53 protein-coding genes, 1 tRNA gene, 1 riboswitch and 1 other annotated feature (2 of these 56 running past the window's edge) are annotated in these 57,671 nt (G+C 43.3%); of the genes, 40 read left to right on the plus strand and 14 right to left on the minus strand.

Annotation, left to right across the window (positions count from 1 at the left end):
• From trpB to ACTWPM_RS05950, 9 genes are all read left to right on the plus strand, one after another.
• Positions 1-1,147, plus strand: the 3' portion of a protein-coding gene (gene trpB / locus ACTWPM_RS05910; protein WP_443132141.1) for a tryptophan synthase subunit beta. 47 nt of this gene lie to the left of the window's left edge; 1,147 of the gene's 1,194 nt are visible here — the last part of the coding sequence; its start codon lies beyond the left edge, outside the window; the stop codon is at positions 1,145-1,147.
• 1 nt (position 1,148) lies between these two features.
• Positions 1,149-1,949 carry a tryptophan synthase subunit alpha gene (trpA, locus tag ACTWPM_RS05915; RefSeq protein WP_443132142.1) on the plus strand — a complete coding sequence of 267 codons (801 nt, stop codon included), beginning with the start codon at positions 1,149-1,151 and terminating at the stop codon, positions 1,947-1,949.
• A gap of 28 nt (positions 1,950-1,977) precedes the next feature.
• A complete protein-coding gene (locus tag ACTWPM_RS05920; protein ID WP_443132143.1) occupies positions 1,978-2,559 on the plus strand; it encodes an anthranilate synthase component II in 582 nt (193 codons plus the stop codon).
• Positions 2,560-2,915: 356 nt separating this feature from the next.
• Positions 2,916-4,328: a sodium:solute symporter family protein gene (locus tag ACTWPM_RS05925; RefSeq protein WP_443132144.1), complete on the plus strand. Its 1,413-nt coding sequence runs from the start codon at positions 2,916-2,918 to the stop codon at positions 4,326-4,328.
• Between the two features lie 457 nt (positions 4,329-4,785).
• A complete protein-coding gene (locus tag ACTWPM_RS05930) occupies positions 4,786-5,445 on the plus strand; it encodes a response regulator (protein WP_443132145.1) in 660 nt (219 codons plus the stop codon).
• A gap of 914 nt (positions 5,446-6,359) precedes the next feature.
• Positions 6,360-7,517 (plus strand): DUF4047 domain-containing protein, encoded by a 1,158-nt coding sequence (locus ACTWPM_RS05935; RefSeq protein WP_443132146.1) that lies wholly within the window; start codon positions 6,360-6,362, stop codon positions 7,515-7,517.
• Between the two features lie 19 nt (positions 7,518-7,536).
• Complete coding sequence (gene sipW, locus ACTWPM_RS05940; protein WP_443132147.1) at positions 7,537-8,100, plus strand: signal peptidase I SipW; 564 nt, start codon at positions 7,537-7,539, stop codon at positions 8,098-8,100.
• 60 nt (positions 8,101-8,160) lie between these two features.
• Complete coding sequence (locus ACTWPM_RS05945) at positions 8,161-8,757, plus strand: CalY family protein (RefSeq protein ID WP_443132148.1); 597 nt, start codon at positions 8,161-8,163, stop codon at positions 8,755-8,757.
• Between the two features lie 43 nt (positions 8,758-8,800).
• On the plus strand, positions 8,801-10,465 hold the full coding sequence (locus ACTWPM_RS05950; protein ID WP_443132149.1) for a M4 family metallopeptidase: 1,665 nt from the start codon (positions 8,801-8,803) through the stop codon (positions 10,463-10,465).
• Between the two features lie 662 nt (positions 10,466-11,127).
• Here ACTWPM_RS05950 and ACTWPM_RS05955 read toward each other — a convergent pair.
• From ACTWPM_RS05955 to ACTWPM_RS05970, 4 genes are all read right to left on the minus strand, one after another.
• On the minus strand, positions 11,128-12,018 hold the full coding sequence (locus tag ACTWPM_RS05955) for a manganese catalase family protein (RefSeq protein ID WP_443132150.1): 891 nt from the start codon (positions 12,016-12,018) through the stop codon (positions 11,128-11,130).
• 12 nt (positions 12,019-12,030) lie between these two features.
• On the minus strand, positions 12,031-12,252 hold the full coding sequence (locus tag ACTWPM_RS05960) for a YuzF family protein (RefSeq protein ID WP_443132151.1): 222 nt from the start codon (positions 12,250-12,252) through the stop codon (positions 12,031-12,033).
• Between the two features lie 651 nt (positions 12,253-12,903).
• Positions 12,904-14,508 (minus strand): glycoside hydrolase family 43 protein, encoded by a 1,605-nt coding sequence (locus ACTWPM_RS05965; RefSeq protein ID WP_443132152.1) that lies wholly within the window; start codon positions 14,506-14,508, stop codon positions 12,904-12,906.
• 23 nt (positions 14,509-14,531) lie between these two features.
• The gene (locus ACTWPM_RS05970) at positions 14,532-15,734 is read right to left on the minus strand and encodes an ROK family transcriptional regulator (RefSeq protein WP_443132153.1); all 1,203 of its coding nucleotides are present in this window, start codon (positions 15,732-15,734) and stop codon (positions 14,532-14,534) included.
• Positions 15,735-15,885: 151 nt separating this feature from the next.
• On the opposite strand from ACTWPM_RS05970, the gene ACTWPM_RS05975 reads away from it, so the two are divergent.
• From ACTWPM_RS05975 to ACTWPM_RS05985, 3 genes are all read left to right on the plus strand, one after another.
• Positions 15,886-17,184, plus strand: a complete 1,299-nt coding sequence (locus ACTWPM_RS05975) for an extracellular solute-binding protein (RefSeq protein ID WP_443132154.1) — start codon at positions 15,886-15,888, stop codon at positions 17,182-17,184.
• A gap of 94 nt (positions 17,185-17,278) precedes the next feature.
• Positions 17,279-18,157, plus strand: coding sequence for a carbohydrate ABC transporter permease (locus ACTWPM_RS05980; protein ID WP_443132155.1), 879 nt, complete (start codon positions 17,279-17,281; stop codon positions 18,155-18,157).
• Between the two features lie 14 nt (positions 18,158-18,171).
• Positions 18,172-18,993 (plus strand): carbohydrate ABC transporter permease, encoded by an 822-nt coding sequence (locus tag ACTWPM_RS05985; protein WP_443132156.1) that lies wholly within the window; start codon positions 18,172-18,174, stop codon positions 18,991-18,993.
• A 43-nt stretch (positions 18,994-19,036) separates the two neighbouring features.
• On the opposite strand, the gene ACTWPM_RS05990 is transcribed toward ACTWPM_RS05985, so the two are convergent.
• Positions 19,037-19,651, minus strand: a complete 615-nt coding sequence (locus ACTWPM_RS05990) for a YesL family protein (RefSeq protein ID WP_443132157.1) — start codon at positions 19,649-19,651, stop codon at positions 19,037-19,039.
• 127 nt (positions 19,652-19,778) lie between these two features.
• Here ACTWPM_RS05990 and xylA point away from each other — a divergent pair, with 127 nt between their 5' ends.
• The 3 genes from xylA (at position 19,779) to ACTWPM_RS06005 (ending at position 23,662) form a co-directional block, all read left to right on the plus strand.
• On the plus strand, positions 19,779-21,107 hold the full coding sequence (gene xylA / locus ACTWPM_RS05995) for a xylose isomerase (protein ID WP_443132158.1): 1,329 nt from the start codon (positions 19,779-19,781) through the stop codon (positions 21,105-21,107).
• A gap of 2 nt (positions 21,108-21,109) precedes the next feature.
• Positions 21,110-22,609, plus strand: coding sequence for a xylulokinase (gene xylB, locus ACTWPM_RS06000; RefSeq protein ID WP_443132159.1), 1,500 nt, complete (start codon positions 21,110-21,112; stop codon positions 22,607-22,609).
• A gap of 69 nt (positions 22,610-22,678) precedes the next feature.
• On the plus strand, positions 22,679-23,662 hold the full coding sequence (locus tag ACTWPM_RS06005; RefSeq protein ID WP_443132160.1) for an aldo/keto reductase: 984 nt from the start codon (positions 22,679-22,681) through the stop codon (positions 23,660-23,662).
• Between the two features lie 41 nt (positions 23,663-23,703).
• Here the strand turns inward: ACTWPM_RS06005 and ACTWPM_RS06010 are convergent, their stop codons facing one another.
• The 3 genes from ACTWPM_RS06010 to ACTWPM_RS06020 all read right to left on the minus strand — a co-directional run bounded on the left by ACTWPM_RS06010 (position 23,704) and on the right by ACTWPM_RS06020 (position 25,668).
• Positions 23,704-24,729 carry an aldose epimerase family protein gene (locus ACTWPM_RS06010; RefSeq protein ID WP_443132161.1) on the minus strand — a complete coding sequence of 342 codons (1,026 nt, stop codon included), beginning with the start codon at positions 24,727-24,729 and terminating at the stop codon, positions 23,704-23,706.
• Positions 24,730-24,921: 192 nt separating this feature from the next.
• Positions 24,922-25,143, minus strand: coding sequence for a hypothetical protein (locus tag ACTWPM_RS06015; protein WP_443132162.1), 222 nt, complete (start codon positions 25,141-25,143; stop codon positions 24,922-24,924).
• Between the two features lie 183 nt (positions 25,144-25,326).
• Positions 25,327-25,668, minus strand: a complete 342-nt coding sequence (locus ACTWPM_RS06020; RefSeq protein ID WP_443132163.1) for a general stress protein — start codon at positions 25,666-25,668, stop codon at positions 25,327-25,329.
• 157 nt (positions 25,669-25,825) lie between these two features.
• On the opposite strand from ACTWPM_RS06020, the gene ACTWPM_RS06025 reads away from it, so the two are divergent.
• From ACTWPM_RS06025 to ACTWPM_RS06070, 10 genes are all read left to right on the plus strand, one after another.
• Positions 25,826-25,898, plus strand: a tRNA-Ala gene (locus ACTWPM_RS06025).
• Positions 25,899-26,150: 252 nt separating this feature from the next.
• On the plus strand, positions 26,151-26,936 hold the full coding sequence (locus tag ACTWPM_RS06030; RefSeq protein ID WP_443132164.1) for an SDR family oxidoreductase: 786 nt from the start codon (positions 26,151-26,153) through the stop codon (positions 26,934-26,936).
• Positions 26,937-27,682: 746 nt separating this feature from the next.
• On the plus strand, positions 27,683-29,263 hold the full coding sequence (locus ACTWPM_RS06035) for a long-chain-fatty-acid--CoA ligase (protein WP_443132165.1): 1,581 nt from the start codon (positions 27,683-27,685) through the stop codon (positions 29,261-29,263).
• Positions 29,264-29,456: 193 nt separating this feature from the next.
• Positions 29,457-30,497 carry an SDR family oxidoreductase gene (locus ACTWPM_RS06040; RefSeq protein ID WP_443132166.1) on the plus strand — a complete coding sequence of 347 codons (1,041 nt, stop codon included), beginning with the start codon at positions 29,457-29,459 and terminating at the stop codon, positions 30,495-30,497.
• A 35-nt stretch (positions 30,498-30,532) separates the two neighbouring features.
• Positions 30,533-31,336 (plus strand): alpha/beta fold hydrolase, encoded by an 804-nt coding sequence (locus ACTWPM_RS06045; RefSeq protein WP_443132167.1) that lies wholly within the window; start codon positions 30,533-30,535, stop codon positions 31,334-31,336.
• A 159-nt stretch (positions 31,337-31,495) separates the two neighbouring features.
• A complete protein-coding gene (locus ACTWPM_RS06050) occupies positions 31,496-31,966 on the plus strand; it encodes a hypothetical protein (RefSeq protein ID WP_443132168.1) in 471 nt (156 codons plus the stop codon).
• A 94-nt stretch (positions 31,967-32,060) separates the two neighbouring features.
• Positions 32,061-33,020: a bile acid:sodium symporter family protein gene (locus tag ACTWPM_RS06055; protein ID WP_443132169.1), complete on the plus strand. Its 960-nt coding sequence runs from the start codon at positions 32,061-32,063 to the stop codon at positions 33,018-33,020.
• Positions 33,021-33,143: 123 nt separating this feature from the next.
• On the plus strand, positions 33,144-33,869 hold the full coding sequence (locus ACTWPM_RS06060; RefSeq protein WP_443132170.1) for a phosphatase PAP2 family protein: 726 nt from the start codon (positions 33,144-33,146) through the stop codon (positions 33,867-33,869).
• Between the two features lie 113 nt (positions 33,870-33,982).
• Positions 33,983-34,675: a phosphatase PAP2 family protein gene (locus tag ACTWPM_RS06065; protein WP_443132171.1), complete on the plus strand. Its 693-nt coding sequence runs from the start codon at positions 33,983-33,985 to the stop codon at positions 34,673-34,675.
• 56 nt (positions 34,676-34,731) lie between these two features.
• Positions 34,732-34,893 (plus strand): YqaE/Pmp3 family membrane protein, encoded by a 162-nt coding sequence (locus ACTWPM_RS06070; RefSeq protein ID WP_443132172.1) that lies wholly within the window; start codon positions 34,732-34,734, stop codon positions 34,891-34,893.
• A 62-nt stretch (positions 34,894-34,955) separates the two neighbouring features.
• On the opposite strand, the gene queE is transcribed toward ACTWPM_RS06070, so the two are convergent.
• Genes queE through queC form a run of 3 tightly spaced genes read right to left on the minus strand, consistent with a single transcriptional unit; the run spans position 34,956 to position 36,812 of the window.
• On the minus strand, positions 34,956-35,684 hold the full coding sequence (queE, locus tag ACTWPM_RS06075; RefSeq protein ID WP_443132173.1) for a 7-carboxy-7-deazaguanine synthase QueE: 729 nt from the start codon (positions 35,682-35,684) through the stop codon (positions 34,956-34,958).
• Positions 35,677-36,144, minus strand: a complete 468-nt coding sequence (queD, locus tag ACTWPM_RS06080; protein ID WP_443132174.1) for a 6-carboxytetrahydropterin synthase QueD — start codon at positions 36,142-36,144, stop codon at positions 35,677-35,679. The genes queE and queD overlap by 8 nt, the downstream gene beginning before the upstream one ends.
• A complete protein-coding gene (gene queC / locus ACTWPM_RS06085; protein WP_443132175.1) occupies positions 36,144-36,812 on the minus strand; it encodes a 7-cyano-7-deazaguanine synthase QueC in 669 nt (222 codons plus the stop codon). The genes queD and queC overlap by 1 nt, the downstream gene beginning before the upstream one ends.
• Positions 36,813-36,896: 84 nt before the next feature.
• Positions 36,897-36,941, minus strand: a riboswitch (PreQ1 riboswitch).
• Positions 36,942-37,781: 840 nt separating this feature from the next.
• On the opposite strand from queC, the gene ACTWPM_RS06090 reads away from it, so the two are divergent.
• The 4 genes from ACTWPM_RS06090 (at position 37,782) to ACTWPM_RS06105 (ending at position 43,823) form a co-directional block, all read left to right on the plus strand.
• A complete protein-coding gene (locus ACTWPM_RS06090) occupies positions 37,782-39,422 on the plus strand; it encodes an L-lactate permease (RefSeq protein WP_443132176.1) in 1,641 nt (546 codons plus the stop codon).
• 166 nt (positions 39,423-39,588) lie between these two features.
• Positions 39,589-39,806, plus strand: a binding site (T-box leader).
• Positions 39,807-39,873: 67 nt separating this feature from the next.
• Positions 39,874-41,109, plus strand: a complete 1,236-nt coding sequence (locus ACTWPM_RS06095; protein ID WP_443121818.1) for an argininosuccinate synthase — start codon at positions 39,874-39,876, stop codon at positions 41,107-41,109.
• The gene (argH, locus tag ACTWPM_RS06100; protein ID WP_443132177.1) at positions 41,102-42,475 is read left to right on the plus strand and encodes an argininosuccinate lyase; all 1,374 of its coding nucleotides are present in this window, start codon (positions 41,102-41,104) and stop codon (positions 42,473-42,475) included. The genes ACTWPM_RS06095 and argH overlap by 8 nt, the downstream gene beginning before the upstream one ends.
• Positions 42,476-43,487: 1,012 nt before the next feature.
• Positions 43,488-43,823, plus strand: a complete 336-nt coding sequence (locus tag ACTWPM_RS06105; protein WP_443132178.1) for a hypothetical protein — start codon at positions 43,488-43,490, stop codon at positions 43,821-43,823.
• Positions 43,824-43,937: 114 nt separating this feature from the next.
• Here the strand turns inward: ACTWPM_RS06105 and ACTWPM_RS06110 are convergent, their stop codons facing one another.
• Complete coding sequence (locus ACTWPM_RS06110; protein ID WP_443132179.1) at positions 43,938-44,381, minus strand: YueI family protein; 444 nt, start codon at positions 44,379-44,381, stop codon at positions 43,938-43,940.
• Positions 44,382-44,560: 179 nt separating this feature from the next.
• On the minus strand, positions 44,561-45,748 hold the full coding sequence (locus tag ACTWPM_RS06115; protein ID WP_443132180.1) for a M14 family metallopeptidase: 1,188 nt from the start codon (positions 45,746-45,748) through the stop codon (positions 44,561-44,563).
• A 213-nt stretch (positions 45,749-45,961) separates the two neighbouring features.
• On the opposite strand from ACTWPM_RS06115, the gene ACTWPM_RS06120 reads away from it, so the two are divergent.
• The 7 genes from ACTWPM_RS06120 (at position 45,962) to ACTWPM_RS06150 (ending at position 52,935) form a co-directional block, all read left to right on the plus strand.
• On the plus strand, positions 45,962-46,618 hold the full coding sequence (locus ACTWPM_RS06120; RefSeq protein ID WP_443132181.1) for a peroxiredoxin: 657 nt from the start codon (positions 45,962-45,964) through the stop codon (positions 46,616-46,618).
• A gap of 825 nt (positions 46,619-47,443) precedes the next feature.
• Positions 47,444-48,631, plus strand: a complete 1,188-nt coding sequence (locus tag ACTWPM_RS06125) for a DEAD/DEAH box helicase (protein ID WP_443132182.1) — start codon at positions 47,444-47,446, stop codon at positions 48,629-48,631.
• A gap of 157 nt (positions 48,632-48,788) precedes the next feature.
• The gene (locus tag ACTWPM_RS06130; protein WP_443132183.1) at positions 48,789-49,430 is read left to right on the plus strand and encodes a methyltransferase domain-containing protein; all 642 of its coding nucleotides are present in this window, start codon (positions 48,789-48,791) and stop codon (positions 49,428-49,430) included.
• A gap of 3 nt (positions 49,431-49,433) precedes the next feature.
• Positions 49,434-49,892, plus strand: a complete 459-nt coding sequence (locus ACTWPM_RS06135; protein ID WP_443132184.1) for an S-ribosylhomocysteine lyase — start codon at positions 49,434-49,436, stop codon at positions 49,890-49,892.
• 21 nt (positions 49,893-49,913) lie between these two features.
• The gene (locus tag ACTWPM_RS06140) at positions 49,914-50,831 is read left to right on the plus strand and encodes a PLP-dependent cysteine synthase family protein (RefSeq protein ID WP_443132185.1); all 918 of its coding nucleotides are present in this window, start codon (positions 49,914-49,916) and stop codon (positions 50,829-50,831) included.
• Positions 50,832-50,835: 4 nt separating this feature from the next.
• Positions 50,836-51,972, plus strand: a complete 1,137-nt coding sequence (locus ACTWPM_RS06145) for a bifunctional cystathionine gamma-lyase/homocysteine desulfhydrase (RefSeq protein WP_443132186.1) — start codon at positions 50,836-50,838, stop codon at positions 51,970-51,972.
• A 279-nt stretch (positions 51,973-52,251) separates the two neighbouring features.
• Positions 52,252-52,935: a TraR/DksA C4-type zinc finger protein gene (locus tag ACTWPM_RS06150; RefSeq protein WP_443132187.1), complete on the plus strand. Its 684-nt coding sequence runs from the start codon at positions 52,252-52,254 to the stop codon at positions 52,933-52,935.
• 645 nt (positions 52,936-53,580) lie between these two features.
• Here ACTWPM_RS06150 and ACTWPM_RS06155 read toward each other — a convergent pair.
• Positions 53,581-53,940 carry a Lin0512 family protein gene (locus tag ACTWPM_RS06155; RefSeq protein ID WP_443132188.1) on the minus strand — a complete coding sequence of 120 codons (360 nt, stop codon included), beginning with the start codon at positions 53,938-53,940 and terminating at the stop codon, positions 53,581-53,583.
• A 230-nt stretch (positions 53,941-54,170) separates the two neighbouring features.
• On the opposite strand from ACTWPM_RS06155, the gene ACTWPM_RS06160 reads away from it, so the two are divergent.
• From ACTWPM_RS06160 to ACTWPM_RS06175, 4 genes are all read left to right on the plus strand, one after another.
• The gene (locus ACTWPM_RS06160) at positions 54,171-54,959 is read left to right on the plus strand and encodes an ABC transporter ATP-binding protein (protein ID WP_443132189.1); all 789 of its coding nucleotides are present in this window, start codon (positions 54,171-54,173) and stop codon (positions 54,957-54,959) included.
• Entirely contained in the window at positions 54,943-55,701 is a 759-nt protein-coding gene (locus tag ACTWPM_RS06165) for an ABC transporter permease (RefSeq protein ID WP_443132190.1), read from the plus strand. Before ACTWPM_RS06160 ends, ACTWPM_RS06165 begins: the two co-directional genes overlap by 17 nt.
• A 16-nt stretch (positions 55,702-55,717) precedes the next feature.
• Positions 55,718-56,725: an aliphatic sulfonate ABC transporter substrate-binding protein gene (locus ACTWPM_RS06170; protein ID WP_443132191.1), complete on the plus strand. Its 1,008-nt coding sequence runs from the start codon at positions 55,718-55,720 to the stop codon at positions 56,723-56,725.
• A gap of 769 nt (positions 56,726-57,494) precedes the next feature.
• Positions 57,495-57,671 carry the 5' portion of a sigma-54 interaction domain-containing protein gene (locus ACTWPM_RS06175; RefSeq protein WP_443132192.1) on the plus strand. Its footprint extends 1,188 nt past the window's final position, so the window shows 177 of its 1,365 coding nt (coding positions 1-177); the start codon lies at positions 57,495-57,497; the stop codon falls past the right edge of the window.

Raw genomic sequence — 57,671 nt, forward strand, 5'->3', positions numbered from 1 at the left:
AGGCAAATATGTACCTGAGACATTAATGGGACCTCTTCAGGAACTGGAAGATGCTCTTGATCAAGCCATGGAAGATCAGGCTTTTCACGATGAATACCATCATGTACTTGAAGAGTATGCCGGTCGTCCAACTGCTCTCACGTTTGCTGATAAAATTAGTGATAATCTAGGCGGTGCCAGGATTTATCTGAAGCGTGAAGATTTGAACCATACAGGAGCTCATAAATTGAACAACGCGATTGGCCAGGCACTTCTTGCCAAACGAATGGGCAAAGGAAAAATTATTGCAGAAACAGGTGCCGGCCAGCACGGAGTGGCGTCTGCGACCGTAGCTGCTAAGTTCGGGCTGAAGTGTAAAGTGTTCATGGGTGAAGAAGATATTCGCCGTCAGGAATTAAATGTATTCCGCATGAAGCTTCTTGGAGCGGAAGTAGTCTCTGTTTCAAGCGGCAATGGAACGCTGAAAGATGCTACAAATGAAGCGATCCGCTATTGGGTTGCCAATTGTGAAGACCACTTTTATCTAATTGGTTCTGTGGTTGGTCCTCACCCTTACCCTCGTATGGTCCGTGATTTCCAGCGTGTCATCGGGGACGAATCGAAGAAACAGTTCCTTGAAGTTGAGCAGGAGCTGCCCAACCGCATTTACGCTTGTGTAGGCGGAGGAAGTAATGCGATGGGTATGTTCTATCCGTTTCTTGAAGATGACGCGGAACTGATCGGCGTAGAAGCTGCCGGACGCGGAATTGACACGTCTGAACATGCCGCAACTCTTACCAAGGGTGCGCCTGGCGTCATTCACGGCTCCCTCACGTATTTAATGCAGGATGAAAATGGGCAGATCACTGAACCTTACTCCATTTCTGCCGGTCTCGACTACCCGGGCATAGGGCCAGAACACGCCCACCTATTCCAGACCAAAAGAGTCCGGTATGAATCTATTACGGACAAAGAAGCATTAGAAGCTCTTCGTCTGTTAACGGAGCGGGAAGGAATTATTCCGGCCATCGAAACAGCTCATGCGCTCGCGCAGGCCTTCAAGGAAGCTGGCAGCATGTCTCAAGATGAAACCATTTTAATCAACCTGTCCGGTCGTGGAGATAAAGACATGGCTACGCTGATGGAACATTTCGAGGAGGAGGTTTAGTATGCTGACGAAGACATCGTTTCAAGGTAAATTAAATAAAACGGAAAACTTGTTCATCCCCTTTCTCGTAGCAGGGGACCCCAATCCGTCCATGACGATCGCGTTCGCGCTTCGTCTTCAGCAGCAGGGTGCCGACGTCTTGGAACTCGGTGTACCTTACTCCGATCCTCTTGCAGACGGGCCAACGATTCAGCGGGCAGCAAGACGAGCACTTGATGCAGGAATGTCACTTAAAAAGGCAATTGAACTTGTCCCACAGCTTCGCAAACACGGTCTTACCATTCCAGTCGTTATTTTCACCTATTACAATCCAGTTTTAAGACTCGGCCACGATCAGTTTTTCGAATTACTTGAAGAAAACGGAGTCGAAGGCGTGCTCATTCCAGATCTTCCTTTTGAAGAAAGTGAAGAGATTCGAGATCAGGCAGAATCCAAAGACATTGAATTTATCTCTCTGGTAGCTCCAAACTCTGAGAAGCGAATCAAGCAGATTGCTGAAAACGCGAAAGGCTTTCTATACTGTGTGTCCACGCTTGGGGTAACGGGCGGAGAAAACACAATGACAGGAGAATCGCTGGCTTTTATTAAAAAAGTGAAAGAATACAGTCCGGTACCTGTCGCAGTAGGCTTTGGCGTTTCCACCAATGAGGATGTAAAAGTTGTACGTGAACATGCGGACGGTGTCATTATTGGCAGTAAAATTATTCGTTTAATAGAAAACGAGCTTGATAAAATAAACAGCGGTGAAAAAAGTGGAGCACTTAAGAGCTTTTCCAACAGCATTGCTGAACTCGTTAAGTAAACGAAGGAGCGGAGAGGGGTTGAGCTGAGTGATTTACATGATTGATCATTATGATTCGTTTACCTACAACCTGGTCCAGTATTTAGGAGAGCTCGGTGAAGAGGTTATTGTCAGACGTAATGATGAAATCGATATAGCAGAGATAGAAGCAGTAGAGCCAGATTTGATTTTTCTATCACCGGGGCCTTGCTCTCCGGATGAAACGGGGCAGACACTTGAGGTCATCGATTACTTTAAAGGCAGAACGCCTATCTTTGGCGTTTGCCTTGGCCATCAGGCGATTGCCCAGGTATTTGGTGGAAAGGTTGTACGTGCGGACAGGCTAATGCACGGAAAGTCTTCCACAATTTTTCACGGGGGCCGTGGGATTTATGAGGGATTAAACAATCCTATGGAAGTCATGCGCTACCATTCTCTTATTGTGGATGGAGAAGGTCTTCCAGAATGTCTGGAAATAACCGCCACTACAATAGAAGGGGAAATTATGGGCTTGCGTCATTTAGAATACCCTATTGAGGGGGTCCAATTTCACCCTGAATCGATTGGTACCAATGACGGCAAGCAATTATTGAAAAATTTACTGGAAAATCGTATAAAAGCGCTGATTTAAGAGGAAGCGGGTGTCTACTTCATAGATATCCGCTTCTTTTTATAGTACTATTGAATCATTTTAAAAATAGATTTTATTGTGATTTTGCTTCATTAATTAGAAATTTCATAAAAATCATACAAATTTTTCATCCTATGGCGTTATCGCTTTCATACTAGATTGTGAAAATATTCCATCCGTAAAAATTGGCTTAAAATGGCTCTAAAGCCATATGAAATTGCTATTTTCACAATCTTTTAAAGTGTGATAAATTAAATATCGTTGTGTTCAGAGAGCGCTTAACTCATCGGCCGATGCAATAAAGACGACTCAGCAAAGAACCAGCAATTCAAACATCAGGAGCTGATTGAGTAGTTATGGAATTACAGCAAAATCCGAATTTATTATGGTTCATTGTTATATATGGTTTAATTATGGTTGGCATCGGCATTTTTATGTCCAAAAAAGTAGCCGGCAGTGAAGATTTCGTCTTAGCAGGGAAGAGCCTTGGACCCTTTGTTTTAATGGGAACCCTGCTTGCTACCTGGACAGGCAGTGGAAGTATTTCTGGTGGAGAAACATCGATGGCTTTCAGTTACGGAATTCTTCCATCTTTGATGATGATGCTCCCAACGTTAGTCGGTATTATTATTCTCTATGTTGTTGCTCCCAAAATCCGTGCGTATGGAAAGTATACGGTATCAGGAATTCTGGAAGCAAAATACGGACGAACTTCCCGTAACATTGCGAGTGTCATTATCATTCTTGCCTATGTAGGTATCGTATCTTATCAGATGAAAGGTTTTGGGTTTATACTTAATTTAACCACTGGGATGAGTGTGCAGACCGGGACTATAATCGGTGCAGCTATGATTATCTTTTTAGCTATGATCGGTGGTCTGCGTTCGGTTTCACAGACAGATGCCATCAGTGGTTTCCTCATGGTCGGTGGACTGATCATAACGGTGCCGACGATCATCGCCGTCGCAGGCGGATGGAGTGAAATTGTCGCAAATGTTCCTGAAGCACATATGAGTTCTACAGGCGGGTTAACGACTATCCAAATGATCGGGTATTTACTGCCGTCTCTATTCTTATTATTAGGTGACCAGAATATGTACCAGCGGCTCGCCTCTTCCAAAGGGGACAAATCAGCTAAACGCGCACAACTTGGCTGGCTAATTGCGATGCTTGTGATTTCGCCCTCGATTTCATTGATCGCCTTTGCGTCCCGTTCTTTATTTCCAAATATCGACCCAGGTATGGCCCTGATGGCTACAACAGTAGCTATGCCAATGGCCATTGGCGGAATACTGCTTGCTGCTGCCGCGTCCTTTATCATCACAACAGGTAACTCTTATCTTTTGTCTGCAGCTACCAACTTAACGTATGATCTCTATGGAAAATACGTAAACAAGGATGCTTCGGATAAAAAGCTGTTGTCGATGACACGGATCTTTATCGCAGCACTAGGAATTTTCTCTTATCTCCTTATCAGTTATTTCCCAACTGTCCTAAGCGTTCAGATGTATGCGTATACGGTGTACGGAGCAGGACTGACGCCTGCTGTTCTGGCCGTGTTCTTCTGGAAACGTGTAAACGCAGTAGGAGGCGTATCTTCAATGGTGGCAGGAGTTGTAGCCACCCTTACATGGGAAATCATCTTGCAAAAGCCGTTTGAGGTCAATAGTGTGGTTGTGGCTGTGCCAGTAGCTGTGATTGTACTGATTGTTGCGACTTTATTAACGACGAACAATTATCAAACGCACAGTGTTACTTCTAATGCTTAAAAATATAAAGCTTAAGACTGTCGGGACGTTCTCGACAGTCTTTTTAATTTTCACGCGGCAATGTCGAGACCAAAAACTAACGTGATTCAGGGCAGATAAACATTTAAAGTTATCAGTCACTGAAAGACATTGGACGAAGGAAGTTCGATTTTAGAAAGCAATGAATCGTGAAGAAAGATACTCAATTAAGAACAAAAATATAAGTTAATAGTAGTAAAAAATATCTTTTGATGGTAAAATATGTCTTATACATAGAGATTAGGGGACTTTAAATAGGTCCATAGATATAAAATAAAGGTGCAAAACCTAGTAATATCGTTTATTAGGAGGAAGTGTTACACATACGTAATTACTATTCATTATTACCACCCAATCTGTGCTGTATTGTACTTTTGTTCGTTATGTCGAATGTTGTCAAATTCAAACCGTGAAGTTTGTTCAGTAAAGCAGGAGGTAGATGAGCGATATGATTCGAGTCATGATTGTTGATGATCATAGCGTACTAAGAGATGGAATTGCGCTTGTAGTGAACTTAGCTAAGGAATTAGAAGTGATTGAACAAGCCAGTACAGCAAATGAAGTAAAGGAGAAAATCGGCCTTTGCCAGCCAGATGTTGTGATTATGGATGTCCATCTCCAGGAGGAAAGTGGAGTAGAATTGACCAGATATGTGAAGAAGCACTTTCCCATAGTTAAAATACTCATGCTGACTATTGCGGACGATGAGCAATATTTACAGAGAGCACTGGAGGCAGGAGCTTCCGGTTATTTATTAAAAGATACCTCTAGTGATGAGCTTATTCATGGGATTATTAATGTTTATCGGGGGGACTGTGTGATCCCACCATCGATGACCAAGAATTTAGTCATGAACTATAAAAGAAGAAAAAATTCCGTGAGTTCGGATTCCCGACTTACCAAGCGTGAACACGAAGTATTGCATGAACTGACGAAAGGTCATACGAATAAGGAAATTGCCCATATTCTGTATATCAGTGATAAAACTGTAAAAATACACATCAGCAATATTTATCGTAAATTAAAAGTGAAAAGTCGATCTCAAGCCGTTCTTTATGCTGTTCAGAATAAACTGCTGCCTCCCGTGGGCATGGATTAACTAGCAAGCTTAAAGTTGCTGGGATATAACTAACTATAAAAAGGGTTCCGATTGTCAGTTTTGACAATCGGAACCCTTTTTATTTTGGCTCGTGTGAAATTTCAGTGATGACTTATTACGGAAAAGCTCCCGTTTGTGGAAGACTCAGTTTCGAGATATCTAGTGAGAGAGTTAGGTCCTGCGGGGAACGACTCGCTTTCCGGCCCTGTACGACGCAGGGTCGTTCGACGTTGCCACAGGACGTGGCGATCTTAGTCGAACATCCCTTGTGCTGAGCCTCCTCAAGCTAAAGCTTTCCGGGGGCTCACCGATCATGTTTATCCCACAGGAGTCTCCTCGTTCCCCTCCGGACCTGGCCGAATCAGAAACTCGAAACGGCTTCATCCTTCACCCGATTGAGAAGAAATAATCACATGGGCGTATATACTTTTCCAGTTTGAAACTGTGCGGGATCGCCTGTTATATAAGCAGTCAGGCGGGATAAGGAGGATAGGATACTCTCTTTTCAGAGGGTCCGTTATTCTCCCGTGGCTGGGTTGGTGGGGAAATGGCGAGACTCCCATGGGAGAAGGGACTAGGTGAGATCCCGCAGAGAGTGAAACGAGCGAGGAAGCTCACCGTTCCCCCACAGGAAAGCGAGTTATTTCCCCACCAGCCCTTCTTCAAATATCGTAACGGACCCAAATTATCTCGAAACTGAGTCTTCAACTAACCGGCCCTTTAGCGGAATAAGGGGGTGGTTGAATATCGATACCAACTTGGACTCAAAAGATATAGATGGACTAGTACCTTTGGTGTACGTCTTCTAGTAATTCTAAAGGCATATAAAAATACGCTGAACGGATAATGTTAAGAATATTCAAAATATAAGATGATAGATACAAGATAAACACGCAAGTAGAAAGGAGGATTTTATGAAGCCCTGGCATCTGCGTGTGATTTCATTCATTATTGTTCCTCTTTTCACTCTCAGTCTTGTCGTTTCATTATTCTCCCAGTTAGTCACAGATACGGAGGCCGCTTTTATTTCTGAAGAAAAGCAGAGGATGACGATTTCTACAGCTTCTCTTTTTCCCAGCGAAGTAGAAGAAAGAGTAGCAGAATTGCAAGAGGCTTATGAGCATACACACTCTCTTTACGTCACCCTCTTAGAAGAAGACAAAGATTCTAAGGAACTCGAAGAAGGTCGTGCTGAACTAAAAGAGAGCATGGAAGAGTTCGATGCTTTACATAAAAAAGCGGTAAACCTACTTAACGAACATAAGCAGGATCGTCTTCCTTTTGTTACAGAGGGACTGGAGGAAATAGAGGAAGTGCTGTTCCGCTATAAAAAAATGGACATAGAACTAGCTGATAAAAAAATAGAAGAAAAGGCGAAAGCAGAAGCAAAAGAAAAACGTAAAGCTCAGCAAGAAGAACAAGAGAAACAAAAAGAGAAAAAAGAAGAACAGGACCTCGCCAAAAAAGAAGATGAAAAAGACATAGAGGAAAAGAATGCAGAACAGGAAGACAAAGCTCAAGCAGAAAAAGACGTAGATGAATCAAAAGAAAAAGAGCAGCAGCCTGTCAAAAAAGAAGACCAAAAAGACACGGAAGAAAAGAATTCAAAACAAGATAAAGCTCAAGTAGAAAAAGACGCAGATGAACCAAAAGAAAAAGAGCAGAAGCCTAACAAAAAAGAAGATGAAAAAGACACAGCAGAAAAAAATGCAGAACAAGAAGATAAAGCTAAGACAAAAAAAGACACAGTTGACCCCGAAGAAAATGCTCGAGAAAAATCAGAAGATGTAGAAGAAGGTAAATCCATAAATAAAACGGAAACTGATTCGATTACCTCCAAAGAGGATAACAAATCCAGCGATTCCGAGTCTTCTAAACCGGAGAGCAACAAAGAAAAAGAGCAGAATGAGTCTTCAGAAAGAGAAGAAAAAGAAAAACCCGCTGAGAAATCCACACCTGAAGATCATGAAGGTACAAAGAATGAAAAAGAAGCAAAGCAAGAAGAAAAGGATCCTGCGGAAGTTAAAGAAGAACAAGAAGCAGATCCAAAAGATTCAAAGCAAGATCAATAGAAATCGGGAGGTTTCCACCATGAAAACGATGTTGAAAGTCTGTAGGAAAATCATATCCACGCTGACAATTCTAGTTATTCTTACTTTAGCGGTGGTGGTTATAGCGGTAAAGGCGAGTGGAGGAGAACCGACCATATTAGGTTATCAATTTAAAACGGTTCTATCTGGTTCTATGGAGCCGACGTTTCAAACGGGTTCTATTATAACCATTAAATTAACGGAAGAAAACCAACAGTATTCAAAAGGTGATGTCCTCACCTTTATTGATAAAAATGAAAACCTCGTAACTCACAGGGTTACGGAAGTAAAAAAGGCGAATAATGAAACTCTCTATACAACTCAAGGGGATAATAATGATGGAGCTGATCTTGACCCTGTACTATCTGAAAATGTGGTAGGACATTATACAGGCTTCACGGTCCCTTATCTGGGGCACATTGTAAATTATGCCGGCTCTAAGTCCGGGGCAGCTCTGCTGTTGTTTGTTCCCGGTATCTTATTGTTTATCTATGGCGGTATGACTTTTAGAAAAGCCGTCAATGACTTTAAAAAACAACATGAAACAGCCTCAACGAATCAATAGGTGTTCCACTTCTTATGTTTTCAATACATAAGAGTTTACTAATAAAAAGGAGGAGATGGAATGAGTTTTTTTAAGAAAGTAAGTGCTGGAGTGGTGACTGCGTCCTTAGGGCTATCATTAATGGGAGGAGGTACTTATGCATACTTCAGCGACACAGAAACGACCAATAATACGTTTGGAATGGGGACGTTAGATGTGTCGGTTGATCCTGAAGTGATTGTGGATGTGAATGACCTGAAGCCTGGAGACACGGTACTTAAAGAATTTAAATTAGGTAACGAAGGCACTCTCGATATCAAATCTATCAGTCTCTTAACGGATTATAGTGTGATTGACGCTGAAGGTGATAATGGAAGTAAGGATTTAGGAGATCATATCCGCGTGAATTTCTTGTGGAACTGGGATAAAGAAAGTGAGCCTGTTTTCCAAACGACCTTAAGTGAACTGCAGAACATGGATCCTGACACCGTAGCAAAAGATGTATTCGATCCGCTATGGGAACAACGCGGAGGCTTAGATGTAGGCGATGAAGATACTCTATGGGTTCAATTTGAATTTGTTGATAATGAAGAAGACCAAAATGCGTTTCAAGGTGACGACCTGAATCTTACTTGGAAATTCCAAGCAAATCAGACCGATGGTGAAGATTACGAGTGATCAGAGTGAGTTACTAATCTTGAATTAACAGGAGGGTGATTGGATGAAGAAAAAAGTAGTTTCATCGACACTTGCGCTAACGCTAGCTCTAAGCGGTCTTGGTATTGGAGCCAGCAGTATCCATGCGGATGATTCAGAGGTGAAAATGAATGAAAAGTATGGGACACCTTCATATATCATTGAAAACTGGGAGATGCCAAAGTTTTCATCCCTAACTAAGCAGTCGCATTCCGTAGAAGATATTGCTTTGTCTTATCTTAACTATCAAAAAGATAAGTTCAAACTAAAAGGAAACAGTAACGAGAATTTCAAAGTTATCGATACTCAAAAAGATGAAAAAGCGGGCACTTCCCATGTGCGCTTAACCGAGCAATATAAAGGAGTGCCAATCTATGGGGCTCATCAGACTGTTACCTTGAATGAGGAGGAAGAAGTAAAAGCCTTCTTTGGCAAGGTTGTACCGAATATGGATGAAAAAGGAATAGACACAACGGCTGAAATTTCAGATGATCAAGCAATCGAAACAGCCAAAGCTTCTATTGAAAAGGAAATCGGAGAAGTAGAGGCATATGACGCTCCGCCTTCCAGTGAACTATTCATTTACGAATTTGATGGAAAGTTTCAACTAACTTATTTAGTAAAAGCTTCAACCTCAGATCCTGAACCGGGTTACTTCCATTACTTCATCAACGCTCAAACAGGTGAAATCGTTGATAACTACAATGCGATTGATCATGTAAAAGCATTTGGAGAAGGGGTTCTTGGAAATAAAGAAATGTTTGAAGTGACTTTCCAAGAGGGAGATTACTACATGTTTGACGGAACCCGTGGAGACGGCGTTCATACATTCGATGCCCTTAATATGGAACCGGGATGGTTTAACCTATTTTCTCAATTACTTGGTTACCATGGAGAAGAAGTCACGAGCGGTCATAAGTACTTTGGTGATGCGGCAGCAGTGGATGCTCATAAGAACGCAGGGATCGTTTATGATTATTTTAAAGAAACCTTCAATCGAGATTCCTATGATGACAATGGAGCGCGCATGATTTCCTCCGTTCACGTAGGTGAAAACTGGAATAATGCCGCTTGGAACGGTGTACAAATGATGTACGGTGATGGGGACGGTGAAACTTTTATTCCGTTATCAGGAGCCGTCGACGTTATTGGCCATGAGTTGACCCATGCGGTTACCGATCGTTCGGCTGATCTTGTATATCAGGATGAACCTGGTGCTTTAAATGAATCGCTGTCTGACATTTTAGGAGCCATGGTAGATCGGGATGATTGGTGGATGGGAGAAGACATTTATACGCCGGGAGTGGAAGGCGATGGTCTCCGGTCTCTGAAAGATCCATCCCAGGTGCCTCATCCGTTTTACCCTGACAGGGGCTACCCGGATCATTACAGTGAATTGTACACCGGAGAATTAGATAATGGTGGCGTCCATATTAATTCAAGTATTAATAATAAGGCTGCTTATCTAGTGTCAGAAGGCGGTACTCATTATGATGTGGAGGTCGAAGGAGTAGGAAGAGAGGCAACTGAACAAATCTACTATCGTGCTTTAACAAAATATCTAACGGCGACTTCAGACTTCAGCATGATGAGACAAGCCGCTATCCAGTCAGCTATTGACCTATATGGTGAAAATTCAGCGGAAGTAAGTTCTGTTATGCAGGCTTATGATGCAGTTGGAGTAGAATAATCTAGAGAAGAAGCTCTTTCAAGTCGAAAGAGCTTCTTTTTTAGCTGAGTTAAACCCAAATTTTAATATTAAAGATAAGCTCCTGATATTGTAAGACTCAGTTTCGAGATAATTGGACCCGTTACATTAAATTGAGAAGGGCTGGTGGGGAAATAACTCGCTTTCCTATGGGGGAACGCTGAGCTTCCTCGCTCGTTATCACTCGCTGTGGGATCTCACCTAGTTCCTTCTCCCATGGGAGTCTCATCATTTCCCCACCAACCCAACGATATCTAGTGAACGGCCCCTGCTATAGGAGAAAGAAGCCATGCTGCATTTGCCTCAAATGCTTATATAACAGGGTTTCTACAATTAAACACACGTAACGACCAGTGGGAATCATAGATGATCCTTGTTCATTGGAAGGCGTTTATGCAGAAAATTTTGAGCTCTCAATAATCGCAAAGGGGCGGAAGGGAACGGCGAAGACTCCTGCGGGATGAACATGATCGGTGAGATCCCGGAAGGCGAAGCCTGAGGAAGCTCAGCACATGCCCGCGGAAAGCGAGCCGTTCCCTGGAGCCCCTATCTCTACAAAATATCTCGAAACTGAGTCTTCAACTATCCGGCCCGTTAGTGGAATAATTTTATGATGAAAATTAGCCAGTACCTTTAGGCATAGATTATAAGTTTTCCATCAGCTTTTTTGCGATCCGTTCATAATCGTCACGGTCAATTCCCGGGGCAAACTCTTCCGGCAGATCATCCAGATCAGGGATGGGGGCTCCTTTCGGTGTTCCCTGGATCACCTGTAAGGGCTCACCGCTTTCAGGATTGGTTCCTTTCCAAATCTTATTAATATCCTGATAATCTGTATCGCTCCATGTATAGAGAATGTTATCGAGCCCCTGTTCAATAAACGGACGGGCGTAGTCAAACTTGGAGTTATCCAAATCAGGTACAGGAAGCATCTTTTTCACATCAACGCCAGTCGCAATCTCAAGTGCTTTTGCATAAGCGAGCGCGTGGGTGCCGCCCCGGACTAATAAGTATCCAATCATTTCACGGGCCGTTGGATGATCCGTCATTTCATACACCCGCATTTTATGTGTGCGTGCCCCAAGCTCCAGGAAAAAGTTATGCAGTAAATCTAAGACCAGGTTCCCGCTGTTAAAGACGTTATCCCCAGTCCAGGCTCTGCCCATCGAATCACCTGGCAGAGCCGTCTGGGCGGTTGCAATAAACTGATACGTATTACGCATATTGAGCCCATTCTGCAAAGGAGCTATATCCGGATCCCCTGTAAAAGTGATACCACGTGTTAATAGATTAATTGAATTATTCACGAGTTCTACGTGGCCAAATTCCTCTGCTGTAATACTGGCAACCAGGTCATAAAATGGCTTGAATTTCTTTTTATTACGAAAGCCAAAGGACTGATACATGTAATTGTTCAATGTAGACATTTCTCCAAATTTGCCGCCCAGCAGTTCCTGTACGGCAGCGGCCGCATTGGCGTCTCCATGCTCAGGAATCGTCAAAGCGATTTGCATACGATTGATGCGCTTAAACATAGCATCCTCCTTTTATCTTTGATCAGGGAAAACCCAGACAATCTGCTGCGTCCGAATAAAGAAAGGGGTTCCGCTTACTTCAACAACGATATGGTCCGGCATAACCGTTTTCAGTATCCCCCTTACAGAACCTTGAGTTGTCTGGACAACGACGGGTCTCCCCTGGATAGACATTAATGTCTGGTACACATACGGATCGATCGCTGAATTCATCGACACGTTCTGGGAATTCATTAGTTCATCTCCTTCACAGGTAGTCTCACTGATATATATGTAAGAGGGGGGACAAATAATAGTTATCCTGTTTAAGAAATTGTACATAAGGAATAGCCACTCATAAGAAAAGCAGCTTATCCATGCGGATAAGCTGCTAAGATACCTTTACTTTTTCGTATTAGTAGGACATGTTAACAGTGTTGGTTTTACATATAAGCTCCTGTTTGTGTAAGACTCAGTTTCGAGATATTTAGTGAGAGAGTTAGGTCCTGCGGGGAACGACTCGCTTTCCGTGGGCATGTGCTGAGCCTCCTCGAGCAAGCTCTGCGGGGTCTCACCGATCATGTTCATCCCACAGGAGTCTCCCCGTTCCCCTCCGGACCTGGCCGAATCAGAAACTCGAAACGGTTTTATCCTTCATCCGCTTGAGAAGAAATAAAAACATGGGCGTATATATACTTTTTCAGGCAGGATCTATGCGAGATAGCCTGTCTTATATAAGCATTTCAGTCAGGATAAGAAAGAAAATATACTCTCTTCCCGATGGGTCTGTGCTCCCCACCAGCGCGCTCCTTATATCGTCACGTGCCCAACCTATCTCAGAATCGAGTATTATAGTAAACGGCCCGATCGTTGAAGACTAACTTTGAGAAAAATCAACGATAAATTTTAATCGTGCTTATAAATAAAATAATCGAAATCGGCAGGCTTGCTGCGGCCGGATAAATCCTGGCACTGCATACCTACAAAAGCTCCCGTAAAGAAACCGCCTCCGTCCACGTAATCATCTGATAGTTTGTAAGATTCAAAGGGCAGCGGAATGTCCTGCCATTCCTCGCCATCAAAGGAATAGGAATAATAGTAAAAATTCTCTTTTACTTCAGATCTCAAGTAAATGGAATCAGCTGAATCAGAAATGGAAATCGGCTCCTTCAAAGGCTGATCAAATGTAAAGTTATCACATGTAGTCACATCGAGGACTTTTCCTTTTTCCTCATCCCAAGTGATTTGCAGGGCGGTCCAGTTCCTGGTGTTGTAATAATTCACAAGTCCTGCTGCCTGCTGAAAGGATTCAGGTTCAAAATCAACTTTGGTTTCAGCTGTGAACTGAAAGTGCTGCCATCGGCGAGCGACATAAGCTTGAGTGAAGGGAGAGGTAAGCGACTCTTTACCGTACAGGCGCAGGTGTCCTGGATTTTCTTCAAGAGAAAGTATGTCCTTCCCAAGCGGAATGCGCAGCGATTGAAAGTGATGATTCAATTCCTTGTTATCAAAATCATCCTTCTCATCGTAATCCTGTCCCCATGGGTGTTCGTCGATGGAGGGGCCTTCAATCGAGAGAGAGGGCTGGTTTCCTCCTACTACATAAGGCCAGTCGTTACTCCATTCCAGGCGCTGGATGGCCGTCTCTCGGCCGAGCGGGCAGTATCCGCGCGGCTGGAGCAATGGTTTGTTTGCCGGTGTTAGCGGACGGCCAGTCAAGTGGACAAGAAACCATTCATTTGTATGCGTTTTCACTAAAGACGCGTGCCCAGCCTTTTGAAGTGGATTTCTTGGATACGGCCACGTAGTGATCAGTGGATTGTCAGGATGCACTTCATAAGGACCTTCCAGATTTTCCGAGCGGGCTATCGTCGCCTGATGTTCAAATTTCGTACCACCTTCAGCTGTCAGCAAGTAATAATAACCATTCAGCTTGTAAAGGTGAGGGGCTTCGGTCAGCTTAACATCGGTTCCTTTAAAGATAATTTGCGGTTCGCCAATAAGCTTCTGTTCGTCATGATCATATTCCTGGAGCACAATGCCATAAAAGTTATGGTTTCTAATGCGGTGATCCCACACCATGTTAACTAAGTATTTTTTTCCGTCATCATCGTGAAACAGGGAAGGATCAAAGCCTGAACTGTTCAAGTGGATAGGGTCGGACCATTGACCGTCGATTGTATCGCAGGTGACTAGATAGTTGTGACAATCCTTCCACTGTCCATCCACTACTTTTACATCGGTATAGATAAGCCAGAACTGCCTGTCCTCATAGGAGAGAGCAGGAGCCCATATACCACCTGAATCCGGATTGCCTTTCATATTCAACTGCTTCAAGCGGTTTAATGGACGTGAAATAAGACGCCAGTTTTTTAAATCCTTGGAATGGTAAATCCCCACTCCCGGGAACCACTCAAAGGTTGAGACTGCGATATAATAATCCTCGCCGGCCCGGCAGATGCTCGGGTCCGGGTTAAATCCAGTTAAGATCGGGTTTTGAATAGTTGACATAGAAACATCACCTCTATAAAAAATTATTTATTCATCAGTTTATATGCAGGAGCGTGGTGAATATCGACTTTAAGGAAATTCTCAAAGGAAAAGGCTGCCACTCCAAGCGCCGTGGCATGAGTGTGTAATTCGGAAAAGCTTACATTTAAATCATCCTTCTGGAACCATAGCGCGTTGTTTTTTGTTTTTTCCAGAAGCGGCTGTTCTATCCATTGCTTCGCTGCAACGAGACGGTTCCCAATAATTACTTTTTCCGGGTTGAAAGAGTTGATGATATTGGTAATGCCGACTCCAAGATAAGCTCCAATTGTACGGAAGGATTGAATCGGCTCCATGTTCCCATTGTTTGCCAATTCAATCATTTCTGCTAAAGTATCCTGATCTTCAGAAAAACCGAGTTTCTTCCCGTAGGCAATCAGGGCCTGTTCAGAGGCATATAATTCCCAACAGCCGTTATTACCACAGCGGCATTTATCGCCATTAACTTCGATGGTCATATGGCCCATCTCTCCGGAAAATCCGTTATTGCCCCTGTACAATTTACCGTTAAGTACGAGTCCGACACCGATTCCTACGCCGACACTCACGTAGATGATGTCTTTTCCGTCTTTGCCGGCTCCAAATTTTTTCTCTCCATAAGCACCTGCATTCGCTTCATTCTCAATGATCACTGGGCATTCGTATTTTTCTTCAAGCGGCTGTTTAAGATCGACATTCTGCCAGCCAAGGTTCGGGGCAAGCAGCACCTTGCCATCTTTATTAACCGCACCCGGGACGCCGATTCCGATACCTACAATTCCATAGGGACTTGGAGGAGCGGCAGCTGTTAATTGGTCAATAATTTTACACAGTTCTTCATTGATATGCTCATAGGATAGCTGATGAAAATTCATTGAGGTCTCTTCACAAATATTTCCTTCTAAGTCTGTCAGGATGCCAAGAAGATAATTGACACCGATATCAATACCGATACAGTATCCCGCATGCTGATTGAATAAAAGCATTACCGGACGTCTGCCGCCGCTTGATTCTCCCGGGCCTTTTTCATATATTAAATCCTCATTTAACAGTTCACTTACCTGAGAGGAGACCGTACCTTTATTCAGGCCGGTATTATTAGCAATTTCAGCTCGGGAGATGGGAGCTTGATTCATGATGGTTTCTAATACTAATGATTTGTTTCCGTTCTTAATGGTGTACTGATTCCATGTATTCAGCTTTTTCATTTCGCATCCATCCACTTCTTAAAAAAGTTTCCCCAATTATAGCACGTATAACATTGTTTATCCACTAGACAAACTAAGTTTCGTCTGGTACATTGTAATTAACATTCGAAAAGGATGTAAAAATTCTGAATTTATAGGGGGCGAAATTTAGATGAAAAAGAAAGCGGTTACATTATTTCTGGCGATTACATCTTTCGTTTTGGTTCTTGTTGGCTGCAGCGGCGGAGCGGATGAGGGAAGTGCCAGTCAGGACGAAAAAACAATTGAATTTATGCATTTGTGGCCTGAAGGAAGTTCGGCGAAGCACCACAAGATTATAGAAGATATTGTGGCTGATTTTGAGAGTAATAATGAAGACGTCAATGTCGAAGTCGAAGTATTGAGTAACGAACAGTACAAAGATAAGATGAAAGTTCTATCGACATCTAATGAATTACCGGACGTAGGGATGACTTGGGCGGCCGGATATCTGGAGCCTTATGTTGAAGGGAATAAATTTGCTTCCTTAGATGACGTGCTGGAAGGTGGTCTTCAGGACTCCTTCGTGTCAGGAACAACGGAGGCCTATGCAATAGATGGTACAACGTATGGTCTTCCTCTTGAATTAAACGTTGCTCCCATCTATTACAATAAGTCCATCTTTGAAGAGAATGGATTAGAAGTTCCACAAACGTATGAGGAGTTTAAGCAGGTGGTTGCGACTCTTGAAGAGAACGGAGTAGAACCAATTGCTCTAGGTAACAAAGATCGCTGGACCGGGTCTCTATGGTATATGTATATGGCTGACCGTATCGGCGGTCCGCAGGCACTAACCGAAGCTATTAATGGAAGCGGTTCCTTCGAAGACCCTGCTTTTGTAGAAGCAGCGGCTAATATCCAGGAACTAGCTGATATGAATGCCTTTAATGCAGGTTATAACGGTCTTTCGGACCAGGAAGCTAAGAGTATGTTTATGAGCGGTCAGGCAGCGATGTACATGATCGGTACGTGGGATCTGCCAAACTATACAACGAATGAAGATGTCCCGCAGGAGTTCAGAGACTCAGTCGGATACTTCAAGTTCCCAACTGTTGATGGCCAGGGGGATCAAAGCAGCTTTGTAGGTGGTCCTGGTGTTGGATTGTTTGTAGCTGAAAATTCAGAAGTGAAATCAGAAGCGAAAGATTTTGTTTCCTTCTTTGTAGAGCAATGGGGTGAACGATCTGTGCAAGATGCAGGGGTAATTCCGGCAACTAAAGTAGATGCCGAATCTATGGACCTTCCGAAAATGTACGTCGATGTCTTGAATGACTTAAATAATGCAAGCAACATCACCTTGTTTGCAGACGTACAAATGAGCCCGGATGCAGCAGAAGTTCACTTGAATCAAATTCAAGCTTTATTCGGCGGTGAAATTACACCAGAAGAATTCGCCGAAGCTCATCAGGAAGCGATGTCCAGCGAAGAATAGAGTAATAGATAACAAGACGACTAGTTAAATTAGAAAAGGAGATGCCGACTTCCGGAACTCCTTTTCTACCCCATCAGGGGAGGAGGTAATATCAGTGAATAAAGTAATGTCCAATAAATGGATGATCGCCTTCTATGTATTGCCAGCCTTAATTCTTGTCGGAATCCTTATATTTATACCGTTAGGGTTGTCGGCCTATTACGGGCTGATGGATTGGAACGGAATTGGCGACATGGAATTCATCGGAATGGAAAATTATATAAACGCAGTGCAGGATATGAAATTCTGGGATAGTGCGTTTCATTCATTTTTATTAGCTTTTTTCTCAACATTAAGCTTAATCGTATATTTGGCTATATCTATGATTCTGGCGTCCAAAATTAAAGGAGCCGATCTGTTAAGAAAAATATACTTAATTCCTATGCTTTTGTCATCGGTTGCCATAGCCCAATTGTGGATTAAAGTCTTTAACCCATCCAACGGAATATTGAACAAGATGCTGATGGGCTTAGGAATGGAAAACCCACCAGCCTGGCTTGCGAATCCGGATATTGTTCTGTATGCAATTTTTATCCCGATTTTATGGCAGTACGCAGGTTTTTACATTTTGATTTACTATGCAGCTTTGAAGAACATCCCAGAATCGCTGATTGAAGCGGCTAAGATTGACGGGGCTTCTCCTTTACAGATTGCCTACCGTATCAAACTTCCTCTGATAGCAGGGGTTGTAAAAGTTACCATCGTTCTTGCGATTGTAGGCTCATTAAAATACTTCGATCTGATCTACGTAATGACCGGAGGAGGACCGAATGGAGCCAGTGAAGTTATGGCGTCCTACATGTATAAATTGGCCTTCAGTACTAATGATTTCGGCTATGGAAGTGCGATTGGTTTCTTGCTGCTTGTCATTACACTCATTGTCACAGTCATTGTTCGTAAATTAACTGCTGACAAAGAAGAACTTCAATATTAAAAGGAGGTTACCCCATGAATCGCCTCGGCTATATCTTCCTTTATTTATGTTTAGGACTGGTAGCTGTATTTCAGATTTTGCCGATTGTCTGGCTCTTCTTATTCTCGTTAAAAGGAAACCGTGAGATATTTGCTGGATCACCATTTGCGCTTCCGCAGGAATGGAAGTGGGAAAATTACTTAACGGTATGGCAGGGTGGAATCGGTACCTATTTCATCAACAGCGTCTGGATTACTGTAGTTGCGATTATTCTTACCTCGCTGCTTGCGAGTATGGCAACGTTTGCGATCACAAGGATGCAGTGGAAGCTCAGCAGTTTAGTGCTTGGATTATTTATGGTCGGACTCATGATCCCTATTCACTCCGCCATTATCCCACTTTTCAATATGTTTTTAAATGTGAATTTGATAGATAACCCATGGTCCATCGTCATTACCTATACGGCATACAACCTGCCGATTACCATGATGATTTTGCTAGGGTTTTACTATACATTGCCGCGTGAAATTGAAGAAGCCGCTATCATCGATGGATGCTCGATTCAGCGGCTGTTCTTCCGAATTATCCTGCCGATGACGACACCGGTGTTATCGACCATTGTCATCATCAACATGATCTACAACTGGAACGAATTTGTGTTTGTAAACACCTTCATCAGTTCCGATCAATACAAGACTTTGACCGTAGGAATCCAGAACTTTATCGGTCAGTATATGACAGATTGGGGAGCGATAGGAGCTACCCTGATTATTAGTCTCCTCCCGATTCTATTAGCCTTTATTTTCTTCAGTAATAAAGTAGTAGAAGGCATTTCATCCAGTGCAGTTAAAGGGTAATTTAAAATAGCCTCATCTGCTGGTGAGATGAGGCAGAGGCTGATCACGCTGATTTTTGACGGTCAATCCTGCGAAAAGCGTGGAGGCTGAGCCACATCGTGATAAAGGTATAAAGGCTTCCGCCGAATAGGAACGCAAGGGCGGGAAGCGACCGGAACACCAGCATCAGTGAAGCCAGGCTCACCAGAATGAGAAAGCTTTGCACGGGGCTGATCAGCATAATTAGAAAAGTATTTTTCAAGATTGCTGGAATCTTGAGGTCGTAATGTACAAACACGGGAAACAAGTAAAACAAGAATAATAGAAATATAAACATGAAAGCGAATAATGGAACATAGGTCCAGGTTACACCTTCGGATATAGTACGGATATAGTAAATATCCACGCTGATGAGTAAAAGCAGCCCCAGCACCACTAGACCTAAGCGATTACTTTTCCAAAATTCACCTTTGAAATATATCCAAAATGTAGAAAAAAGATTCCGATCGGTTTTCCCTTTTAACCAGTCTCTTACGATGGCAAACATTGCAGTGGTGGAAGGGAAAAGTCCAAAAATGACGGCTCCTGCCAGTGTGAACAAGATCCATAAGAGATGGAGATAGGCGAGCCGGGAAATCCAAACCATCATTCGGTAAAGCGCGCCGCTGAATAAATTCATAATAGACCCTCCGGAAATAGTTTTAGGAGATATGTCTCATTATACAAAAAGAAATAGTGGCGTAAAGGAAAAATATTTGAATATAACCAAAAATGAAGCAGTTTATTATCTTTAGGAGGTTATCATAATGGCTTATTTTAACAATATCGATAAAATCAAATACGAAGGTTCTGAGTCCACAAATCCATACGCATTTAAGTTCTACAATCCGGAAGAAACGATTAACGGCCAGACGATGGAGGATTATCTTCGATTCGGGGTGGCTTACTGGCACACATTCACGGAGGATTTATCCGATCCATTTGGCGTAGGTACCGCACAACGTCCGTGGGATCGATATGAAGGGATGGACCTTGCGAAGGCAAGAGTAGAAGCAGCTTTTGAATTCTTTGAAAAACTGAATGTTCCTTACTTCTGCTTCCACGATGTCGATATCGCTCCAGAAGGAAACAGTTTACGAGAATCGAACGAGAATCTGGACACAATTGTCAGTATGATCAAGGATTACATGAAAGACAGCAAAACGAAGCTGCTCTGGAATACGGTAAACAATTTCACCCACCCGCGCTTTGTGCACGGTGCAGCTTCATCCAGTGAAGCGGATGTATTTGCTTATGCGGCTGCAAAAGTGAAGAAGGGACTTGAGGTCGGAAAAGAGCTCGGTTCAGAAAACTATGTATTCTGGGGCGGGCGCGAAGGTTATGAAACGCTGCTGAATACTGATATGAAGCTGGAACTTGATAACCTCGGCCGCTTCTACCATATGGCGGTGAACTATGCGAAGGAGATCGGGTTCGATGCACAGTTCTTAATTGAGCCGAAGCCAAAAGAGCCGACCACACATCAATACGATTTCGATGTAGCTTCCGGGTATGCATTTTTGCAAAAATATGATCTACAGGATCACTTTAAATTCAACATTGAAGCTAACCACGCCACACTTGCCGGGCACACCTTCGAGCATGAACTGCATTATGCCCGCATCAACAATGTGCTGGGGTCAGTGGATGCCAACCAGGGCCATCCGCTGTTAGGGTGGGACACCGATGAATTCCCAACAGACCTTTACTCAACGACGCTTGCCATGTATGAAATTATTAAAAATGGCGGATTAGGACGCGGAGGATTGAACTTTGATGCGAAGGTCCGCCGGGGCTCCTTTAAGCCGGAAGATTTATTCCACGCTCACATTGCTGGGATGGACAGCTTTGCGGTCGGCTTAAAAGTAGCGCAGAGATTGCTTGAAGACGGAGTTCTTGAAAATATTGTCGAGGATCGCTACAGCAGCTATAAAGAGGGAATTGGCAAGGATATAGTAAATGGTACGGCTGATTTCCATAAGCTTGAGCAGCATGCTCTTGGATTGGAAGGTTTCTCCCAGCCATCCGGGCGCCTGGAAAATATTAAAGCGGTCATTAACCAATACCTGCTGAAAACTTTTGCAGGAGAGAAGTAAATATGTCCCATGTTATCGGAATTGATTTAGGAACAAGTGCAGTTAAGCTATTGCTGATGGACCGAGGGGGAAGGATTGTTCAGGAGGTCTCAAAGTCGTATCCATTGATTCAGGAAAGCCACGGATATAGTGAACAGGACCCGCACGCCTGGGTGGAACAGACGGTAGCAGGTCTTTCTGAAATGATGGACCATTTCCCGGGCAATGCTGAAGATATTGAAGGTATCAGTTTTTCAGGACAAATGCATGGACTTGTGCTGCTGGATGAGAACAACGAGGTGCTGCGCAATGCGATCCTGTGGAACGATACACGAACAACGGCAGAATGTGAGGAAATTTATGATGTCATCGGTAATAACCGACTGCTTGAGATTACCAAAAACCCTGCTCTGGAAGGCTTCACTCTTCCTAAGCTGTTGTGGGTAAAGAAGCACGAGCCGGATCTCTTCTCAAAAGCTAAAACGTTCGTGCTGCCAAAGGATTATCTGCGCTATAAGCTGACCGGGGAACTGCATATGGATTATTCAGATGCTTCTGGAACTCTCCTGCTGGATATTCATACGAACAAGTGGAGCGAAGACTTATGCCGGACCTTAGAGATTGATTCTGATCTTTGCCCGCCGCTTGTTGGGTCTTATGAGCAGACAGGAACGCTTCTGCCGGAGATGGCAAGCATCACAGGTCTTTCAGCTTCCACCCGCGTGTTTGCGGGAGGAGCGGATAATGCGTGCGGAGCCATCGGATCCGGCATTTTAGAGGAAGGAAAAACTTTGTGCAGTATAGGTACTTCGGGTGTTGTGCTCTCTTATGAATCAAGTCATGACAAAGAGTTTGGCGGAAAGGTTCATTACTTTAATCATGGCGCCCCGGATGCTTACTACACGATGGGCGTGACGCTTGCCGCAGGTTACAGTCTCAGTTGGTTTAAAGAAGTGTTTGCAAAAGAAGAATCCTTTGAGGATTTTGTAGCGGAAGTGCACTCCGTTCCACCTGGTGCTAATGGATTAATGTTCACCCCGTATATTTCCGGGGAGCGGACTCCGCATGCAGACGCATCGATCCGTGCAAGCTTTATCGGGATGGACAGTTCTCATCAGCGGAAGGATTTCGTCCGTGCGGTGATGGAGGGGATTACCTTTTCTCTTCATGAATCTATCCATATGTTCCGTAATAGTGGCAAAACGATTGATACGATTGTTTCTACCGGAGGAGGAACTAAAAATGAACACTGGCTGCAAATGCAGGCAGATATATTTAACGCGAATATTGTGAAGCTATCGAGTGAACAAGGTCCGGGAGTCGGGGCTGCCATGCTTGCTGCTTACGGCTGCGGCTGGTTCGATTCCCTGAAGAAATGTGCCGATGAGTTTTTGCAAATCGAAAGGACTTTTTCACCTAATGAAGAAAATGTCCAGACTTATGAGGAACTTTTTGGAATTTATCGGCATGTTTATGAGCAAACAAGGGAATTAAATATACAATTGCTCCCTTACCGAAAGTAAGAGGGGAAGAGGAAGGCTGCCTGCTTAAAGGCCAGCCTTTCTTATTATTTACGGAAGGTGGAATATTTCATGAAATACAATCGTTTAGGGAATACAGATCTTGAAATCAGTGAACTGAGCTTTGGAACATGGGCGATTGGCGGTGCCTGGGGAGAAACGAACGATGAAGATGCGCTTGCAGCACTCGAGACGGCCATGGAAAACGGAGTGAACTTTTTTGATACAGCGGATGTATATGGAATGGGGCACAGTGAAGAGCTGCTTGCCCAGGCAACCAAAGGAAAAGAGAAAGAGATCTATATTGCGACGAAGTTCGGACGTCAGGGAGACTTTGCCGACCCAGCGAACTATACGCCGGAGCAGGTAAGGCAGTATGCGGAAGACAGTCTGAAGCGGTTGAATCGTGATCGTATCGACTTGTATCAGATTCACTGTCCAACTTTTGAGATTCTCAAGGATGGCTCTGTATTTGAAGTGTTGGAGGATTTAAAAGCAGAAGGAAAAATCCGTTACTATGGAGTCAGCGTCGAGACGGTAGAGGAAGGGCTGTATGTGCTTGAGCACACGAACGCAAGCTCTCTGCAGATTATCTTCAATATCTTCAGGCAGAAGCCGCTCGATGAGTTGATTCCAAAAGCACGTGAAAAGCAGGTAGGGATTCTGGCACGCGTACCACTCGCAAGCGGTCTTTTGACAGGGAAGTTCAATAAACAGCATATCTTTGAAGAAGATGACCATCGCAATTTTAACCAAAACGGGGAAGCGTTCAATGTCGGTGAGACCTTTGCGGGCCTTGAATTCTCGAAAGGGGTAGAATTAAGCGAGGAGCTTCAATGGATAAGTAAAGGCCGCGGGAATATGAGCCGTGCGGCACTGAAGTGGATTATGCAGCAGGACGGCATTACGAGTGTTATTCCGGGCTTTCGCAATGTAAGGCAGGTACAGGACAACCTTAAAGCTCTGGAAGCTAAGGACTACACGAACCAAGAACTGGAACAAATGCGTATGTTTTATAACGAGCAGGTGCACGATCATATTCGTGGAGTTTACTAATAAAAAAACAAGCCAGGAGGGAGGCCTCCTGGCTTGTTTTTTTATTTGGTCTTAAATGAAAAAGTGGTGCGTTTGTGGTAGGGTTCGTTACCGTTTAAAACAATAGACGGGAATCCTTCATGATGAAGCGATGCCGGGGAACTTTGTGTTTCCATACATAAACCTAAATACTTTTCTGCAGATCTTTCTGCCAAAAGAAAGCTGTCATCCAAATTGTTTGAGGTGTACATCACCATTCCAGGTTGGTCGGTAGTAATATCGAGTGTCCGCCCGCTTGTTGGTTCTTCTACATGAACCTGTCCATCCTCCAGAATAAAATAATGATCAAAGCCGTCTTTAGCGATTTTGTTCTGAGGGTGAGGAGTCACCATCCCTTCCACCAGGTCTTTTCCTTCCCGAAAATCAAATGGTGTACCCGTCACGTCCTGCCAGTTTCCAGTAGGAATTAGATCATCGTCCAATTCGACAAATCGCGGACTGTTGAAGGTAAGGTGATGATTATGCAAGGTTCTTTTATAGTTCCCGCTTAAATTAAAGTAAGAGTGGTTGGTTAATGTCAGGACCGTTGTTTCATCGCTCTCCGCTTGATAATCCACCACCAATTCGTTGTCGTTTGTTAACTTATAAGTCACGGTGACTTCCAGGTTGCCAGGGTATTCGTCTTCTTCTTTTGAAACTTCCAAAGTGAGTGTCAAACCGACCTGGTCCTCGCATTCAAAAGGGGTGACCTCCCAGATCTTTTGATGGAATCCATTCGTACCGCCATGAAGATGGTTAGAACCTTCATTAGCGTCCAAATCATAAGTTTGTCCTTCTAATGTAAAAGAAGATCCCTCGATACGACCGGCCACTCGTCCAATAATCGCTCCAAAATAGTTAGGATCCCCTTTATAGTCTTCTAAATTTCTGTAGCCAAGAACTACATTTTCAAGTGTTCCGTCCTCGTCCGGTACGAGCAGCTCCGTAATAATCCCGCCATAATTTAACACGCTGAGCTTCATGCCGTGATCGTTCGTCAGGTTGTACTTGGTCCAGCTACTGCTGACTTCTTTAGTCGTAATTTCCATGTTGTATGTACCTCCGTTTAAAAGCGAAGCAGAGTATCCGCCTATTCTATAATTTCTATAGTCTTCTTTATCTTATCAAACATGAAAGTGTTATTTACGTATTTCGCTAAAATGAATAAGATTTTTATAGGAATAGGTAAGTAATAAAGAAGTAAGGATCTATACTTTCACTGCTTCTATGAGTAAATGACTTTACGGAGTTTCCTGAATTTTATCCAGCATATGTTGAAAGGCTAAAGGATCTTCAAAATCTTCTGCTGTCCAATTTTCACCGATCCACTGCTTTAATTCTTCCGGCGAGTTGAATACCTCTCCACTCGTGTCTTCTTTCCTTATGGTGTACCGTCCGTTATCCGGGTCAATCGTAATAATACAGGGATAGGCGCCATTTTTTCCACGCAACGTGAATTTCAATGTAAGATCATCCTTTTTTAAAGATTATTGTAACCTGTAAGACCATCTTCATACCAACTGTATATGGCATTGGACTAATAAAGACACTGCTTCAGCAGTATAGAAAGTGCTGATTCAATAAACAAAAGCGGAAGAGCCCATAACTGAGACCATTCCGCTTTTTAAATGAACATGATACAATTTTTAAAATTCGAGATCTTCTTCATTTGTTACAATCAATAATGTTTTTCCCTTCTCTAACTCTTTGTGTAATTCCTTAGCTTTAGATGGTTCGAGTCCAATTTCTTTCATTTTAGAAATCAACTTATCATCTTTCCCACGGAAGATATTCTTTGTCGCTGTACCAAGACCAGTTTCGCTTACACCGATCTTATTCGCATCTGTTTGTCTTTTCGCACGTCTGACATGGTCATTATCGTGAGAAAGAATGTAGATATTATCTTCATCTACTCCGTGTTCTTTAATTCTGTCAATAGATTCACCCATTTGTTCATCATCACTAAAGACTTGATAGTTCGGTTGCATCGATATCGCCTCCTTTTGAAAGATGATTTCCCGGGGGGATAAACGCTTAAACAATGAAGAAAGTCCTGTTATCGAAAAAAATGAAAGGGTTTTGTATTTAGCTCTTGATATTAGGAGGAATATCGTTATATAATACTGATTGTCGAGTTAAAATTATGGGGCATTAGCTCAGCTGGGAGAGCGCAACACTGGCAGTGTTGAGGTCAGCGGTTCGAGCCCGCTATGCTCCACTTATAAAATAACGTTTAGACGTATTTGTTATAGGCGATAGTAAAACGCCGACAGTAAGAGGCGCCTTCTATTTTGGAAAACAATCCAAAGTAGAAGGCGTCTTTTTTTTTGCAAGATTAAGCATTAGTTACGCAGTTCAGTATTTGGAATTATAAATGAGGCCAACTCTATCCTCGGACTGGGAAGTTTTAGAAAATGAATAGGAGGGAACTTCTTTAATAGACAGTATTTCGTGAAGGAGGAAATAAGAAATGAGTAAAACGATCTTTATTACAGGTGCAGGAAGCGGATTAGGTAAAGGCACCGCGCTCGGACTAGCTAAAAAAGGACATCATGTGATCGCAGCGGTGGAGATTATTTCTCAAATTACTAGCTTAAAAGAAGCAGCTTCAGAAGCTGGTGTAGAACTCGAGATAATAAAGCTGGATATTAAAAATAAGCGTGATCAGCAGTTAATTAATGAATATGATTATGATATTTTTGTAGCTAATGCGGCGATTGGGGAAGGCGGTCCTATTGCGGAAATTCCGGTAGATCGTGTCCGGGATATCTTTGAAACCAATGTATTCAGTACACTGGAAAATGCTCAAATTGCAGCTAAGAAATTCGTAGAAAAGAAAGCAGGGAAAATTGTATTCCTAAGCTCTATCGCAGGTGTAGTGGGCATGCCTTACCTTGGGCCATATGTTGCTTCTAAGCACGCGGTCGAAGCAATGGCGAAAACAATGAAAGCTGAGCTTGAAGAGTTCAATGTTCAGGTAGCGACGATCAATCCTGGACCTTACGAAACCGGCTTTAATGACCGTATGTTTGAAGAGAAGCATAAATGGTATGATGAAGATAAGAACTTTACACCAAGAGAATCAATTGCTGAAACAGAGAAAATCTTAGACGATCAATTTGACCCACAGGAAATGATTGATAAGATGGTGGAAGTAATTGAATCGGATCATCATGCCTTCCGTACGGCCTATCCTCAGGACGCTGAAGATATGATGAAAGAGGAAGAACAGAAGAATTGGGAAGCGAAAATATAATTACTTGAACTTAGGAAGTTACGATAACTAAACGATGTGATCCTGCAGCCTGACGCCTTACCCTATAGGTGTCAGGCTGTTTTCTATTTTTAGCAAGTCGAATTTTGTTATGGTGTAGTGTCAATTATATTTAAATGGTTAGTTGCTTCCCTTGCTTAATAATTGTCAATCTCTCACTTATGTACATCGATCTCCATCTATTTCGGAAAAATCCCATTCTAGCTTTTTTCTTCATAGCCTCATTAAAGCTTTCGCTTACCCCTACATTTACCCTAATCTCAGCACCTTCCCAACCCTATAATCGCAAGTGGAAGAAGTTTGGTGTCAGCTTTGATTTAATTTTAGCTCGACAATCATTAAATCTTTTCAAACTGCGAAGCGAAGTAAATTAAATTCATGTGGTGGAGAACGATCCACTTCTACTTCGTTTTGTTTCTTTTTGTTTAGTTTAGTTTAAATAATGCGGCCGCTCATTCGGTCGTTTGCAGGTTCATTTGCCGATCGCTTGCTCGGTCGCCTGCTAGTTCATAAAACTTTGAAACCAAACTTCATTTACAATAATAAGAACCCAGGAAGAAGGGGGTTAGACTCAAAAAACGATAGCTGAATTTAAAAAGTTCATTATTGATGACTAGAGAAAATCACCTTCTTTTCAACTGTTATACTATCAAACTATTGATATATAACAGTTTAATTATTACAATATGTGTAAGCGCTTCAATATATTATAAAGGAGAAGTGATGGCATGCAGGTACCTTTAGTGTTGACCGATTTTCTTGATCGAGCCGTAGAATTATATGGGGATAAGCCCGCTATTATTGACGATGAACGTACGCTGACGTATAAGCAGCTGAACGGACGAGTCAATCAGCTCTCACGTGGTCTGGGCGAGCTTGGAGTAATAAAAGGGGATAAGGTCGCTTACCTTGCTCCGAATACGATGGAGATGCTGGAGGGTTTCTACGGTGTCTTTCAAGTGGGGGCGGTTATGACTCCTTTGAATACCCGGTTAAAACCGGCAGATTATCAATTCATCCTGGAACATAGCGAGAGTAAGATATTATTTGTGGATGCAGAGCTGTATCCTCTGGTTGAAACGGTTCTGCCCCAGCTTCCGCAGCTTGAGCATGTGATTGTTCATGGAGAAGAAAAAGAAGGGGCTATTTCCTATGAACCGTGGCTTGAGTCTTTTTCTGATGCTCTTTTCGATCGGGTGAAGCTTGAAGAAACAGATATCGCTTCTCTTCTTTATACGAGCGGTACAACAGGAAATCCGAAAGGTGTGCTGCTCAGCCACCGGGCAAATTACCTGCATGCGTTGTCTACGATGCATCACTTGCGAGTGAGCGATCAGGATACGTTATTGCACGTGCTTCCTATGTTCCATGTGAATGGCTGGGGATCTCCTTTTTATTACACAGCCAATGGGGCAACTCAGGTTATGCTTCGCAAAACCGATCCAAAACTCATGTTAGAAAAAATCAAAAAGCATGGTGTGTCCGTTTTACATATGGCGCCGACTGTACTCAATATGCTGATGGAGGAGTATGATACTGTTCAGCCGCAAATCGAGCAGGATGTACGCGTAGTTATTGCCGGCTCTGCCCCGCCGCCTGCCTTCGTACGAAAAGTGGAGGAGGATTTAGGCTGGAAGTTCATCCAAGTCTATGGCATGACGGAAATCTCCCCGCTGATTACGACTTCGGAATTACGATCCATGGATTTTGATCTTCCTGCTGAAGAAAAATACCGCCTGAAAGCAAAGGCTGGTTACGAAATGATTGGATGTAAAGTAAGAGTTGTTGATGAGTTTGGGGAAGAAGTGGCTCATGATGGGAAATCCATTGGAGAAATAATTACCCGGACCAATGGGATCATGGAAGGTTATTTCAAAAATGAGGAAGCGACGAATGCTGCTATTCGTGATGGCTGGCTCTATACCGGCGATATGGCTGTAGTGGATGAGAAGCATACTATTGAAATCGTCGACCGGAAGAAAGATGTGATCATCAGCGGGGGTGAAAATATATCCTCGATTGAAGTGGAAGCGGTCCTGTATGAGCATCCCTCCGTACTCGAAGCGGCTGTAGTGGCTACACCTCATGATAAATGGGGCGAGGTTCCAAAAGCAGTCGTGGTTTTAAGAGAAGGCGAGACCGTATCAGAGGAAGAGCTGATCATGTTCTGTCGCGAAAAGCTGGCTCATTTTAAGGCACCGAAAAGCATTACATTTATTGATGAACTGCCGAAAACAGCGTCAGGTAAAATACAGAAAGTGATTATTCGTAAATCATTCTGGGAAGGACACAGTCGGCTCGTTAACTAAATTATCCAAGGTCACGAGGGCGTGCTTTTTTTAAAAAGTACGCCTTCTTTATTAGAATGCTGAAAGTTCCAATATATAGCAAGGCAATTAATAGATGTTTATCCCTCTTATTTATGCTAAACTTTTACCTAGATGCAAAACTCTTGACAAATGGAAAATTTAAACAAATAGATGGTTTAGGTAGGTGAGCAACATGAATATACTTTTAACTGGTGCCACAGGATTTCTTGGAAAACAATTAACCATACGGCTGCTTCAGGAAGGTCATTCCGTATATGCAGTGGCGCGGAATGAAAAGAAATCTGAAAGTCTGATGGAATCCGTACCAACAGAATTACAGCCGAAGTTGACGGTTGTAAAAGGAGATATTGGGAAGGAGAACGTCGGTGTTTCAGAGGAAGCCATGGAAGAATTGAAAGATACGGTTGATACGGTTTATCATATCGCTGCTTATCTTTCTTTTGACGACAACGAGAAAGAACAGCTTTTTGATATTAATGTAAATGGGACCAGACGCATTCTGGATTTATCGAGGAAAATTCACGTGAAGAACTTTTTTCATGTAAGTACAGCTTATACGCTGGGTGACCAGCTTCATGCTGAAGAGGAACTGCATCCATTGGACAATCCTTTTGTGAACTATTACGAGAAAAGCAAATGTGAGGCGGAACATTTAGTGTTCAGTTATGGGGAGTACTTTAACGTGAACATATTCCGCCCTTCCATTATCGTAGGGGACTCCCAGACAGGGGAGGCCGATACGACGTTTGCCTTGTACGGAGTTATGAGAAGCTTCGAGATTATGAAAAAGAGATTGGATCGTCAAAAAAACTCCCCTAATGATAAGGTCAAGTTCTTATGTAATCATGAAACGGCTCAAAACATTGTGCCTATTGATTATGTAGTGGAAGTATTGGCAGCAGGTCTTGCCCATGCAGAAAATAAAAAAATTTATCACATTACAAATTCGACCCCCCCGACCAACCAGGTGGTCTTCGAAGCTTTAAAGAGAGAGTTAGACTTTCATAAAGTCCAGCTGGTACCAACGGATTATGAGGGAGAACTTACCGAGCAGGAACTCAGGTTTAACGAACCTATGAAAGTATTTCATCAGTACTTGAATAAAACGTTAACGTTCGATGACTCCAATACGCAGGAACTTCTAAAGAAAAGTGGTACGGAACCTCTCGACTTAAATGCTTCGGTTCTTAAGACGATACTCGCTGGAAGATAATCATAATTTTTTAAAAACAAAGTAAGGATGCATCTATGTTGAACTTTAAAAAAACTTCTTTAAATTATGAAGCTTATATTAATAGTCAAGATAAAGATTGGATTGTGTTCTTTCACGGATTCGGCGGAAATTATTCGATATTTAACAGACAGATAGAGCACTTCAAACCAGACTATAATTTATTATTTGTTGATTTACCTGGTCACGGGAAATCCCCTGACCTGACTAATGATGAAAATATTTTGGACTTTACGAGCAGGAAAGTAGTCGAACTGCTTGATCGCCTTCATATTAATCGGGTTCACCTTATTGGCGTATCGCTCGGAACGATTGTTATTCAGGATATGGCAATGAAGTTTCCGGAGAGAATCAAATCCATGGTCTTATCCGGTGCGGTCGGCCGCTGGTTATGGTGGGGAGAAACGCTCGGAAAGATTGTAATGTCTTTCCCTATACGGCATATGCTGCCTTATATGGTCCCGTTTGTGAGTTTTGCTCACATTTTAATGCCGAAAAGAAACCATAAGAAATCAAGGGATTTCTTCATCAAAGAAGCATTAAAGCTCGGAAAGAATTCTTATCTGCGCTGGCTCTTTATCGTGAAAGATGCTCACCAGATCTATTCGAAATTGAAACAGCAGGTTAATAAAATTCCCAAGCTTTACATTTCGGGTGCGGAAGATCACATGTTCCTTAAGGGAATTGTGAAGCATGCGCGTAAGGAAGAAGCGGCTGAGTTGACGATCCTGGAAAAATGCGGACATGTATGCAATATTGAAAAGTCGTCACAGTTTAATTTGATATCACGTGACTTTGTAACTAAATATTCTGCAGTTTAATGCGGATGGTTTTTTTAAAGCTCTCTACTTTGGTAGAGAGTTTTTTTTTATTGAAGCAGTATAACTCATTTGGACAGTTTATTCGAAAGATAAAAGGAATTGTGACCATTTGGGTTTATAAGCAAGTCTTGGTAATATGGGGGAGAAGAGGTGAAGCTTATGATCGAAAAAGGAGAGGTAAGAAAACTGCGCCTGAAACAGTTCATCCTATTAAACGGGGCGCTGGTACTCGTATTTTTAGGGATGGATCTCTATGTAACCCAGAGCTTTCCTTTAGAAGGATTGATCTGGATTCTCGGCTTTTTATTTCTTATGATCGGCGCGGTGGGCTTGTACCAGATAAAGACAGGGAAAATACTAGCTACTAAAAACACTAAGAAACTGGTCAAATATGAAAGGGAAGTGCTTGGAGAGAAAACTTGGAAAAGACAGCAGAAAGGCGGTGTGACCATGATTGTTATACTTGCGGCCGCTGCCTTTGTCGCTGCAGCTGTGATCAATTTTCCTTTACCTCACGCTGACCCGAGTATGGATCCACCCGGTTATATTGGTTCTTTTATTGGGGTAAATATCGGAACGGGGATTCGCTCGTACCTGATCGACAAAAAGGGGGCAGAAAAACCATACTGAAGCTTTACTCCCTAATACTATATCAAATTCATGCTCTTCTGATCTTCGCGCGTTATAATAGAATAACTTGAATATGAGCAGGGGAGTCCAACCTATGATCCGCACCTTCAATCAATTTTTGCAAAAAATTATGCCTTATCTCACGCCTTCAGCTGTCGTTATCGGAGTCGTGTTTTCCGATTGGTTTGACTCGCTTGTCTTTCTCGTACCATGGATCTTCGCCGTTATGACATTTGCAGGCAGCCTGGGGTCCAATTTCACTGATTTGAAAAAGGTGCTCCGTCATCCAGTAGCCATGATTGCCTGTGTTATTGTTCTACATATTATAATGCCGCTGATTGCCCTTGGTGTAGGTACACTTATCTTCGGGAGCGGGGCTCATACTACGATTGGATTAGTGCTTTCTTTTGTCATTCCTACAGGGATTACAACCTTGATCTGGGTATCGATTTATAAAGGGAATGTGGTCTTAACGCTATCGATCATTCTTGTCGATACCCTGATCGCACCGCTCGCTGTACCTTTTGTGATGCAGATCCTCGTTGGAAATGCAGTGGAAATGAATGTTCAGGAAATCATGAACGGCCTGCTCTGGATGATCGTGATTCCTTCGCTTCTAGGTATGCTCATTAACCAATTCGCTAAAAAGGACTTTACTGAAAAACTGGAAACTAATCTTTCTCCGGCGACAAAGCTTGGGATTGGGGCGGTCGTTACCATCAATAGTTCAGCAGTTGCTCCTTATTTTAAAAATATTAACGGAAAGCTTATTTTAATAGCAGTGGTTGTTTGTATGCTCGCGATCCTCGCTTACTTTATTGGGTTCCTTACAGGGAAGCTTCTGAAGATCGGTCATCCAAGTGTCATTTCACTTACCTTTAACAGCGGGATGAGAAATATAAGCGGAGGTGCGGTTATTGCGATCACCTATTTTCCACCACCGGTAGCAGTACCGGTAATCGTAGGGATGTTGTTCCAGCAAGTGCTCGCTTCTTTCACCGGAAAAATATTTGCTCAACATCAAAGAAAGCACGAGAACAGCTTGGCGAATTAACTTTACGAAAGAAAAAGTTCCTGGTTTGAGAATTTTTTAACCTCCAGCGGAGTATTAAGCAGTTTTGACAGGGGTAGGGAATGGGAACATAAAGCAGTAAAAGCAATCGAGGTGTTTACATCTATGTTATTTTCCGGAACAAAATTATCCGACCTTTCGAAGGCTTCTATCATAATTATTCTTACCGGCTTCATTGCGATAGGGCTTTCTTTCTATTTATTCTTTGAACTCGCCGGGGAGGTCTTGGAAAAAGAAAAATTTATAGTGGATCAGTGGGCGGTTAACGTGAAGAATTCCATAGGATCGCCAGGACTAGATCAATTCTTTGGCTGGGTTACGGAGGCTGGTTCTGTAACGATTATTACAGTTATGTCCATCCTTCTCTTTGTATATTTACTATTCTTTTCCCCATTCAGCCGGTGGGTGGGTATTTATTTTGCGGTAAATATGATTGGAATTAGTGCCCTCACGAAAGGACTGAAACTAATTTTTGAACGTCAGCGACCGGATGTACTAGCTGAATATGACGGTACAGGTTTCAGTTTTCCAAGCGGACACTCAACAGGGGCCATGGTTTTCTATGGTTTTCTAATCTACTTAATTGGCATCAGCCGTTTAAGAAAAGGATGGAAATGGCTGTTTAATAGTTTGCTTGCAACCCTGATTCTCGGGGTGGGGTTAAGCCGCGTTTATTTAGGGGTACATTATTTCACAGATATTATAGCTGGGTTTTTATTTGGCCTTGCGTGGTTGATGATTTGTATTGCTGCCCTGGAAGTTACCCTTTGGAACCAAAGACGCCGGAAGGCTAGTAGTAACTCGGTAACTCATACTTCCGAGCAAGCGTAATCACCATTATCCATTGCCCTGTTTCCTAAAATGGATGTCCTAACTGAGAGCTTAAGAGGAAGAAAACTCGTGGCCATGGTATAGAATGCATTTTATTGGTCCAGGTGATATGCATGTTATTTTCTAATACGAAGATTTCTGGTTTCTTTAAAGCGTCCCTTAGTTTACTGCTAATAGGTTTTCTATTTTTAAGCGGAATTTTATATGTATTGATGGAGTTGGCAGAGGGAGTTTTGCACCACGAGAAGTTCTTGATTGACCAGATGGCTTTTGGGATGGTCAGAGAATTTTCTTCGCCTTTATTTAAGCAAGCAAGCCACTGGATTACGTACGCTGGTTCAGTTGCGTTTATGGTAACAGCTTCCCTTCTTCTTGCTGTTTACCTCTTGTTTTTTTCCCGATTCAGCCGTTGGCTTGGCATTTATTTCATCATTAGTATGGGAGGTGTAAGTCTACTCACAAAGGGGTTGAAATCTATGTTTAACCGAAGTCGCCCTGAGTTTTTAGGGGGATACGACGGCTCAACCTCAAGTTTTCCCAGTGGACATGCCTCCGGTGCCATGGTTTTCTATGGTTTTTTATTTTACTTAATTGCCATCAGTGGGCTGAACAAAATATGGAAGTGGCTGATTAATGGTCTTTTGGCACTTATTACTGGGCTTATTGGCTTAAGTCGGGTCTATTTAGGAGTTCATTATTTTACGGACATTAGTGCAGGATTTCTTTTAGGCCTTCTATGGCTGATGATCTGCATTGCTGCTTACGAAATTACTTTTCACCTTCAAAACGGCGTCAGGGCTGAATAGTTATACTTCTCGGTAATTCGGGTATGAAACAAGTAGAAAGCGAAAGGAGTGATCTCGTGTTACTATATATTCTTGCTATATTCCTGCCACCGATCGCGGTGTTATTTACAGGTAATCCTGGCAAAGCGTTATTAAATCTTGTGCTTACGATGATATTCTTCGTTCCTGGAGCGGTACATGCCGCATTAGTTGTTAAGGATTATCATAACGGTGTATAAGAAAAAGGTGTCCAAAACGGACACCTTTTTTTATCGGCAATTATATTAGAGGAGACGAGTAGTTAAACGCCTCGCTTGTTGCCCCAGACCAGAGCATGAACCTGCGGGAGAACTCGCACATGATTTAACTTTTCAGAGGCAACCACTTGGTCAATTAGCCATTCATACTGATCCAAAAGGTGGCTTGCCAGGGCAGGGGGAGCGTCTTCTTCTAAGTCATCATTTCCTACCTGAAGGAAAAAAGCTACATCCGGATAGCGTTCATGGACATGTTCAGCATAGGTTAGATCTTCATGATTGAAGACTACAACCTTCAAGCTGACGTTTGCCAGACGTCCCTGTTCCAACAGCCGTTCAATAATATCATCAAGAACCTGCCAGTTCGTTTTCATCTTGGAACTTGGCGGTTTAGGAGATATAGTTAAATCATCAATTTCCGGAAACCACTCCTGCCAGCGGCTTCCTTGTGTTTCAAGAGCTACTTCAATGCCACGGGCGTGGAGCGGTTCGATCAGCTCATCAAGTTTAGCTAACAGAGCCGGATTGCCGCCGGAGATGGTTACGTGGTCAAAGTGACGTCCGCCTGTTTCTAATAAACGGTCCAGGATTTCATCCGCCGTCAGTCGTTCGATCTCTTCTTTAGCACTGCCATCCCAGGTAAATGCAGAATCGCACCAGGCGCAGCTGTAGTCACAGCCGGCTGTTCGAACAAACATTGTTTTACGGCCGACAACCATTCCTTCCCCTTGAATGGTAGGGCCGAAGATTTCAAGTACAGGAAATTTACTCATTCTCCATCCACTCCCGTCTTGCTTCAGCAAAGCTGGTTGGTGTCTCGTAAAGTTTTACGAATTCCACCCGGTGTCCCTCAGGCTGACCTGCAAGAGCGGCTGCCATTTTTTCATAAATCCAGACGACCATATTTTCCGCCGTTGTATTCATATTAGGGAGCGTATCATTTAAGTAGCGATGATCCAGATGGATTTCAATTTGTTCTTTCCAAATGTCTTTAATATCTCCAAAGTCGATCACGATCCCAATGTCATCAACATATCCGCTAATTCCAAACACGACCCGGTACGTGTGGCCGTGAAGGTTCTTACATTTTCCTTCATAACAGTGAAGATGATGAGCAGCGTCAAATGTGAATTCCTTGCTGACCATCACGCGTTTTTTATGGTACTTCAACTCATGACGTTTAATGTCCTGATCGATCTTCTGCAGGTTTTCAACAATGGTAAAACCGTACATTATCGATTCACCTCTGTTCCTTGTTCCAGATAGGTTTCGAGTCCTTTCTGCCGTAGTTCGCAGGCCGGGCACTCTCCACATCCATCCCCGCGTACACCGTGATAGCAGGTTAGCGTTTTTTCACGCACATACTGGAAAGCATCTAGTTCATCAGCCAGAGCCCAGGTTTGAGCTTTATCGAGCCACATGAGTGGCGTGTGCACGACAAATTCATCATCCATAGACAGGTTGAGCGTAACATTCAGAGATTTAATGAAAACATCACGACAGTCAGGGTAGCCGCTGAAGTCCGTTTCACATACCCCGGTCACAACATGCTTCGCTCCAATCTGTTTTGCCAAAATCGAGGCGAAGGACAGGAACAATAGGTTGCGTCCTGGCACAAAGGTAGAAGGCAATTCTCCGTCTTCGCCATCAGCTACTTCAATATCATCACGCGTCAGCGCATTAGGCGCGAGCTGGTTAAGCAAGGACATATCAAGGACATGATGCTTAACTTTGAGATCGTCGGCAATTTCTTTGGCAACCTCGATTTCTTCTTTATGGCGCTGGTTATAATCAAATGTTACGACCTGAACTTCATCATACTTTTTTAAAGCCCAGAACAGGCATGTTGTACTATCTTGACCGCCGCTGAACACAACGACTGCTTTATTATTTTTTTCCATTAAAAAATTCCCCTTTCGCAAAGAAAAAGAGAATTCCACTCACCCAAAAACATAAAAAAACCATACCTAAGGCAAGGTATGATTCCATCCTTAGTTTTTTATAGAGGGTGTAGCTAGAACCTCTCCTGTTTATAAACAGACTTTATTAATTTACTTCGATCATTATAACACGGCTGCACCGGAAAAGGGAATAATGGCTTTTACATATAGACGACCTTAAACGCTGTTGTCGGTTTTAATAAAGAAGTTATTCCACAATAGGGCCGGATTGTGGAAGACTCAGTTTCGAGATAAGTACGGCCCGTTTCCTAAAATCGATGAGGGTGGCTACGGAAACAACTCGCTTTCCTACGGGGGAACTGGCAAGCCTCCTCGGTCGCTTTCACTCCCTGTGGGGTCTTTCTCCCGTGGGAGTCTCGTCGTTTCCTTCGCCACCCAGCCAGTAGTGGATAAAACGGACCCTTCTATAATAGAAGTAAGCGTCCTGAATCAGCCTTAAATGCTTATATAGCGGGATTTACACTTAAATTCGCTAGATCGATCCTGGGATACCTACCTTCATTTAGCAGGCAACTTCGTAGTGGGTATTATGCTCCCTATATCGCAAGGTCCGGAGGGGAACGGGAGACTCCTGTGGGACACACATGATCAGTGAGACCCGGAAAGCTTTAGCTTGAGGAGGCTCAGCACAGAAGAGGAGGTTCGACTAAGAACACCACGTCGTGTGGCAACGTCGAACGACCCTGCGTCGTGCAGGGCCGGAAAGCGAGTCGTTCCTCGCAGGATCTAACTCTCTCACTAGATATCTCGAAACTGAGTCTTCCCGTATCGGGAGCTTATCTGAAAAAGTAAACTCGCTCTTCTAGCAAATTTATAAAATAAGATAGATATTGTGAAATATTTCACAATATAGACACCGCTTTTTACTAACAAATTAATTATAATGGAAGTAACGAAAGGATGGTTTCCATGACTTACTTAGAGATTTTAACAGCTTTGATGCCTGTACTGGCCGTATTTATCTTTCTTGTAATCTTCCGTCTTCCTGCTGTAACAGCAATGCCAATCAGTCTTGGAATCGTAGCCGTACTGGCTTTTATCGTATGGGAGGTCCCTGCTATTCAAATTGCAGCTGCTTCTATGGAAGGGGCTATGATTGCCACTTCTATCATCTGGATTGTTTTTGGAGCGATTCTACTGCTGAATACCTTACGAAACAGCGGAGCCATGGAATCCATTCGAAATGGGTTTTCTGGAATTACGGAGGATCGAAGGGTACAGGTTATTATTATAGCCTGGCTATTTGGCTCATTTTTAGAAGGAGCGGCGGGATTCGGAACACCAGCTGCGATTGCAGCTCCGTTGCTTCTGACACTTGGCTTTCCTCCTTTAGCTGCTGTAGCCGTATCGTTAATTGCGGATAGTAGTGCGGTTTCCTTTGGGGCTGTAGGGACTCCGCTGATCGTTGGTGTCGATCAAGGACTGAAGCAAGGGGATGCAGTGGCCGAGCAGGTACAGGCGAGTCTTGGAAGTCAGCCGCTCGAAGGGTTCATTCAAGAGGTTGCTCAGACTGCGGTGCTTATGGATCTATTCATCGGGAGTTTTATTCCGCTGATCCTTGTTATCATTCTTACAAAATTATTCGGTGAAAATCGTTCTTTCCGAGAAGGATTTGCTATTTGGAAGTTTGCTATTTTTGCAGGTTTCAGCTTCACGATTCCTGCATTCATGGTAGCTACTTTCCTTGGACCTGAATTCCCGTCAATTATCGGTGGTCTGGTTGGTCTGGCTATTGTGGTGCCAGCTGCTAAGAAAGGATTTCTGCTTCCAAAAGAGCCCTGGACTTTTAAAGGGGAAGTGGCTTTCAGCGAGACAGCTGCTGTTAAGGAACGGACTATGCCCCTTTACAAAGCCTGGCTTCCTTATGTGGCTGTAGCTGTACTGCTTGTCCTGACACGCGTCAATGTTCTGCCTTTTAAAGCGTGGCTTACGGCTGTTGAAGTTAAATGGGAAAATATCCTGGGTACGAATCTATCCACTGCTTTTGAACCGCTGTATCTGCCGGGGACGATCTTTGTGATTGCTGTTCTGCTCACCGTCTTTTACCACCGGATGACTAAAGAGGCGGTTAAAAAAACCGTACAGTTATCCGCAAGCTCTATGATTGGCACAATTATTGCCTTACTTACAGCTGTGCCGATGGTCAGAATCTTCATCAATTCCGGAGTCAATGAAGCTGGCCTTCTGAGCATGCCCATGGAACTTGCTGCTCTTGTTGCCGAGGGAGTAGGAGGGGCATGGCCGCTTGTTGCTCCTATTATAGGAGCGCTTGGTTCATTTATCTCAGGTAGTGCTACATTCAGTAATATGATGTTTTCTCTTTTCCAATTCAGTGTGGCGGATCAAATCGGAGCAAGCGGTCAGCAAGTTGTAGCTTTACAGGTCATTGGATCGAACGCAGGCAACATGATCTGTGTCGTTAACGTAGTAGCTGCAGCCTCTGTAGTCGGTCTGGTTGGGAAAGAAGGAGCAATTATTCGGATCACTCTTCTTCCTATGCTGTTTTATGTGGTGATGGCAGGGATCATCGGGTTTATTTTTATAAGTTAATATGCATAAAAAGTGACTGAGGCTGTACAGTCACTTTTTTTACTGTCCAATAGGTTTTAAAATGTATAGGCTATTTAACTAACTTTCTATAAATTTAAGTTTTTTACAGTTTTCCTGTTGACTTCCTCACTCACTTTTGTATAATTATAAACATCAAATAATAAAAATACATTCGCAGACGAAGAGAGTATGTATAAACTGAAGCAGCAGCGAGCCGGGGGCGGTGGAAGCCCGGTGGTTCATTTATACAGAAACGCACTTCTGAGAAGATCGGTGAACTAGTAGCCGGTTCCGGGAGCACCCGTTATCAGTTTCGAGTTGGTCTATGGCAATAGACAATGAGAGTGGCACCGCGGATGGTTAAAACCAGAATCCGTCTCTTACTAGAAATAAGAGGCGGATTTTTTTATGGAAATAGACATGTTCTACAATTTCTTAGGAGGTATTTATTATGGCGAAACCAAAAGTAGTATTAGCATATTCAGGTGGATTGGATACTTCAATTTCAGTGAAATGGATTCAGGAAAAATATGATTATGATGTGATTGCTGTTGGACTGGACGTTGGAGAAGGTAAGGATTTAGAAACCATCCGTCAGAAGGCGCTTGATGTGGGAGCTATTAAAGCAGTCATGATTAACGCGAAAGAAATCCTGGCTGAAGAGTATCTAATGCCTGCCCTAAAAGCGAATGCATTGTATGAAGGGAAATATCCTTTATCCTCCGCCCTGTCTCGACCGTTAATTTCCAAGCTGCTCGTTGAAATTGCTGAACAGGAAGGCGCAGTTGCTGTGGCTCATGGATGTACTGGAAAAGGGAACGATCAGGTACGTTTTGAGGTTTCCATCCAGGCTCTAAATCCAGATCTTGAAGTAATTGCCCCTGTCCGTGAGTGGGGAATGACTCGTGACGAACAAATTAAATATGCTGAAGAAAAAGGAATCCCGGTACCGGTTAATTTAGAAAACCCGTTCTCGATTGATGCCAACATCTGGGGCCGTGCCTGTGAAGCAGGTGTTCTCGAGGATCCATGGGCTGAAGCTCCCGAAGCGGCTTATGCATGGACGAATCCATTGGAAAAGACTCCGGACCAGGCGGAAACGATTGAAATCGATTTTGTTGAAGGAAAACCTGTCGGACTTAACGGGAAACAGATGGATCTTGTTCCTCTGATTGAATACTTGAATGAACTCGGTGGCAAGCATGGAATCGGCAGAATCGATCACACCGAGAATCGTCTCGTTGGTATAAAATCAAGAGAAGTGTATGAGAATCCTGGTGCCATGATTCTCATCAATGCGCATAAGGAGCTTGAGTTCCTGACGCTGACAAGAGAAGTTTCTCAATATAAAACAAGTGTAGATCAGCAGCTGGCTAAAATTATCTATGATGGTTTATGGTATTCCCCACTTCAGCCGGCCCTGTCCGCTTTCGTGGACTCCACTCAGCAGGTGGTTACGGGTACGGTGAAAGTGAAATTATTCAAAGGACATCATAATGTAATCGGTAAGAAATCTCCGGTGAGTCTTTATAATGAAGAGCTTTCTACGTATTCTAAAAATGACGCTTTTGACCATAACGCTGCGGTTGGATTTATCAAACTATGGGGACTTCCGACAAAAGTACATGCGGATGTTCATAAAGGAAAGAAACTCCTTGATCAAGAACTGGTGACCGTCCATGAGTAAATTATGGGGCGGACGTTTTACAAAACCTACTAACAAGCTGGTGGAAGAGTACACCTCTTCCATTGGTTTTGACCAAAAACTGGCGCTGCAGGATATTCAGGGGAGCCTTGCTCATGTAGAGATGCTTGGAAAGTGCGACATCATAACACAGGAAGAAGTGGAAGAGATTCAAGGTGGCTTAAAGGCCGTTGAAAAGAAAATCCAGGCCGGGGATGTGGATTACTCGATAGCTGATGAAGATATCCACATGAATATCGAAAAAATGCTGATTGATGAAATTGGCCCTGTTGGTGGAAAACTCCATACCGGCAGAAGCCGTAATGATCAGGTTGCTACGGATATGCATCTGTACTTACGGGAGAAGACCAATGGATTGCTTGAGCTGGTGGAGGCGGTGCAGACAGCGCTTGTCAATCAGGCCGAGTCCCATGTGGAAACGATTCTTCCGGGATACACTCATTTGCAGAGGGCGCAGCCAGTATCTTTCGGGCACCATCTTCTCGCCTATTTCTGGATGTTCGAACGGGATAAAGAACGATTGCAGGACAGCCTGAAACGAATTAACTGGTCGCCGTTAGGTGCGGCAGCTCTGGCTGGAACACCTTATCCAATAGACCGCCAAATGACAGCGGAAGCTCTCGGATTTGATAAACCATATCCGAACTCTCTGGACGCCGTCAGTGACCGCGATTTTATCCTGGAGTTTTTATCTATTTCTTCTATTATGATCACCCATATTTCCAGGTTATCGGAAGAACTCATTCTATGGAGCAGCCAGGAATTTGATTTCATTGAATTGGATGATGAGTTTTGCACAGGTTCAAGCATTATGCCGCAAAAGAAGAATCCTGATGTTCCTGAATTGCTGCGTGGCAAAACTGGACGGATCTACGGAAATCTGATGGGGCTGCTTACGCTCTTGAAGGGGCTGCCGCTCGCTTATAACAAGGATATGCAGGAAGATAAAGAAGGCATGTTTGATACTGTGGATACTTTAGAAGGAGCTCTGTCTTTACTTGCTCCAATGCTCGATTCGATGGATGTAAAAGCAGATCATATGAAGCAGGCGGTTAAGGAAGATTATTCGAATGCGACGGATATCGCTGATTACCTTGCAGTAAAAGGACTTCCATTCCGTCAGGCTCATGAGATCATTGGGAAAATTGTGCTGTATGCGATCGATCAGAACAAGTATCTGCTGGATCTGACGATGGAAGAATACAAGCAATTCTCTGAACTGTTTGAAGAAGATATCTACGATAAGCTGGCTCCTGAACAAGTAGTAGCTGCGCGGGTCAGTGAAGGAGCTACCGGGTTCCAGCAAGTTTACAAACAAATTGATCTGGCAAAAGAGCACCTTTCTTAAAACAGAAGGCGCTCTTTTTGTCGTTTCAATTCTTACCTACAAGCTATACGCAGCAAGTAGCACAAGCGGCTTATTAAACAATAGGGCCGGATTGTGGAAGACTCAGTTTCGAGGTATTTTGTGAGAGAAAAGGTCCTGCGGGGGATGATTCGCTTTCCGCGGCCCTGCACGACGCAGGGTCGTTCGACGTTGCCACAGGACGTGGCGATCTTAGTCGAACATCCCTTGTGCTGAGCCTCCTCAGTCTTCGACTTCCGGGGTCTCACCGATCATGTTTATCCCGCAGGAGTCTTCATCATCCCCCTTCGGACCTTGCTAAATCAGGAGCTCGAAACGGCTTCAAATATTCTCCGCGTGATGTAAAATTAGATCATATGGTTTTCTGCCCATTTTCAGGATGGAACTACCCGCAATAGCTTGTCCTAAAAGGATTTAATTCAGATGAAGCAGAAGAATTTTTCTCTTCTGGAAGGGTCCGTTATTCTCCTGTGGCTGGGTTGGTGGGGAAATGGCGAGACTCCCCGGTTAAAAGCGGAGGCACCTTGGTCAGCGGCGTATGGACTGGACTGAGCTGGCGGAGATAAAGGAAACACGAAGAGCGTAGCGATTCGATGTTGACTTATCGTACAGAAGTGAGGGAAGTCTCACTAGCCGCTAGGTGCTGGAGCTGGATAGCTCTCTTCAACGTTTAGGCACTCATTTACGCTTACGTTTCTAATAAGTGTAAGAGTGGGAGAAGGAGCTAGGCGAGACCCCACAGGGAGTGGTAGCGACCGAGGGAGGCTTGCCAGTTCCCCCACAGGAAAGCGAGTTATTTCCCAACCAACCCTTTTCCATCTAGAGTAACGGTCCCATTTATCTCGACACTGAGTTTTAAACAAACGGGAGCTTTACTGGAAGAGTGGACTTGGAAGAGTAACGAGTTTAGTAAAGGAGCGGAAGGGTAAACGTTTTAAAAATTCTAAAAAGGATAATATACAAATAAATACATTAATAAAAGGGGAATGAGACGATGGCTAAACATGTAGAAGCATATTTTAGAACGGAAAACGACGCAGAAAGCGCTAAATCATCCTTGCAGAAGTATAGTATCGAACAGGAAGCAGTGGAACCTATCCCGGAGGAGGTTGATTTAACACCAATCGTTCCTGCGAGCGGGTCAGCCAACACCGGCGGAGGTACATTTAATTTTACCGATGTACTCAGTCCCAAAAAAGATGATGATGCGATGGCTGATAAGCGCCATCTCACTCATGTGCTCAATTTCAAAATTCCTGAAGAAAATTATGATGAAGCACTAAAAGTAATCGTTGAGCATGATGGGCACATGGAGCAATCGAAGTTATAAGTAGAAAATTTTTAAACGGATTATAATAGGACTCTCCTTTGCAGGAGGGTCTTTTTTACGGGAGTTGATTTTAATGCGTCCGTTTATTAAGCATTCCTGGAACCTCGCATACGCTTAGTTAGAAGTAAACCAGCTCTTAACAGTAGATAAAAATCCGGATTCCTGAGGTTTTTCTTCTGGCTCTTCCTTCTTATCAGGAACGAAGATATCCTCTATATCCACAGCATAGTCATACGTTAATACAGCACCAAGATCTGAATCTGCATCCTTATTCATAACATTCGTGTAGGGAATGTTATACTTAGCTGCCAGCTTTTTTTCTTCCTTCATAAATTTCGAAGCTACGTCTCCATTTAGTAAAAGTTTTGTCTCTGGATGCTGTTGCATAGCTTTCTCTAATTCTTGAAGAGATACATCCTGCATCAATTGCCCCTTTGTGAGCGCCAGGACTACCCGCTCCCGAATCGTACCTAAGAATCGCTTACGTTCGGAGGGTCTGATTTGTTTTTTGCCATAGATGCCTTCTTGTAATTTATCTTCAATTTCCTTATTGCTCATGCTGACACCTTCTTTCCTTATCATACTATGTCCATTTTAAAACAAACTCTTTCCTCACGCACTTGGAAAGCGCTGAAACTCATAGAAGGATAAGGAAAAGGCCGGAATGTTATGTTTTTTAAGATTGTTTAGAGAGGATTAAAAAGCGATGCCTCAGGATTTCAAAGGCATCGCTTTTTTTACATATACATACTGGCTAGAAAAATGCCGATCGTTTCCTGATAAATTTCATCAAACTGACTAAGAGGGAGTGGGTTTACACCCTGCCCCAGCTCCACGGTAAAGCCCGGCTGCCGGTAGACTTTTACGAACCAATCCTTGTATCCTGCGTAACTGTCCACGTAACGGATGGGTTCATAGCCGCTGACACGCTGGAATTCATTAACGATCGTCATAGCTCTCGGCGGTTCAAGTCCCTCATACCCCCAGTAAATAACTTCACCCTGAGTATGGAAAGCTAACATTTTTTCAAACAATCGATCCCCTGCAAGTTCAGCCATGGCTATAGCTTCAGGCTCCGTTAGCGGCTGGTAGCCTGGAAAATCTCTGAATGCTGGTTCTTTTGGTTTTCTTGCTGCTTCCACTTCCCACTTAGCAGGATACTGATTGTTTAAATCCACTCCACGTATGTTCGCTTTCCACCCTGAGAAATCTGTACTTCCCTCGTTGATTCTAAGTGCTTCTTCGCCAAATTCTCCTTCAGGAGGTCCGTTTAGAACAAGATTAACTCCGTCAGGGTCCACCATCGGAACAATGGATAAGGTGACTTGATCATAGAAAGGACTGACATCGAGACCGCGAATCGACTCTTTGTTAGTTAGAGCTAGTAAATAATCATTTAAAAATTGCATGATCACTGCGGTTGTAATCCACTCATTACCATGAAAAGCCCCGTTCCAGTGAACGATTTTCGGACCCCGGCCAATTTGAAGTTCATCTAAATTCTTTCCCATTACACTCTGACCAATGGTTTCATTCCGAATAAAAGGATAAATCTCAAATAGTTCATTTAAGTGTCCGGTTAAAACCTGGTAGTCGTAAGCCTGATTTCCATTCACTACTCGGTAGGTGACCTTTACGGGAATACGGATAGATTGTCCGATTTGAAGCTGTCTCGGATTAATAGTTGGGTTTAGTAAAGCTAACGAGTCTACAGCGATACGTCTTTCAGTAGCAATTTTCCAAAATGTATCATTCGCTTGAACCTTATAAGAGCTTACTTGGTAGCCGGGTATTTTAATGGTCTGCCCGATACTCAGGGCGGAAGGATTCACTTGAGGGTTAGAATCTATAATTAATTTTAGCGGTACATTGAATAAATTGGAGTAGTACCAGAATGTATCCCCGCTTCTCACGTTTATATCCATGGGAGGACCTCCTAAACATGGTAATCTTTTTACTACTATATGGGAAGGAAAGGATACACATGAGGCTATTTAGAAATTAATCCTTTGAAAACAGATCTCCTTTAGTCGTGAGTAAGTCTTTTTTATCACTATGTAAATTCCATGATTAACCATAGGAGGCAGGTGGTACACATACCCAAGAGGGTTTTTTAAAATTTAGAAGGAGGTAGAAAAATGGAACAAACAGAAATGAATCAACAAGTACAAATGCCAAGAATCGGAGATGACGCACCAACCTTTAATGCGGCTACCAGTCAAGGAAACATCTCGTTGGAAGATTATAAAGGCAAGTGGCTTGTCCTATTTTCTCATCCATCAGATTTTACCCCGGTATGCACAACAGAGTTTGTCGGGCTTCAGGAAATCTATCCTGAATTAAAAGAAATGAACACAGAACTGCTTGGATTAAGCGTTGATAGTGTCCCATCTCATATTGCCTGGATTAGAAGTATCGAAGAAAACTTTAATACGAATATTGAATTTCCGGTTATTGCTGATCTTGATAAACAAGTGGCTATGAAATACGGCATGATCATGCCAGGTGAAAGTCAGGTAGAAACAAGCCGCGCTGTATTTGTTATTGACGATAAACAGAAGATCCGTTCTATCATTTATTATCCGCTGACGACCGGAAGAAACATGCAGGAAATCCTGCGCCTGGTGAAAGCTCTACAGACGACGGATGAACACGGCGTAGCTACTCCTGCTGACTGGCAGGAAGGAGATAAAGCTGTTGTTTCTCCACCGAAATCGCAGGAAGAAGCAGCGAAACGTGCTGAAGAAGAAGGCATTGAATATATCGACTGGTATATTTCTAAAAAAGATGTATAATCGGGAGTCAGGCTGTCCTAGCGGGCAGCCTGTCCTTTTTTATGCGGATTGTGGAAGACTCGATTTCAAGATATTTTATGAGAGGAGGTCCTGCGGGGGACGATTTCGGCCAGCTGCATCGCCCAGACACTCGCGTCATAAGCAGGAATTTCAACGGGACGAAAGAACGCATCCCTTTTGAATTTCCTGCTTATGCGTGTCGTGTCTATCGAGGCGATTCCGCTCTTGAACACTTTCCGTGGGCATGTGCTGAGCCTCCTCAGTCTTCGACTTCGGGGGTCTCACCGATCATGTTTATCCCACAGGAGCCTACATCGTCCCCCTCCGGACCTTGCCCAACCAGAAGCTCGAAACCACTTCAAACATCATCTGCGTGATGAGGAATTAGCCCATGTGGTTTTCTACTTATTTTCATGATGTAACTATCCGCAAAATCCTGTCATAAAAGCATTCATCCAGATTAAGTAGGAGAATATTTATCTTCTAAAAGGGTCCGTTTTTCTTAATTACGTGGGGTTGGTGGGGAAATGGCGAGGCTCCCATGGGAGGAGGGACTAGGTGAGATCCCGCAGGGAGTGAAACGAGCGAGGAAGCTCACCGTTCCCCCATAGGAAAGTGAGTTATTTCCCCACCAGCCCTCCTCCACATAGAGTAACGGACCCAATTTATCTTGAAACTGAGTCTTCCAGTATCGGGAGCTTAATTGTAATATCAACACTGAGGTTAACAAGAGCTTTTTGAAGATAATTTCAATAAAAGGGATCATAAATTAAAGGATTCAGGTACAATAATAGTAGAAGGTTATAATAGGAAGAAGTGATAGTAATGAATGAAACTTTTGAACAACTAGGTGTACGGAAAGATTTTATTAATAAATTGACGCAAGAAGGCATTGGAGCTCCCACTCCTATCCAGCAAGAAGCGATTCCATCTTTAATGGATGGACGCGACGTAATTGCTCAAGCGCAGACAGGGACAGGGAAAACCTTTGCTTTTTTATTGCCTATCTTACAGAACATTCGGGTAGAGGAGGCCTCTGTACAGGCTGTAATTGTTACGCCCACGCGTGAGCTTGCTCTTCAGATTACCGAAGAAGTACGAAAATTAAAGACAAAGGATATGCACGTGCTCGCTGTTTATGGCGGCCAGGATGTTGCCAAGCAGGCTCATAAGCTGGATGGACAAGCTCATATTGTAATCGCAACTCCAGGAAGAATGCTTGATCATTTACGCAGGGGAACGATTTCCCTTGAAGCGGTGAAATACATGGTCCTGGATGAAGCGGATCAGATGCTTGAAGCAGGCTTTCTGCCAGATGTACAGGATATCTTAAGTCAGACACCTGAAGCGAAACAAACGATGTTATTCTCAGCCACCATCACCACTCAAGTCAATCAGCTGGGCAAAAAAATCCTCAAGGATCCAAGAAGAATTACTGTCAAAGAAAAGACCGTAACGTTAGAGGGAATTAAGCAGCTGGTCTATGAGACAACGGATCGGGCGAAACAGGATACTTTGATTCAGATTATGCAGGAACACCGTCCATTCCTTGCTTTGATTTTCTGCCGGACCAAACGCAGAGCAAGGAAGCTGAATGATGCCTTGTTAAGCCATGGTTTTGAAGCAGATGAACTTCATGGCGATTTATCCCAGGCGAAACGGGAAAAAGTCATGAAGCGGTTCCGTGATGCTAAGATTCAATATTTAGTAGCCACCGATGTAGCCGCCCGGGGTATTGACGTAGAAGGGATTACTCACGTGTTCAATTACGACATTCCTCAGGATCCTGAGAGTTATATTCACCGGATTGGCCGGACAGGGAGAGCAGGAGGTAAGGGGCTTGCGATTACGTTCGCTGCGCCAAAGGACCGCCAAGCTCTGCAGTCGATTGAAAAAAGTATTAAACAGAAAATTGAACGCCGTTCTCTTGCCAATTTATCCCCAGGTAAGGAAAAAGAATCAAAATCAGAACCACCTAAGAAAAAAACAAGACGCTCTCAAAGACGAAGATAACTGGAGATCCGTTCTTCCTATAGGAGGAGCGGATCTTTTTTTCCAAAAATAGGTCTTAAGACTATTCCGTTGAGCATCCCTCTGAAATATGATACATTAAACATGTAATCCCGAGTTTATTGATAGGGATTATAAATATTAAGGGGATGAAAGAAAGATGGGCGTAGAATTTGTCGACCTATTTAATCAATGGGCGAGTTCATATGATGATACAGTGTCTGGGAATGATATAGAATATAAAGAGGTTTTTGAAGGATACGACGAAATGCTCGAGCTACTGGCTGGTCTTTCACGATCTCCGGTTATGGAATTCGGAGTAGGGACGGCTAATTTGACTCGTAAAATGATCAATCAAAACAAAGTGGTATTCGGCATTGAACCTTCTTCAGAGATGCGACGGATTGCGAACTTGAAGTGTCCGGAAGCAGCTATTTATGATGGAGATTTTCTTAATTATCCTCAGTTAATGACACCCATTCAGTCCATTGTCAGCTCTTTTGCCTTTCATCATTTAACGACCAGTGAAAAGATAGAAGCTATTCAAAAATTTGATGATAAACTGGAGAGCGGCGGCCAAGTTATTTTTATTGATACGCTCTTTAAGGATGAAGGTCATAAACAAGCGTTAATTAAAGATGCGGAAACATCCGGTTACTTGAATTTAGCACAGGACTTGCAGGAAGAATATTATGGGTATCTTGAAGAGCTGAAGGAAATGTTTTCTAATCAGGGATTTGAGGTATCATTTAAACAAATGAACAAATACGCCTGGTTGATCCAGGCCAAAAAAGGAGAATGATTTATGACACAAATGAACGTAGAAAGCTTTAACCTTGATCATACGAAAGTGAAAGCTCCTTATATCCGCCTTGTTGGTGTAACCGAAGGGGATAAAGGCGACAAGATCTATAAATATGACATCCGTGTAAAGCAGCCAAACCAGGAGCATATGGATATGCCTGCCCTTCACTCTCTAGAGCACTTGATGGCTGAAAATAGCCGTAACCATCACGACCGTATCATTGATATCGGTCCAATGGGCTGCCAGACAGGATTTTATCTTGCTGTATTAAATGATGACAGTTATGAAAATATTCTTCAGGTTGTTGAGAACACACTGAAAGACGTACTAAATGCTACCGAAGTTCCAGCCTGCAATGAAGTACAATGCGGATTCGCAGCAAGCCACAGTCTGGAAGGTGCGCAGGAACTTGCCCGTGAACTGCTTAATAAACGTGACGAATGGACAGAAGTCTTTTAATAAACGAAGGGTGAGAGTGCGATGAGTTATGTCAGGAATGTTCAATCGTTGATCGGTGACACACCGATGATCGAGCTTACTCACTCGGACATCCCGAATCAAGCACGTATTTTTGCAAAGCTTGAATTCATGAACCCAGGCGGTAGTATAAAAGACCGTCTGGGTTTAAAACTGATTGAGGACGCCTTGAATAGAGGACTGCTGAAGCCAGGCGGAACGATTATTGAGGCTACCGCAGGCAATACAGGCATTGGAGTTGCCCTTGCTGCTATTGGAAAAGGATATCGCATTGTGTTTGTAACTCCTGAGAAGTTCAGTCAAGAGAAACAGACACTGATGAGGGCTCTCGGCGCAGAAGTAATTAACACTCCCACGGAAGAAGGGATGCGCGGAGCCATCAAAAAAGCGGATGAATTGGTAAACGAAATTCCAGATTCATTTAATTTGCAGCAATTTAATAATCAAGCAAATCCAGATGCATACTACGAAACGTTAGGACCTGAGATATACACAGATTTAAATGGAGAAATTGATATTTTCCTTGCTGGAGCAGGGACAGGTGGAACCTTCATGGGTACCTCCCGCTATTTAAAAGAGCAAAATCCATCGATCAAGACGGTAATTGTGGAACCAGAGGGCTCTGTTATCAATGGAGGAAAGCCGGGTCCACATGATACAGAGGGAATTGGCATGGAATTTCTTCCTTTTTATATGGACACCTCTTATTTTGATGATATTCATACCATTCCGGATGAGATTGCCTTTCAACGTGTAAAGGAACTGGCAAGGAATGAAGGACTGCTGGTAGCCAGTTCATCCGGAGCAGCTTTTGAAGCGGCTCTGCGTGAGGCTGAGCAAGCAGAACCTGGTGCCAGAATAGTAACCGTTTTTCCGGATAGCAGTGAACGATACTTAAGCCAAGGGATATATGAGGAGTGAAGTTATGAGAAAGAAAACACAATTAATTCATGGTGGTATTACAGGAGATGAAAAAACAGGTGCAGTTTCTGTGCCGATTTATCAAGTCAGTACCTATGCGCAGGATGGAGTAGGAAAGCATCGGGGATATGAATATTCCCGTACCGGCAACCCGACTCGTTTTGCCCTTGAAGAATTGATTAAGGAAATTGAAGGCGGCTATGCGGGCTTTGCCTTTGGGTCTGGAATGGCTGCGATTACAGCTGTACTCATGACTTTTAAACAGGGAGATCATATTATCTTCACGGATGATGTGTACGGAGGGACGTACCGTCTGGTTTCCCAGGTAATCACTCGCTTTGGTCTGGAAGCAAGCTTTGTCGACACAAGCGATTCCAAAAACATTGAGGCAGCCATGACAGAGCGCACAAAAGCGCTATATGTTGAAACGCCGACGAATCCTTTGTTAAAGATTACGGATCTTAAGAAAACCTCAGAACTTGCTAAAGCGCATGATCTAACTTTCATTGTGGATAACACATTCAGCACGCCTTACTGGCAGAATCCTATTGATTTTGGTGCCGATATTGTCCTGCACAGTGCTACAAAATATTTAGGCGGACATAGTGATGTTGTTGCCGGATTGGTTGTCGTGAATTCTGAGCAATTGGCCGAAGACGTTCACTTCGTTTTAAACTCTTCTGGTGGCATTCTCGGACCACAGGATGCCTGGCTGCTTATGCGCGGCATTAAAACCCTGGGCATCCGTATGGAAGAAATTGAAGAAAACACTCGAGACTTCGTAGAATTTTTACAAGGGCTTCCAGAGGTAACGAACATTTATTACCCGGGACTGACGGATCATGTCGGTCATGATGTTCATCAAAACCAGGCACGCGGTAACGGCGGAATGATCTCTTTTGACGTAGGAAGCGGTGAGAAAGCTGACAAAGTTCTGCGGAATGTCCGCTATTTCACGCTTGCTGAAAGTCTTGGAGCAGTCGAAAGCCTAATTTCTGTACCGGCTAAAATGACGCATGCTTCTATTCCAGAAGTGCGTCGAGGCGAGCTTGGTATTACCGACGGACTTGTCCGTGTATCCATTGGTCTTGAAGATATTGAAGACTTAAAAGAAGATTTTCTTGAGGCCTTACGTAAATAATTATGAAAAGTGTCGCCCTTTGGGGAGGCACTTTTTTTGAATTTGTTAGGAGGTTCAGCCCGGAATTGAGGTTTTGAGGTATCTAACGGCGCAATCAGAGTAGCCCACGGTTAAAAATCCGGGAGGCTGTGATTCACATTTCGTCGCCCAGTATCAAGCGTGGCTAAAGAAAAGCAATCGAGCTTTTGAAAACAACAAGGAGATTTACCAGAACTCTCTTCGTATAGAGACCTGTTCATAAGCCACACTAAGGTGGAATATGAATCAGGAGTGGAAAGTATGGATTACGAACACTATAAAAAACAATTAGAAGAAAGACAAATGGAAATAGAGACCCGTTTATTGGAAAAGAATTCATTGGGAGTGGAGCGCGCATTTGCAAGTGACATGGCTTCAGGGGAACTTTCGCAGTATGATAACCATCCAGCGGATTCTGGAAGCGAATTGTATGAAAGAGAAAAAGATATTGCTCTACTGGGACATTTAAAAGAAGAGCTCTCCGATATTGAGTATTCCCTTAACCAAATGAAAGCAGGAAAATACGGGATTTGTGAGAAAACAGGGAAGCCGATTCCAAAAGAGCGACTGGAAGCTCTTCCGACCGCACGTACAGTCTCTCAAGCGTCTTCCAATCAGGAAATTTCTGAAGATCGTCCGATTGAAGAAGAAGTTCTTGAAGATCTGGAGGCGAATTACGGAAGGAATGCGGATGACCCTGAATATAATGAGCAAAATGCTTATGAACAGGTTGCTTCATTTAACCAGAGCAGCATGACTTATGACGACTCATCTTTAATGGATAATCAGGATGGAACAGGATATGTAGAAGAATTTGAACCTTTTGTGTCTACAGATATGCATGGATACACTGGAGCTGATCGAGTGAAGTTTGAACGCAATGTTCATTATGACAAGTATATGGATGACATGGATGAAGCGGAAGCCGAACGATCAGAGGATTAATAAAAAGTAGGAAGGACCACATGGTCTCTCCTTCTTTTATGTATCAAACCCTGGCATTGACCTCACAAAAAAGTTATTCAAGTATCGGGCCGTTTACTGTAAGACTCGAATTCGAGATATTCCAGGTCCGTTGCTAATAAAGAGAGTGGCTGGCGAAGGGAACAACTCGCTTTCCTGCGGGGGAACTAGCAAGCCTCCTCGGTCGCTGTCACTCCCTGTGGGGTCTCGCCTAGCTCCTTCTCCCGCGGGAGTCTCGTCGTTCCCTTCGCCAGCCTATGCTTGAAAAACGAACGGACCCTTCTATAGGCGTTAGAAGGTACTGTATCCGCCAAATGCTTCTATAGCGGGAATTATCCACCGTACACGCTCATTATTAAAAGTTTATCTCCATCATAAACCGGGCGTATCGAACAAGATTTCGAGCTCCATATATCGTAAGGTCCGGAGGGGGACGACGAAGACTCCTGCGTGATGAACATGATCGGTGAGATCCCGCAGGGCTGTCAAGCCCGAGGAAGCTCACCACATGCTCGCGGAAAGCGAAGTCGTCCCCCGGAGGACCTTCATCGTAACCAATATTTCTAAACTGATCCTTAAAAAAAGGGAGCTTCCGCTTAGTGGAAGCTCCCTTGCTTGTAGACATATTTAGTAGCCAACTTCGATGGAAGTATTGACCATATACATTTGATCATTTTTGTCGTCCTTATCTTCCAGAACAATTCCGCTCGTGGTTTTCATGCCGCCTTCCATAACTTCAATCGTTACTTCACCATAAGGGATTGCTTTTTTCACTTCCTCATGATCCAGCTGATCATGATCGCAAGGCAGAGCCAGTTTCACATTTGTTTTCATATTATCAAGCGATTTTTCTGGCAGAGCCTCACTTATCCCAGGCATAGAGTTCGTGTGGATAGCATTTTTAATCGCGCGAACGGCGGCTTTCGTAACGTTTTGACCATGAACGTCAATTCCCATTCCAGTTTGAACGAATAACATTTGATCCATAATTTAATACCACCTTTCTTACAAGGTGTTTATCACATATACATATTTTGAAACCTTTTCCAATTAATTTGTTTTAAAAATATGCGGAATAGAGGGACAGAAAGCTGAATAAAAAAATCATTCATGAATTTTCCAAATGAAGTTGACACACTATTTCGAATGTCTGTATAATCTAATACTATAATTAAAGCATAGTAAGTTTATAGGAATTATTGACTTAGGGGGCCGTCATGTTTTTACAAATCAATGATGTGAGTAAAACGTTTGATGATAAAAACCAGGGAAGCTTTGAAGTATTTTCTGGAATCGATTTAAATATAGAAAAAAATCAGTTCGTATCCCTGCTTGGCCCATCCGGCTGCGGAAAATCCACTCTTCTTTCCATGGTGGCAGGCCTTGAAAGTGTTTCAAAAGGTTCCATTGTATTAGAAGAGCAGGAAATCAAGAAGGCAGGAACGGACAGAGGCATGATATTTCAGCAGGCCTCTCTTTTTCCATGGCTGAATGTGAAAGAGAATGTGATGTTCCCTTTGAAAAGCATGGGATCTAAAAAGGATGCAGAAGAAAAGGCGGATCGTTTTCTCCAGATGGTCCATTTGAGCCGTTTTAAGGAGCATTACACGCATGAACTATCCGGTGGAATGCAGCAGCGAGTGGCTATTGCAAGAGCGCTTGCTATGGACCCGAAAGTACTGCTTATGGATGAACCGTTCGGGGCGCTTGATGAGCAGACCCGTCACATTCTTCATGAAGAATTAATGAAAATCTGGGAAGAAACGAAAAAGACTATTCTTTTCGTTACTCACAGTATTCAAGAGGCTATCAAGTTGTCTGACCGGGTAATCGTTATGGGAACACGTCCGGGTAAAATCATAGCTGATTTCAATATTGACCTCCCGAGACCAAGGAGACGCGACGATCCTCAAGTGATCGAGCTTGAGAAAAAGGTGATGGGTCTTCTAGAAGTAGAAATTAATAAAGTCCTGAAGGAAGAGCTTAGTTATGAAAGTCATTCTTAAAAGAGTTCTATTTTTAATAGCCGTTATAGGGATTTGGCAGTTAGTCTATTCACTAGGTATTTATGAGAAGATCGTTTTTCCCGGTCCCTTGCAGGTAGGGGAAGCGCTGATCACAGGGTTCACCACAGGAGACTTTCTAAATGCACTGGGAGCGAGTTTCAGGCATTTATTCAGTGGACTTTCACTTGCTATCCTGTTCGGGACCATCCTTGGAGTAATTCTTGGTAAATCTAAGCAGGCGGATGAAACAGCGGGGATGTATTTAATTGCTTTGCAAAGTATCCCAAGTATTGTCTGGGTGCCGCTTGCAATTATGCTGTTCGGTTTTTCAGAGTTCGCTGTAGTATTCGTCGTTGTATTGGGCGGAACGTTTGTCATGGCACTGAATGTCCGTTCTGCCATTCATAGTGTCCCGCCGCAGCTTGTAAGAGCAGCGAGAACGATGGGAACCAATGGACTTTCTCTATTTTTCCGAGTGGAGATTCCGTCAAGTGTTCCTTATTTCATGTCTGGTCTGCGACTGGCCTGGGCCTTCAGTTGGCGTGCACTAATGGCCGGTGAGTTATTAAGTAATGGTCCTGGACTCGGATATTCTTTACGTTATGCGCAGGATTACGCCCGAATGGATCAAGTTATAGGAATTATTATTATCATTGGCGTTATTGGAGCTGTCGTTGATCAGCTTGTTTTTTCTAAATTAGAGAAAAATGTAATGAAACGCTGGGGTTTATTAAAAACATAGAGAGGGGCTAAGATATATGAAGAAATTATTTTCTGTTTTCACGTTACTAACCTTAAGTCTGATTCTGGCTGCATGCGGTGGAGGAGAATCATCTAATGCGAGCGGAGAAGGTGATGGTAATAAAGAGATCACCATAGGCTACTTCCCGAATATTAACCACGTAGCTGGTATGGTTGCCGAAGAAAAAGATTTGTACTCAGAAACACTGCCTGATGGAACAAAAGTGAACTATCAATACTTCCCCGACGGTTCAGCTTTTATGACTGCCCTTGAAACCGGCGATATCCAGGGCGGCCTTGTGGGACCCGGCCCAGCGATGAACCACTTTACAAGCGGCGCTAAAATTAATGTCGTGGCGGCTGGTTCAACTGGAGGTACGGTAATTATGGCTAGAAACGGTGCAGATATTACTACGCCGGAAGATATGCCTGGAAAGACGTTTATCTCTCCTCGTGTAGGATGTACTCATGACGTTCAGTTCGAAACGATGATGAAAGAAGAGTACGGCATTACTTCCAGTCGAATTGACGGACAAATGAAGCACGTAACCGGTAAACCGGCAACTTATGCAAGCTTATTTGAAAGCGGCAAAGTAGATGTAGCTACTGTACCTGAACCATGGGCTTCCTCCATTGAAGAAGAAGGTACTGGAAAAGTTCTTGTGGATACACCAAATGTAGCTTATGGAGAAACTCTTCCTGCAGCGGTATTTGTAACATCTCAAGATCTTGTTGAGAATAACCCGGATATGGTCGATAATCTTGTTGAAGCTCACAAAGAAGCCACGACATTCATTCAGGACAATCCTGAAGAAGCGAAAACAATTGCGATTAAAAAAATCAAAGAAATTACAGACCAGGAGCTTTCCCAATCTGTAATCGACAATGCGTGGGAGCGTATCGACTTCACGTATGAAGTAGAAGAAAAAACACTTCAGGATTTTGCTAACTCTTCCTATGAACTTGGGTTCCTGGAAGAAAAGCCTGATCTAGAAGGCCTTGTCGACACAAGTTTTCTTGATTAATGAATCAGATAAAGAACCGGAATCCAATTGGATCCCGGTTTTTTTGTATGGTTAGAAAAATGGCTCAGTTAAACTTCCGTGTTACTCTTAAGGTAAAGTTCCCGTTTGTAAGACTTAGTTTCAAGGTAATCGGGGGCCGTTACGTTAAATTGAAAAGGGCTGGTGGGGAAATAACTCGCTTTCCTGTGGGGGAACCGGCAAGTCTCCTCAGTCGTTAACACTCCCTGTGGGGTCTCGCCTAGCTCCTTCTCCCACGGGAGTCTCGCTATTTCCCCACCAACCCTACATGGTTTTGGATAACGGACCCTGCTATAGGAGATAGAAGCCATTCTGAATCTGCCTCAAAATGCTTATATAACAAGGGCTCCTACAGTTATACTCACGTAAACCCCCGGTGAGGATCCTAGGTTATACTTGTTCATTGGAAGGCGTTTATGCAGAGGATTTACGAGCTCTCAATAATTGCAAAGGGGCGGAAGGGAACGGCGAAGACTCCTGCGGGAGGAACATGATCGGTGAGATCCCGCAGGGCTGTTAAGCCCGAGGAAGTTCAGAACATGCCCGCGGAAAGCGAGCCGTTCCCTGGAGCCCCTTTCTCCACTCCATATCTCGAATCTGAGTCTTACAGATAACGGCCCTATTGCGTAATAAGGCTCTTATGAAAAATTAACAATAAACTTTAACAAAGCCAAAAGAATATAGCGATTGTATGAAACCGTTAACATGATAAAATAAACGGTAAATGAACGTTTACCGGGAGTGTGAAAGTATGCTTGAAGTGTTGGAAAATTATCGTGATGGAATATTGGAGACCATTTTCGGTAATGTGAATCATTGTATTGTAGTAGTGGATGATCAGGGAATGGTGTCCTATCTAAATGAGAGTTACTGCGAATTTCTGGAAGTGGACAAAGGAAGTGTGATAGGAAAACATGTCACCGAAGTA

The sequence above is a fragment of the Halobacillus sp. K22 genome (assembly GCF_052246795.1).
Classification (GTDB): domain Bacteria; phylum Bacillota; class Bacilli; order Bacillales; family Halobacillaceae; genus Halobacillus.

What these genes read in the sequence shown, in the direction of transcription:
- trpA (WP_443132142.1), top strand. Translation starts at nt 1,149, where the DNA reads ATGCTGACGAAGACATCGTTTCAAGGTAAATTAAATAAAACGGAAAAC.
- ACTWPM_RS05925 (WP_443132144.1), top strand. Translation starts at nt 2,916, where the DNA reads ATGGAATTACAGCAAAATCCGAATTTATTATGGTTCATTGTTATATAT.
- ACTWPM_RS05930 (WP_443132145.1), top strand. Translation starts at nt 4,786, where the DNA reads ATGAGCGATATGATTCGAGTCATGATTGTTGATGATCATAGCGTACTA.
- ACTWPM_RS05935 (WP_443132146.1), top strand. Translation starts at nt 6,360, where the DNA reads ATGAAGCCCTGGCATCTGCGTGTGATTTCATTCATTATTGTTCCTCTT.
- sipW (WP_443132147.1), top strand. Translation starts at nt 7,537, where the DNA reads ATGAAAACGATGTTGAAAGTCTGTAGGAAAATCATATCCACGCTGACA.
- ACTWPM_RS05945 (WP_443132148.1), top strand. Translation starts at nt 8,161, where the DNA reads ATGAGTTTTTTTAAGAAAGTAAGTGCTGGAGTGGTGACTGCGTCCTTA.
- ACTWPM_RS05950 (WP_443132149.1), top strand. Translation starts at nt 8,801, where the DNA reads ATGAAGAAAAAAGTAGTTTCATCGACACTTGCGCTAACGCTAGCTCTA.
- ACTWPM_RS05955 (WP_443132150.1), bottom strand. Translation starts at nt 12,018, where the DNA reads ATGTTTAAGCGCATCAATCGTATGCAAATCGCTTTGACGATTCCTGAG.
- ACTWPM_RS05960 (WP_443132151.1), bottom strand. Translation starts at nt 12,252, where the DNA reads ATGAATTCCCAGAACGTGTCGATGAATTCAGCGATCGATCCGTATGTG.
- ACTWPM_RS05965 (WP_443132152.1), bottom strand. Translation starts at nt 14,508, where the DNA reads ATGTCAACTATTCAAAACCCGATCTTAACTGGATTTAACCCGGACCCG.
- ACTWPM_RS05970 (WP_443132153.1), bottom strand. Translation starts at nt 15,734, where the DNA reads ATGAAAAAGCTGAATACATGGAATCAGTACACCATTAAGAACGGAAAC.
- ACTWPM_RS05975 (WP_443132154.1), top strand. Translation starts at nt 15,886, where the DNA reads ATGAAAAAGAAAGCGGTTACATTATTTCTGGCGATTACATCTTTCGTT.
- ACTWPM_RS05985 (WP_443132156.1), top strand. Translation starts at nt 18,172, where the DNA reads ATGAATCGCCTCGGCTATATCTTCCTTTATTTATGTTTAGGACTGGTA.
- ACTWPM_RS05990 (WP_443132157.1), bottom strand. Translation starts at nt 19,651, where the DNA reads ATGAATTTATTCAGCGGCGCGCTTTACCGAATGATGGTTTGGATTTCC.
- xylA (WP_443132158.1), top strand. Translation starts at nt 19,779, where the DNA reads ATGGCTTATTTTAACAATATCGATAAAATCAAATACGAAGGTTCTGAG.
- xylB (WP_443132159.1), top strand. Translation starts at nt 21,110, where the DNA reads ATGTCCCATGTTATCGGAATTGATTTAGGAACAAGTGCAGTTAAGCTA.
- ACTWPM_RS06005 (WP_443132160.1), top strand. Translation starts at nt 22,679, where the DNA reads ATGAAATACAATCGTTTAGGGAATACAGATCTTGAAATCAGTGAACTG.
- ACTWPM_RS06010 (WP_443132161.1), bottom strand. Translation starts at nt 24,729, where the DNA reads ATGGAAATTACGACTAAAGAAGTCAGCAGTAGCTGGACCAAGTACAAC.
- ACTWPM_RS06020 (WP_443132163.1), bottom strand. Translation starts at nt 25,668, where the DNA reads ATGCAACCGAACTATCAAGTCTTTAGTGATGATGAACAAATGGGTGAA.
- ACTWPM_RS06030 (WP_443132164.1), top strand. Translation starts at nt 26,151, where the DNA reads ATGAGTAAAACGATCTTTATTACAGGTGCAGGAAGCGGATTAGGTAAA.
- ACTWPM_RS06035 (WP_443132165.1), top strand. Translation starts at nt 27,683, where the DNA reads ATGCAGGTACCTTTAGTGTTGACCGATTTTCTTGATCGAGCCGTAGAA.
- ACTWPM_RS06040 (WP_443132166.1), top strand. Translation starts at nt 29,457, where the DNA reads ATGAATATACTTTTAACTGGTGCCACAGGATTTCTTGGAAAACAATTA.
- ACTWPM_RS06045 (WP_443132167.1), top strand. Translation starts at nt 30,533, where the DNA reads ATGTTGAACTTTAAAAAAACTTCTTTAAATTATGAAGCTTATATTAAT.
- ACTWPM_RS06050 (WP_443132168.1), top strand. Translation starts at nt 31,496, where the DNA reads ATGATCGAAAAAGGAGAGGTAAGAAAACTGCGCCTGAAACAGTTCATC.
- ACTWPM_RS06055 (WP_443132169.1), top strand. Translation starts at nt 32,061, where the DNA reads ATGATCCGCACCTTCAATCAATTTTTGCAAAAAATTATGCCTTATCTC.
- ACTWPM_RS06060 (WP_443132170.1), top strand. Translation starts at nt 33,144, where the DNA reads ATGTTATTTTCCGGAACAAAATTATCCGACCTTTCGAAGGCTTCTATC.
- ACTWPM_RS06065 (WP_443132171.1), top strand. Translation starts at nt 33,983, where the DNA reads ATGTTATTTTCTAATACGAAGATTTCTGGTTTCTTTAAAGCGTCCCTT.
- queE (WP_443132173.1), bottom strand. Translation starts at nt 35,684, where the DNA reads ATGAGTAAATTTCCTGTACTTGAAATCTTCGGCCCTACCATTCAAGGG.
- queD (WP_443132174.1), bottom strand. Translation starts at nt 36,144, where the DNA reads ATGTACGGTTTTACCATTGTTGAAAACCTGCAGAAGATCGATCAGGAC.
- queC (WP_443132175.1), bottom strand. Translation starts at nt 36,812, where the DNA reads ATGGAAAAAAATAATAAAGCAGTCGTTGTGTTCAGCGGCGGTCAAGAT.
- ACTWPM_RS06090 (WP_443132176.1), top strand. Translation starts at nt 37,782, where the DNA reads ATGACTTACTTAGAGATTTTAACAGCTTTGATGCCTGTACTGGCCGTA.
- ACTWPM_RS06095 (WP_443121818.1), top strand. Translation starts at nt 39,874, where the DNA reads ATGGCGAAACCAAAAGTAGTATTAGCATATTCAGGTGGATTGGATACT.
- argH (WP_443132177.1), top strand. Translation starts at nt 41,102, where the DNA reads ATGAGTAAATTATGGGGCGGACGTTTTACAAAACCTACTAACAAGCTG.
- ACTWPM_RS06105 (WP_443132178.1), top strand. Translation starts at nt 43,488, where the DNA reads ATGGCTAAACATGTAGAAGCATATTTTAGAACGGAAAACGACGCAGAA.
- ACTWPM_RS06110 (WP_443132179.1), bottom strand. Translation starts at nt 44,381, where the DNA reads ATGAGCAATAAGGAAATTGAAGATAAATTACAAGAAGGCATCTATGGC.
- ACTWPM_RS06115 (WP_443132180.1), bottom strand. Translation starts at nt 45,748, where the DNA reads ATGGATATAAACGTGAGAAGCGGGGATACATTCTGGTACTACTCCAAT.
- ACTWPM_RS06120 (WP_443132181.1), top strand. Translation starts at nt 45,962, where the DNA reads ATGGAACAAACAGAAATGAATCAACAAGTACAAATGCCAAGAATCGGA.
- ACTWPM_RS06125 (WP_443132182.1), top strand. Translation starts at nt 47,444, where the DNA reads ATGAATGAAACTTTTGAACAACTAGGTGTACGGAAAGATTTTATTAAT.
- ACTWPM_RS06130 (WP_443132183.1), top strand. Translation starts at nt 48,789, where the DNA reads ATGGGCGTAGAATTTGTCGACCTATTTAATCAATGGGCGAGTTCATAT.
- ACTWPM_RS06135 (WP_443132184.1), top strand. Translation starts at nt 49,434, where the DNA reads ATGACACAAATGAACGTAGAAAGCTTTAACCTTGATCATACGAAAGTG.
- ACTWPM_RS06140 (WP_443132185.1), top strand. Translation starts at nt 49,914, where the DNA reads ATGAGTTATGTCAGGAATGTTCAATCGTTGATCGGTGACACACCGATG.
- ACTWPM_RS06145 (WP_443132186.1), top strand. Translation starts at nt 50,836, where the DNA reads ATGAGAAAGAAAACACAATTAATTCATGGTGGTATTACAGGAGATGAA.
- ACTWPM_RS06150 (WP_443132187.1), top strand. Translation starts at nt 52,252, where the DNA reads ATGGATTACGAACACTATAAAAAACAATTAGAAGAAAGACAAATGGAA.
- ACTWPM_RS06155 (WP_443132188.1), bottom strand. Translation starts at nt 53,940, where the DNA reads ATGGATCAAATGTTATTCGTTCAAACTGGAATGGGAATTGACGTTCAT.
- ACTWPM_RS06160 (WP_443132189.1), top strand. Translation starts at nt 54,171, where the DNA reads ATGTTTTTACAAATCAATGATGTGAGTAAAACGTTTGATGATAAAAAC.
- ACTWPM_RS06165 (WP_443132190.1), top strand. Translation starts at nt 54,943, where the DNA reads ATGAAAGTCATTCTTAAAAGAGTTCTATTTTTAATAGCCGTTATAGGG.
- ACTWPM_RS06170 (WP_443132191.1), top strand. Translation starts at nt 55,718, where the DNA reads ATGAAGAAATTATTTTCTGTTTTCACGTTACTAACCTTAAGTCTGATT.